This window comes from Burkholderia sp. Se-20378 (assembly GCF_017104665.1).
GTDB lineage: Bacteria > Pseudomonadota > Gammaproteobacteria > Burkholderiales > Burkholderiaceae > Burkholderia > Burkholderia lata.
Genome location: NZ_JAAGPG010000020.1, coordinates 1 through 44,580, shown reverse-complemented (window position 1 = coordinate 44,580; position 44,580 = coordinate 1). Strand labels below are relative to the sequence as shown.

Here is a 44,580-nt window from a genome sequence, read left to right as displayed (position 1 = left end):
TCGCCATCATGCGATGACACTCGGCCATCGGCATTGCCACGCCAACCGGCTGCAACGAACAGCGGCCGGACAGTCCCGGGAATCTCGATCACGACCATGCTCCTGTAGTTTTTGCACACGATACGGCTGCGCGACAGCCGCCTGGTCGCGGCAGACGTCGAGGAGCCGGTCGACTGGCGCCGCGACGATGACGACCTGCCGGCCATTTACCTGATCGTCAAGGCGATGCTGGACGCGGAAGAGGAAGAACGGGCCGAAGCGGCCTGAGCCGCATGGAGGCCGTCGTTCGCGGTCGCAGCCTGTCAGGATAGCGCCGCCACGTTGCGTGGCGACGCGGCCGGCGCTGCTGCTCATTTCAGTCCTGCGCCAGCGAGTCGGCGTATCGAGCGGTGAACCACGAACCGCCGCACCGGCGAATCACCGCCACGCGGTGTACGTCCGGGTGGCGGTTGCAGCGAACGCCCGTTACAGCCGTGCCGCGAGCCGTGAACCCTGATCGATCGCGCGCTTCGCATCCAGTTCGGCAGCCAGTTCCGCGCCGCCGATCAGGTGCACCGAACGCCCTGCCGCCTGCAGCGGCGCGAGCAGCGCACGCTGCGGCTCCTGCCCCGTGCAGAGCACGATCGTGTCGGCTTCGATCAGCTCGTGGTCGGTGCGCTGCTCGCCGTAAGACACGTGCAGGCCGCGTGCGTCGATCAGCTCATAGTTCACGCCGCCGATCATCTTCACCTGCTTCATCTTCAGCGTCGCACGGTGAATCCAGCCGGTCGTCTTGCCGAGCCCCTTGCCGAGCGGCGCGGCCTTGCGCTGCAGCAGCGTCACTTCGCGCGCGGGCGCCGTGACCTGCGCACGCGTCACGCCGCCACGCGTCGCGGCCGGGTCGGTCACGCCCCACTCGGCCTTCCACTCGTCCAGATCGAGCGCCGGCGATTCGCCCTCCTGCACCAGATACTCGGCGACATCGAAGCCGATCCCGCCCGCACCGACCACCGCGACACGCCGGCCGACCGGCTGCCTGCCCGCGAGCACGTCGATGTAGCTGAGCACGTTCGGCCCGTCCTGCCCCGGGATCTTCGGATCGCGCGGCGCGACGCCGGTCGCGAGCACGATCTCGTCGTAGCCGCCCGCGATCAGGTCGCTCGCGTCGACGCGGCGGTTCAGGTGCAGGTTCACGCCGGTCAGCTCGACCTGACGGCCGAAGTAGCTCAGCGCTTCGTGAAACTCTTCCTTGCCGGGCACGCGCTTCGCCATGTTGAACTGGCCGCCGATCTCGGCCGCGCCGTCGAACAGGTCGACCTGATGGCCGCGCTGCGCGAGCACGGTCGAGCACGCGAGCCCGGCCGGCCCCGCGCCGACCACCGCGATCCGCTTCGGCTGCACGGCGGGCGTGTATTTCAGCTCCGTCTCGTGGCACGCGCGCGGATTCAGCAGGCACGACGCGATCTTGTTCTTGAACGCGTGATCGAGACACGCCTGGTTGCAGCCGATGCAGGTGTTGATCTCGTCGGCGCGACCCTGCGCCGCCTTGACCACGAACTCGGCATCGGCAAGCAGCGGGCGGGCCATCGACACCATGTCCGCGCAGCCGTCCGCGAGGATCTGCTCGGCCACTTCGGGGCGGTTGATCCGGTTGGTCGTCACGAGCGGAATGCCGACCTCGCCCTTCATCTTCTTCGTCACCCACGCGAACGCGCCGCGCGGCACCGACGTTGCGATCGTCGGCACACGCGCCTCGTGCCAGCCGATCCCCGTGTTGATGATGGTCGCGCCCGCGCGCTCGACGGCCTTCGCGAGCTGAACGGTTTCGCTCCAGTCGCTGCCGTCCGGAATCAGGTCGAGCATCGACAGCCGGTAGATCAGGATGAAATCGCGGCCGACCGCTTCGCGCGTGCGCTCGATGATCTCGATCGGCAGCCGGATGCGGTTCTCGTACGAACCGCCCCACTGGTCGGTGCGCTTGTTCGTATGCATCGAGATGAACTGGTTGATCAGGTAGCCTTCAGAACCCATTATCTCGACGCCGTCATACCCGGCTTCCCGTGCAAGCTTCGCGCAGCGGACGAACGCGCGGATCTGCCGCTCGACGCCGCGCGCGCTCAGTTCGTGCGGTGCAAACGGCGAGATCGGCGACTTGATCTTCGACGGCGCGACCGCGAACGGGTGATAGCCGTAGCGGCCCGTATGCAGGATCTGCAGTGCGATCTTGCCGTCCTCCGCGTGCACGGCGTCCGTGATCTCGCGATGCCGCCGCGCGGCGGCCGACGTCATCAGCGTGCCACCGAACGGCTTGGTCCAGCCGGCCACGTTCGGCGCGAAGCCGCCCGTCACGATCAGGCCCACGCCGCCGCGGGCGCGTTCGGCGAAATATTCGGCGAGCCGCGGCAGCGTCTTGCGGCTGTCCTCGAGGCCCGTGTGCATCGAACCCATCAGTACGCGGTTCTTCAGCGTCGTGAAGCCGAGATCGAGCGGTGCGAGCAGGTGGGGAAAGGTCGTGGTCATGATGATCGTGCCAATTCGTGCCATTAAGCGATGCGTGACATCGTAGGCGCGCGCCGCCTTGAACGTGAGGGGGCAAACAGCCATAATGCTTGTCATTTCCGGCCAAAACGACATGACCTCCCCCCTCGCCAAGGATCGCCTCGGGCTGCGCCGGCCGACGATTCCGGTTGCCTATACGCGCCTGCTGCTGCAGGCGCTGGCCGCGCGCGGTGTCGATCTGGCCGCCGTGCGCGCCGGCACGGGCCTGCGCGATGCGGTGCTGGCCGAACCGGACGCGCGCGTCGCGCCGTCGCAATGGGGGCGGCTCGTGCTCAATGCGATCGAGATCGGCGGCGATCCGGGCATCGGGCTCGCGTTCGGGCTGCTGCTGAAGCCGACCGTGCACGGCTTTCTCGGCTATGCGACGCTGACCGCGCGGGACATCCGCGAGGCGCTGTCCGTCACGCAGCGCTACTTTCGGATGCGCAACCGTCAATATCGCCTGACATATGACGAAGACGAACGCGGCGCGACGCTCGAACTGCACGGCGTGCAGGCCAGCCCCGTGCTGCAGCATCACGTGATGTTCGAGTTCGTACTGACCGGGCTCGCGCAGAACATCTCTCAATGGGCCGGGCGCGCGTCGCCGTCGATCAAACTGCAATTCGCGTGGCCCGAGCCGCCTTATTTCGCGCGCTATCGTGATCAGTTGCCGCCGGTCGAATTCGGCTGTGCCGCCAACGGGCTGTGGATCGCGCGCGACGTGCTCGACTGGGCACTGCCGCTCGCCGACGAAGTCGCGCACCGGCAAGCGCTCGTGCAGGTGGAGCGCGAGTATGCGCAGGTGCGCCAGGAGGAAGGTGATCTGGTCGAACGCGTGCGCGCGGAGCTGGCGCGTGGAGCCGGCGATTATCCGGGGCCGGAGACGCTCGCCGACGCGCTGCTCGTATCCACACGCACGCTGCGGCGCCGGCTGGAGGACGCCGGTTCGAGCTATCGGCAATTGCTCGACGAAGCGCGGTTTCGCGACGCGAAGCAGCTGCTCGCCGCGTCGGATCTCGACCTGAAGACGATCGCCGAGCGGCTGCAATTCACTGACCCGGCGAATTTCACGCGCGCGTTCCGGCGCTGGGCCGGGCAGACGCCGAGTGCGTATCGGGAAGCGGCCGCAGGCACGTCGCACGAGTGATGCGGGGCTGCGGGCAGCGCGACGTGCCTGCGCGGAATTTCATCGGTATGATCAATGCCACGCCAAAGCGGCGCCCACCGGCGCACTCTCCCGCCCCATGCCCAATCACACCACCCTGATCGAAGCGACGATCGACCGTATCGACACGAACCTCATTCGTGTCGCGTCCGATACCAAGAAGGTGCCGCTTTATCGCCTGACGATGCGGGGCGCGTGCTACTTCCTCTCCGCCGACGATATCGACGCAGAGGCGTTCAAGCAGATCGATCAGTTGAAGCCCGGGATGGCCGTGCGCGCGTGCACCTTCGACGATCGCGGCCGGCACCAGATCGCCTGGATCAGGAGCAACGATCTGGCGATCGCACCTTACGATGCGATCAGGCAGAAGAGCAGCAACCTGTCGCTGCTCACGTGGGCGTCATGCATCTTCATGCTGAGCCTGCTGATCGACGGCGCGGCCTTCAAATCGGGCTGGGCGTTCGTCGGCGCGGTGACCTTGGTCGTGGGCATCATCAGCCTGCTGGCCACCCTGCTCGCGATCGCCGGCCTGTCCGAGCTGGTCTTCCGGCCCCAGCGGCGCGAAGCCCAGGAAAAGTGGCAATACGAACCGGCCGGTTTCACGGTGGAACGGAGCAACGGATGAACGATCGCACCATGCAGATTGCGTCCGGTTGCGTGACGTCGGTCAGCCAGCAAACGATCAGTACGAAGGTCTGGAGCAACAACCTCGGCATGACCACGCAAAGCATCGAGGAGATTGCGCTCCAGCTCGACACGGTCGACGCACCGCTGACGCTCAGGACGGACAGCACGCGGAGCGTGTTCATCGTCGCGGGCGACCGGTTGACCGTTGCATACGCGCAGGATCGGGATCGCCGCGCCCTCTACGCTATCCGCAACGCGACCGACGGCTCGGTGTATCTCGTTCGCCCCGCGAAAGTCGCGGCCGCCCGCATCGATGTTGTCGTCACGATCGGCATGCTGGTCGCCATGGCCATCACCATCGGCCTCGTGTCCGCGATGGAACGCAGCACGGACAGCGTGCTGCAGATAGCCACCTGGTTCGGCGGCGCCGCGATCGCCCTCTTCCTGCTGAGCACGATCCTGCGCACCGTGTTCGGCGCAATCGTGTGGCCCGAAATCCGGCGGCTCAGGCAGCCGGGCGGCAAACGCGAGATGAATGCGGCCCGGAGCGCACTGTCGCTCTCGAACGAAGACACGTCGCACATACGCTTCATCTGAGCCGGCCCGGAATACGACGCGTCACGGGCAGACGCTAATCCTCGCGCCGCCGTCCCCCTCGCCCGCTTCGATCCGCACCTCCCCCGTCGCGGCGACGATCGCGTCATACACGTCATCGGTCACGCACACGACCGGCACCGCGATCGCATACAGCTCGGCGGCGACGATCGCGCCGATCGAGATGATCAGGTCACGCTCCTTCAGCACGATCGCGACCGGCCCCGTGCCGTTGCGCACGGCTTCCGCGAGCACGCTGCTGCTCGAACTCGAGCCCTTCGCGTGCGGCATCACCATCACCTTGCCGGCGAGACTCGCGCCGGCCTGCGGATGCCCGCGATCGACGATCTTTCCCGCACCGGAGTCGTAGCCGCCCCAGAAGCTGAGCGGCTTGTCGAGCACGAACGGGCGCGCGCACGCGCTGCCCGGCACGAGCGTGTCGCCCGTCAATACGTTGCGCGTGGCCTCAGTCATCGAATCGCACCTTTCCTTCGTACGCCGAACGCACGCATTCGCGCATGCTGCCGTACGCGACCGTCACGCCGATGTTCGCGGGCGCATACGACGCCCATTTCCCCGAGTTGGTCATCACGAGCCCCGACAGTTGCTTCATCACCGGCGTGATGTACGTGCAGGTGTCGACGACGATCTGGACGCCGCGTGCGGCGAATTTCTCCGCGAGGCCGGCTTCGTCCAGCTCCCACAAGATGAACCGGCTCGTGTTCACGTAGAAATCGCAGGCCGGCTTGCCATCGTATGCATCGAGCAACGCATCGAGCGTGCGGAATTCGGCCAGCGAGAAATGCGGCGTGCCGAGCGCCACCGCGACGAGCGCATCGCCGGCCGCGCCGTGATTCAGCGTGCGGCGAATCTCGTCGAGATCGGCCATCGCGACATCAACCGTGCGTTGCGCCGCTTGCCCGTGCAATGCGGCGTCGAGCGTGGGCGCTTCCGGCGTCACGCCGACCGCATGGAACAGCGCGACCGCGCCGCTCGACGCGGCGGCCGCGCCGAGTGCCTTGAGTTCGTCCTCGGTGGTGTCCGCCGGCAACCCGACGATCGCCGGCACGACCGCGCCCGCGATCCTGCCGATCAGCAGCCCGAGCGCGGCGAAGTAGATGTCGCGCGACGACAGGCGGCTGAAGTCCGGCGCGTTGAACACGATCCGCGCGGCGCGGTTCGCTTCGACATGCAGCCCCGCATACGGCGCCCGCCCGGTGATCGCGGCGGCCAGGTCGAGAAAATCGCCGTACCGGCTCGTCCGCGCGCCGAGCACCGAATTCGCGAACACGATCGCGTTCGATTCGGCCCACGCGATCTGCTCGCCCTTCGCGGGACGGTTCTTCAACTGGTAAGGCGCGCACGTGAAACTCGATTCGCAGCCGAGTTGCAGATGCGCATCCATCAGGCGCTGCGCATCGCGCTGGATCGTACGGTCGCCGTGGTACAGCTCGGGATGGATCAGGTCGAGCGACCCGACGTTCAGCGTGGTCGGCACCGCGACCTTCGCGCCGGTGTCGACGAAATACTCGACGAAGTCGAGGCTGGTCTGGCCGTGATAAAGGCAGCCGTCGATATGCGCGGACGTGATGTCGATCAGGTGCGGCGCGGACATCACTTGCGCCGTGCGTGCGACGATCCGCATCGCGCGTGCGACGCCATCGCCGAAATCGCCGCGCAGCATGGCGCTGTCGCGGTCACTCAACTGCAGCATCGGTTGCTCCTCTGACGCGTGCCGGCGACGCCGGCCCGTGGAATCTGTCAGAGGACTCTACAACTGGAAATAAAAACTGTCCAGATGGCGACCCATCCGGACAGTTTGAAAACCAATTCACACTCTTGATCGCCCATGCAGCGATCAATGGCTCTAATTCCGCTCCAGTTGGCCGCCAGCCCGCCGTCTAGCGTTCCGCGGTCACACTGAACAGCTCATCGCGCAGCGCCTTCGCGCGGTCGCGGCCGAACTGCGTCTCGAATTCGTCCTGTGCGGCCTGCCATGCGACCTTCGCCTGGGCAAACGTGCGCTCGCCCAGCTTCGTGAGGCTCAACGCGTGTGCACGCGCATCGTGCTCGGACGCAGCCGTCGCGACGAAGCCGTCGCGCTGCAGCGGCTTCAGCGCGCGCAGCAGCGTCGTGCGGTCCATCACGAGCGCATCGGCGAGTTCGCTCATCAGCAGGCCGGGCTGGCGCGTCAGGTTCGCCATGATCGAGAACTGGGCGGGCGTGACGCCAACCGGGGCCAGATGGCGCTCGTACAGTTGCGTGACGAAGCGCGCCGCCTGACGCAGCGCGAGACAGTTGCACGCCTGGGCAATCGAGGTGTCGTTCATGCTTGGCAATTTATATGTGCATATGCATAAAGTCAATGTACACTCCGCCGTAACAAGGCCGGTGGCCGGCCTCGCGTCAAGGAGACGGACATGGACTACATCGACAAGCTGCGGATTTTCCGGTCGGTGGTGGAAATGCGCAGCTTCACGCGCGCCGCCGACATGCACGGCCTCGCACGGCCTGTCGTGTCGCGCGCGGTCGCGGATCTGGAGGCGCGCTTCGGCAGCCGGCTGCTGCACCGGACCACGCGCCAGGTGTCGCTGACCGAAACGGCCGAGCGCATCTACGAACGCTGCGCGGCCGTGCTCGACGAACTCGACTCGCTCGAAGCGGAGGCGCAGGCGCCGACGCGCGAGCCCGAAGGCCTGCTGCGGCTCGTCGCGCACACGACAGCCGCGCTGAACCGGCTGGTGCCGCTGATCGCCGGCTTCAAGGCCGCGCACCCGAAGGTGCGCCTCGACGTGACGCTGACCGAGCGGCCCATCGATCTCGTCGGCGAAGGCTACGACATCGGCATCGTCGTGCCGTACATGCTGACGAACGAATCGACCGTCGTGCGGCTGGTCGAGCGGATTCCGCTCGTGATCGTCGCGACGCCCACCTACCTGCGCGCCCATTCGCGCCCCGTCACGCCGGCCGATCTCGCCGACCACCCGTTCGTGCCGATGTCGCCGTCGCTGCGCCGGCCCGCGCTGTCGTTCCGCGTCGACGGCGACCTGCTGACCGTGCCGTTCCGCTTCGACATCTCGTCGAACAGCCCCGTCTTCAACCGCGAAATGGTGATGCACGACTTCGGGATCGGCGTCGTGCCGAAAACGCTCGTCCAGGCCGAACTCGCGTCGGGCGCGCTCGTGCAGCTGCTCGCGGATGCCGATCTCGTCGACAAGTTCGTCGAGATCAAGCTGGCGTACGCGAACCGCGCGCTGCTGCCCGCGAAGGTCAAGGCATTCATCGACTACACGGCCGCCTATTGCGACCGCGAAGGCTGGATCGTTCCGGCCGCAGCCTGACGCCGATTGGTACAGCCACGACAACAATCTGATCGCGCCCCGCCGCTCGCTTCGCGCCGTATTGCCCCCTAACATGTGTACATGCACAAGACCACGCTCACCGATGACGATTGCTTCGCGGTCCGGCAAGCCGCCCGCCGGATCTCGCAGTTCTACGAGCGTTATCTGTCGCGGGCGGGCGTGACGTCGTCGCAGTACAGCATTCTCGCGCTGCTGCGCGACCGGCCGGGCCTGACGATGGCGACGCTGTCGGCCGTGCTGGTGATCGAACGCACCGCGCTGCTGCGCGCGCTCAAGCCGCTCGTCGGCGCGGCGCTGGTAGCCGGCCGGATCGAGCCGCCGTGCCGCCGCCAGACGTTCGCGCTGACCGTGCACGGCGAAACGAAGATCGCCGACGCGCAGGTGCACTGGCTCGCCGCGCAGGAAGCGTTCGAGCAGCGGTTCGGGTCGACGCAGGCGGCCCGCCTGAGAGACGAATTGTTCCGGATCACGCACAACCTGCCGGAACGCTAGCCCCTTCCCCGATCGACGACCCGTCGTCGATCGACTTGATAAGTGCATATACATAGGTGAATCGATGGATACGACCCAAGCCGCTGCCTCATCCCGTGAAGCAGCCACACTCGACCAGCCCGCGAAGCAACAGCGCCGCGTGCCGTGGATGCGCATCGCGGTGGGTGCCGTCGTGATCGTCGTCGCCGCCGCCGCGCTCGACTGGCTGTTCGTGTTGCGCTTCCAGGAGAGCACCGACGATGCGTATGTCGGCGGCGACGTGACGGTGCTCGCGCCGAAGGTCAACGGCTTCGTCGACAAGATCCTCGTGACCGACAACCAGCGCGTGAAGGCCGGCGACGTGCTCGTGCAGCTCGATGCGCGCGACTACGACGCGAAGCTCGCGCAGGCCAGCGCCGAAGTCGACAGCGCCCGCTCCGCCGTGACCGAACTCGCGGCGAAGCAGCAACTGCAATACGCGGTGATCGGCCAGCAGGCGGCCGACAAGAGCGCGTCGTCGGCCGAGCTGACGCGCGCCGCATCGGATCGCGTGCGCTACCGCGAACTCGTGAAATCCGACGCCGTGTCGAACCAGATCGTCGAACGCGCGGACGCCGATTACTCGAAGGCCGGCGCCGCCGTCGAACGCAGCGATGCCGCGCTGCTCGCATCGAAGCGGCAGCTCGACGTGCTCGGCGCGCAGCTCGCCGATGCGCAGGCGCGCGTGAACACCGCGCTCGCCGCGCAGCGCGTCGCCGCGCTCAACGTCGAATACACGACGATCCGCTCGCCGGTCGACGGCTACGTCGGCAACCGCACGGGCCGCGTCGGGATGCTCGCGAACGTCGGCGTGCCGCTGCTGACGGTCGTGCCGGCTTCCGGATTGTGGATCGACGCGAACTTCAAGGAAGACCAGTTGCGCAAGATGCATGCGGGCGATCGCGTCGACGTGTCGCTCGATGCGTCGAACACGAAACTGCATGGCCGTGTCGACAGCCTCGCGCCCGCCACCGGTGCCACCTTCAGCGTGCTGCCGCCCGAGAACGCGACCGGCAACTTCACGAAGATCGTCCAGCGCATACCGGTGCGCGTGCATCTCGATCCGCAGCCGGGCCTCGACCACGTGCTGCGCCCCGGCCTGTCCGCGGTCGTGACCGTGCATACCGGCCGCGCGAGCTGAACGGGAGACGACGATGACCACCGCGTTTTCCGGCGACCCAGCGTCGCAACCGACCAGGCAGCGCGTATTCGCGTTCGCGCTGATGTGCGTCGGCTTCTTCATGGCGACGCTCGACATCCAGATCGTCGCATCGTCGCTGCGCGACATCGGCGGCGGCCTCTCCGCGAGCCAGGATGAATTGTCGTGGGTGCAGACCGCCTACCTGATCGCCGAGATCATCGTGATCCCGATGTCGGGCTGGCTGTCGAAAGTGATGTCGACGCGCTGGCTGTTCGCCGCATCGGCCGTCGGCTTCACGATCACCAGCATGCTGTGCGGCGTCGCATGGGACATCAACTCGATGATCCTGTTTCGCGGGCTGCAGGGTGCGCTCGGCGCCGCGATGATCCCGACCGTGTTCACCACCGCGTTCGTGCTGTTCCCCGGCAAGCAGCGGCTGATCGCATCGACGACCATCGGCGCGCTCGCGTCGCTCGCGCCGGCGATCGGCCCCGTGATCGGCGGCTGGATCACCGATCAATGGTCGTGGCACTGGCTGTTCTACCTGAACCTCGTGCCGGGCATCGCGGTGGCCGCGCTCGTACCGCGCTACGTGCATATCGACGAACCCGATCTCAGCCTCATCAAGCGCGGCGACTATCTCGGCATCGTGCTGATGTCGGGCTTCCTCGGCTGCCTCGAATACGTGCTGGAGGAAGGCCCGCGCAAGAACTGGTTCGGCGACGACGCAATCGTGATCTGCGCGTGGATCTCCGGTATCTGCGGCTTCCTGTTCATCGTGCATGCGCTGACCGCGAAGGATCCGATCGTCGACCTGCGCGCGCTCGTCGTGCGCAACTTCGGGATCGGCAGCCTGCTGTCGTTCGTGACCGGCATCGGGATCTTCGTGACCGTGTTCCTGACGCCGCTGTTTCTTGCGCAAGTACGCGCATTCAGCTCGCTGCAGATCGGCATGGCGCTGCTGTCGGTCGGCGCGTTCCAGTTGATCGCGCTCTGTGCGTATGCGTTCGCCGCGCGCTTCTTCAGCCTGCGCGCGCTGCTCGTGTTCGGGTTGATCTGTTTCGGGCTCGGCTGCTACCTGTACACGCCGATCACGCACGACTGGGGCTGGCGCGAACTGCTGCTGCCGCAGGCGCTGCGCGGCATCGGCCAGCAGTTCAGCGTGCCGCCGATCGTGACGATGGCGCTCGGCTCGCTGCCGCAGTCGCGCCTGAAATCGGCGAGCGGCCTGTTCAACCTGATGCGCAATCTCGGCGGGGCGATCGGTATCGCGGTGAGCGCGACGATGCTCAACGACCGGCTGAATTTTCACTACCTGCGCCTGAACGAACACGTGAGCGCCGGCCAGCCGCAGGTCGCATCGCTGCTCGATCGCCAGGCCGCGTACTGGACGTCCGTGGCCGGCAACACGCTGGATACCGCGCAAGCCGGGCTCGCGAACCTGCACCACCTGATCTATCGCGAAGCGCTGACGCTCACCTATGCGGATGCGTACTACGCGCTGTCGCTGTGCTTCGTCGTCGCGCTGATCGCGGTCGTCTTCTCCAAACCCATTTCCCTGAACGCGCCGCCGCCGGACGCGCACTGAGGTTGAGGTCATCACCATCATGAAAAAACTTCTCGTCGCCCTCGCCGTCAGCGCACTCGTCGCAGGATGTGCAGTGCAGCCCGCGCAGCATCCGGCGCTTCAGGATTCGGTTCGAACGCTCGCGCCGGATGGTTGGGATACCGATGTGCCGCGCGCGGACATCGACGCCGCTGCGTGGTGGGCGCAGTTCCACGATCCCGTGCTCGACCGGCTGATCGCCACCGTGCTCGACGGCAACCTCGATCTGCAGGCGGCCGCCGAACGCGTGAAGCAGGCGCAGGCGCTGACCGTGCAGAAGCGCGCGGTGCTGCTGCCCGAACTCGATGCGACCGCGCACGCGGCCGACGCGCGGCAGAACACGCCGCCGCCGCTCGGCTATGTGCGGCAAGCCGGTGCGGGGCTCGCGCTGAGCTGGTCGCCTGATGTGTTCGGCGGCGAACGGCTCGATCTGCTTGCCGCGCAGGCCGAACTCGTCGGGCAGAAGCATGCGGAAGATGCGATGCGGCTCGCGCTCGCGGCCGATGCGGCTTCCGCGTATGTCGATCTGCGCTGGGCGCAGCAGGAATTGAAGATCCTGCAGGACAACGCGAAGATCCGGCAGCATGCGCTCGAACTCACGCGCAAGCGGCAGGCGTTCGGGCTGTCGACCGAACTTGACGTTACGCGTGCGCAGAACCAGCTCGATGCGCTCGAAGCGCGGATTCCGCCGACGCAGGCGCAGATTGCGCATCAACTCAATCTCATTGCCGTGTATTCGGGGCGCACGCCGGAATCGGTCGATCGGCTCGTGCTTGCGCAGGCTGGGGAGATTCCCGCGCCGCCGGTTGGCTCGCCGGGGACGTTGCCTTCGCAAGCATTGCTGCGGCGGCCGGACGTGCTGACCGCGTATGCGCAGGTCGAGCGACGTGCGGCGCAAGTCGGTGTGGCGAAAGCCGAGCGGTATCCGAAGTTTTCGTTGAACCTGACGGACGGGATTCTGGCTGCTTCCTATCTCGGGTTGCCGACGTTGACCGATAACCTGTTCAGCGCCGCGTTGAGTGCGACGAGCCCGATCTTCAATGCGGGACGGATTACCGCCGATATCTCGCAGAGCGAAAGCCGGATGCGCGAATCGGAACTCGGGTTACGGCAAACGATGCTGCAGGCGTTGCGGGAAGTCGAGGATGCGCGAGCGAATCTCGTCAGTTCCGATGAGGCGTCGCGCAGGCTTGGTAGTGCGCTTTCTGCTTCGGATAAAGCGCTTGGGTTGGCGAATCAGCTCTATAAGGGCGGTGCGACGGATTTTCTGGATGTGCTGTCCGCGCAGGAGGTGTATCTGCGGGATTCGGATTCGCTCAACCAGGTCAAGCGTGAGCATGCATTGGCGGCAGTGGCGCTGTATCGGTCGCTTGGGGGTGGGTGGAGCAGGAATGACGCGGCGGGTGGGCCGGAGGTGGAGGCTGTGGCGAAGGACTGAGCTGTGTAAGTCTAGGTCTGCTCTGTTAGTCAGCGTCAGGTTGGCTCTGAGCTTGCTTGGACGTCACCTCATCAAGGACGGTGATCGACCCGAAGCGGACAATTACGACCACCCCGGACGGAGCTTTAAATCAGGGCTCGTCGCCGCAGGTCGAATGTATGATTATTGGAGCGCTCGGTAGCCTTGATTCAGAAATCGCCGATATATCCAGGCGCTGCCATGGCGAGCACTGTAGATGTTCTTTGCCACGAAGAGTATTAAAGCCGCAATCAAAAGGGCCAGACGGCCGGAGGAACAGAGGAGACCGGAGGCAGCATCGACAGCGGCCATCCGCCCTCCTTGAACAACCAATCCTTCGGAGTATGCCCAGATTGTGCCGAATATCAGCGCAGACCAGTTGAAACCGAGCTTCACGCGCTGCTCCGGCATTATCGGATGGATCATTAAGGTTGACGGCATCGTAGATAGGGAATTGATTACGGCGATATATCGATTATCGCCCCGGAAACGACGTTCTTTAGACGTCCAGTCGCGAATGATTCAATACTGGACGGACATTTTGGACAATCCTGACCTCGCTGTCGACTGGCCGCTCATGGCCGATTTTCACCGACGTGATCAGGCTGAATCGTTACAATCGCCCAGATCCCCCCTTCAACAGCGTCGAATTCGAGACATGCTGACTTCCTATTTCTGGAGCGGCGACGCCATCCGCAGTCGACGCGTCAGTGACATCGTTCTATCAGGCACGGTCGACGTGCCCGTTCCCTCCGCACGCGTGCTTGCAGACTGGGAAAGAGAAACATCGTCGCGGCTCGTCCTGGAACCCGGGGACGTCGAGGCTATGCCTTTGGCGCGAACGCAAGCGCGCTGGCCGGACTACAAGCGCTGCGTGCAGGCAATGTCCGACTGGACGTGCGCACTAGGACTGCCCAACGTGCTTGCCTCCAGTGACGTAGCCCTTATGGCCTGTCGTGGCGCGAGGTACCACCATGACGGTGCGCAATATGGCGGTGCGGCCTTCTGCAATCTATTCCTGAGCGAGGACCGGGGGCTGGACTTGCATTTTCCCTCTACGGGCCATCGCATTCCCCTGACCCGGGGGACAGCTGTGATATTCGATACCGGCCAGCCTCATGGCGTCATTCAGCGCCGCGGCAGCGGCTTTGATGCGGCCGACTTCGCCACGGACCAGGATTGCATCCAGATATTCCTGACTTGGGAGCTTCCCATCGAAGATGCCCATATTGCGCAAGCACTGAAGGTAGTCTTCGACATCGCCCCTTCGACCTCGCTGCACCTGGATGAGGAGCAAGTCTGGTCGAACGGCGCACCAGCCGCTGTGTGTCCAGAATCTGGTCGCTGGTACCGGGTTGACTGATTGTTCGGGTCACACCTCGGCGTTGCCGTGGCACGCTGGACAGACTTCTGTTCAGCACGATAGACACAAGCAGCGAGCGCCGTTGGGCTAACGTCAGCGATTTCAGCCTTTGCAATCGAACGGATGACGCGGCGCCGCCGCGCCGTACAGTACCGGGCCATCTCTAAAAGTTCGGCGAAGTGATCGCTGCCGGCAGTCTGGTGCATATCAATGGTCGACTACTGCGCGACACGGTGCGGACGGCAACCCGAACTGGCCACGCAGCTTGGCGACAGGGTGCGACGCGTTCAGAGGAAGTTCCTGACCAGCACCGTCACCCACCGCCAGGCACCGCCGCAGCCGGCGGCCCGGCAGCGCGCATCGGGATCCGCCAGAAGGCGGCCATTGGCGTCGCTCACCAAACTCGAGTTGCGCAGGAAGTACGCCACGCTGTCTTGCAAGGGATCGAGCCCGTCCTCGGGCGTATCTATCCACAGGCCGTTTTCGGTATTCAAGCGGGCTGACAGCGAATCGAAATTGAAACTGCCGAGATAGTATCGATGGCCGTCGATGAGGATCAGCTTGGCGTGCATCATGCGGTTCTCCCGGTCGGCATATTCGCGCACCTCGATTCCGGCATTGACCAGGCCGGGCAGATCGTCGGCATAGGCGCGCCCGACTGCGGGGAATTCCTGCGTGATGCTCGCCAGCGACGCGCTCACCAGGATCACGTGGACACCTTCGCGCCGCTTGCGCTCAAGCGCCTCGCGCAGTTCCGGCACCAGGATCAGGTAGGGGTTGATGATCAGGATCTCGTGCTGCGCGGTATCGAACGCTTGCAGCATGTCCTGCAACGTGCCCGGCGAGCGTTTGTCGGGCCAGTCGTGGACATAGCGCAGGCGCTCGCAGGCGATCGGCATCCAGGCGGGATCAAAATTCGCCCCGGGAGCGGGCGGAGCGGCGGGATCATTGGGTGTATCGGAGGCAGTCGGCGTATCGGTAGCGGCCAGGTCCGTCGCCCCGGCTGCAGCGTCGGGCGGAGCCATCAGCCATTCGCGCCAATAACGGATGCGCGCCGGGTCCAGCGTCGCATAACCCTGCGACACGCGATAAGGACTTGCGACTTCGAGGAATTTTTCCGGCTCGGGGCGAACCACTTCCGAGCTATTCCAGAACGAAGCGAAATGCTGGTTCATGGCGTGCAGGGAGGAAGCATCCTGGCCGGCGTCGCCCGACACCATCAGGTCGCGCTCACTGAGCCAGTTGCGGAAGCTCGCATCCCAGATCGAGGTACTGCCGATCACGGCCGTGTCCCCAACCAGAAACAGCTTGTCGTGCATGCGATGCGAAATCTCGACGAGATCTGATCGTGGATGGAAGATTCGGAGTTCGATGCCGGGAGCCACCTCGTGCAGGGCGACGATGAGCTCGTCCTCGAACGGGTAGTGCGGCTCGGGGCCGATGCCGTCGATCAGCAGCTTGACCGGCACGCCTCGGCGCGCGGCCTCGACCAGATGACGCAACAGCAGGCCGCCGGTCTGATCGATTTCGAAGATGTAGGCGAGGATGCGGATCTGATCGGCAGGCGTCGCACGGTCGACCAGCGCAATCCGCGACTGCATCAACTGACCGTCGTCGAGACTGGCGACCAGGTCGACACATTGCGCGTGGCCGTGCTGAGAAAAGGCAAACACGCATGCCAGAATGAGCGCCAGGCTTTTCGTTGTGGTCATGATGTGGCGAACTGGTTCGATGTGTCTCGGGCCCTACGTCATTGAAAGTCTGATGGGCTTTGTCGCGTTAGCACGGTCAAGCAGCTCACTGTTCTTCGAGAAGGTGAACAGAACAGCGAGCCCAGGATTGTTACCGTGGACAAGAGCGGCGCGAATCCGGCCGCACCTCAAGCACGCAGTGGACAGGACATCAGCGCAGTTGAAAGAACGGCTTTCCGGAAAGTCCGATTGTCGTCGATCCATGAGCACTATTCCAACGACCGTTCATGGCGCCGAACCCGGTCGGTCGGCATCGGAGTGGCCGCCGACTGGCAGATACCGACCTGACGCGATCATCGGCCCCGCTCCGAATCAATCATCCGATGCGGCCGCAATACGTGGTCAGACAACACGGCGAGCACGTGGCTTCCAGATGTTCGTGCATGGCACGTATTTCTCATACCCCGTTCCGTCATCGACGCCGACGACCTGATGGCCGAAACATTCAACCATCGCAACAAGACTGCCGGTGCCGCCATATGGATAACCATGCGGGTTGAACTCCAACACATGCCGTGTTGCTCGCAGTCGGATTGCAATGAGGTCGTAGTCTCCATTCCAGAATGCGTCCAGCATGGACGCAAAGTCCCATCCAGGCGTCGGCATCTCAGGAGAATGTCGCTTCGGCAGCGGAGTGGAAAACCAATATTCGTTCCACTCAGCCATTTCTTCCGCGGTCAGGCTCGGAAAGTAGGCACGTTCAGCCTCGGTCAGATAAGCTGATAGTTGCGACTCGTCGGCAGGCTCATCGCTATCCTTTGCAGCCTTCACGAGGCCAAAGAATTCCGTCAGCCGCTGTAAGGCCTTCTCGCCATTCGATTCGAATTCAACGTAGCAGTAAACCAGATCGCCTGGAGCGGCGGCCGCTTCTACGGCCTTGTCTGAGGATGAGGCGGGGTGTGCAGCCGAAACCGTTACACGCTTTTTGAAAGGCCACATATATGATTCGAATCAGTATGTGTAGTTGGTGCATCAGGGCGCTTGAACTACCTATTGTCAGCGATTTAAGTGGCTGAGTCGAATGTCTCAAGCTGGCCGAACCGAGTCAGACAATCTGACGCTGTCTGCCTGGTCTAGTCCAGACTGATACAACCGACCACCGGGACGTGCAGGGTTGGCGGGCCACTGAATGGCCCCACTGCCCTGCACGATGCGACACCGTGCAAGAAAAGGTCACTCACTTCCTGACGTCGCGTACGACAAAGTACAGCTCTTTGGTTTTCGCGTTCAGCAAGTATCCGCCGTGAACATTCTGATACGCCCCGCTTCGCCCGAGCCCGTCGAAATTGAAGCTCACACATAGATAGCGCTGACGGCCAACCGTTGCCATGCTCCACTCGGCCAGCGCGGGATTGAATGCAGTCGGCTTGATTCCACCGTTATTTCCAACGGGTATCGCCGCGGACAATCGGTAGAGCTTGCCAGCGTAGATCAGTGCCTGCGTCGACTTTCCTTCAGCGTAGCCGACGTCGGCACCCTCATGTTTGACGACGTAACTGGCGTTGAAACCGTCTGCGTAGTCGCTCTCTTGCGACACCTCATGCGTGTTGATGTCCTGGATCGCAATGGACGGTGAGACGGACTGCGCCTTCAGGCAGCTTTTCACCAGCCCGTCGCCAGGAGGCGCTGCCCATCCGATACCGGGCACGGCCATGATCGCGACCGACAAACCGATCTTCTTCATCGACATTCGTTCTCACGCCGATTCGGCGGGTGACATGAAGTCGCGCCGACACACCGCTTCCCGATGCGTGCTGGACCGACTGACCTGCAACTTATCGGCGTGCAGCGCAGACTCCCGCCCCGCCCTTGCATCCGCGAATTACAGCGGCGGCCGCTTCAGCTTCACCCAGCGCTGCACCGACGGCCGCTCCCACTGCGCACGCGCATAGTCGGCGAGACGCTGCGGCACCGGATCGTCATTCAGCACCAGACGGTTCAGCATCACCGCCAGATCGACATCGGCGATGCTCCACTCGCCGAACAGGTTTGCCGCGCCCGGCGCGAGCAGTTTGTCGGCGGCCGCGAACAGCTTCTGCGCGGCAGCTTGCGCGAGACTCGACAACGGCTCGCTCGACGGCCCGTAGAACAGCACTTCGGTCGACCGCTCCGTCCGCACCGGCATCAAGTCACTGCGCAGCCACGCCTGCACCTGTCGTGCACGTGCGCGCTGGCGCGGGTCGACCGGATAGAGCCGCGTGCCCGGGAAGGTCTCGTCGAGATACTCGGTAATCGCCGACGACTCCGACAGTGCGAAATCGTCGTGCACGAGCGTCGGCACGCGTTGCGTCAGCGACGTCGCCGCGTAGTCGGGCGCGAAATGCGCGCGGTTGCCGAGATCGACGGTCACCAGTTCGTAAGGCAGCGATTTTTCCTCGAGCGCAACGAAGACCGACATCGCGTAAGGGCTCGCGTATTGCGTATCCGCGTAGAGACGGAGATTACCGGTTTGCACTGCAGGCTCCTTGTGGGTGCGGAGGCCGACGGGCTGCGCATTGATGCGCCGACGGGCTCCGGGTAGGTCGATGCGACTGTGGGACAGGTTAGCAGCGGCCCGTTCCGTGGTGTTTGTGGTTTTGTGTGTGCTGCAGTGGCGTGATCACGCGGCGTCGGGCCAGCGGTAGCCGATCACTTCGTTCAACGGGTACGCGAGTTCACGCACTTCTTCCAGCTGGTTGCCGCCGAAGAGATACACCTGTTCGTCGTCGTGACGCAGGTAGAAACCGACATGCCCTTTCCAGCTCGCGGGATCGTCGCGCGTCAGGATCGCGATGCAGCCGTAAACCGGGCGCTCCAGCGGCCTGCCCCATTCGAGCCACGAACGCGCGAGCGCGGAGCCCGTGCCGCGAATGCCGGCGTGCTTCATGCACCAGTTGACGAACGACGAGCACCAGGAAATCTTGTCGTCGTAGCCGACCAGGTTCGTCTGGTTGTTGTATTCGACGATGCGCGGGTTGATGCTGCCGGGCGGATGGCGGCGGATGCCGAGTTCGGCCATCGCGACGGGCATCCACGGCGGATGGGCGGCGTCCGGTTTGCTCTCAGGGTTGAATAGGGTCACGTCGTTCTCGGGCGAGTGTCATGTGCGGTCAATCTTCGCATGAATGCCGCGCTGCGACGAGCGTCGCCGGGAACGCGACGCCCGATGGACGATCGCCCCTCTCGCATTGCCCACTCCCGGTGCGAAATGATCCAACCGAACGGGCGTTTTTCAAAGCGCCCCGTCGCCCCACACTGCGTTGGTCCGCCGGCATTTCGGCGCTTCCCGACGAGGTCAACGATGACGCAGCCCCTTCTCCCCCGCGACGACACCTATGCACGCGGTCTCGCCTTGTTCGAGCGCCTGCACGGCGCGCACAGCGGCAAGGATCTTGCGCAGTCGCGCGAAACGCTCTGCCCCGACTTCCTGACGATGACGATGCAATGGGCGTTCGCCGGCGTGCTGGACCGGCCCGGGCTCGACCTGGCGACGCGCGAGCTGGTCGTGATCGCCTGCTGCGTGACGCTCGGCTACGCGTTGCCGCAGTTGCGTGCGCACGTCGAAGCCGCGCTGGTTGCGGGCGCAACACGCGAGCAGATCGTCGAGACGATCCTGCAGACGATGTTCTATGCCGGCGGTGCGGCCGTGAACAACGCGCTGGGCGTCGTGGCGGAAGTGTTCGCCGCCCTGCCCGATGCCGACGGATTCAATGCGCCGGGTCCGCAGCCGCGAAATGATCCAGCGCAAACGCGATGAACGCGCGGAGTTTGGCCGGTGCGCCGGCATCGCGCGCGTAGAGCAGGTAAAAATCGCGGCCGCGCGATTCGTACGCGGACAGCAGCCGATGCAGGCGGCCGGCTTCGAGGTCGGCCTTGACGAGGCCGAACGGCTGCAGGATCACGCCGCCGCCGGCCAGCGCGGCCTCGCGCAGCGCGGGGCCGCTGTCGACGCGCAATCGATACGCGACCGGCACTTCGATTGCGCCGTCCGGCCCGTCGAACCGCCACCGGTAACGCGGCCCCCATCGCGTATGGCCCAGGCAATCGTGATTCAGCAGATCGTGCGGCGTGGCCGGTGTGCCGTGGCGGGCCAGATAATCCGGCGACGCGCATACGACCATCCGGTAGTACGACGGCAACGGTCGCGCGACGAGTGACGAATCGGCCAACGGCCCGACGCGAAACGCGAGATCGATGCCGTCGCCGACCGGATCGACTGCCGCATCGGTCAATACGAGCTCGATGTCGACGCGTGGGTATTGCACGAGAAAAGCGGCAACGGCAGGCGCGAGCTGCGTGACGCCAAATGAAATCGGTGCGGCGATGCGAAGATGGCCGGACGGATCGCTACCGAGCGTCGATGCGGCATCGTCGGCGGTCTCGACCCGATCGAGGATGTCGCGACAACGCTCCAGGTAAAGCGCGCCAGCCTCGGTCAGATGATGGCGCCGCGTCGTGCGGTGAAGCAGCTTCACGCCCAGGCGTGCTTCAAGCGCGTTCAGGTGCTTGCCGACCATGCTCGGCGACAAACCGAGCCGCTCGGCCGCGGTGGTCAGGCTGCCGGTGCTGACGATCTCGACGAACACCGACATGCTTTCGAAGCGGTCCATGGTGTTTGGGTGCGATGAAGGGAGATGGGGCGAGCGTCCGGCGCGGTGCGATCGGACGCGCATGGCGGTCAATCTTCGCACGAATGCGGTGGCGGGCTCTGTCGTTCCCGCTTTGCAATTTCCTTTCAAACCGCTCATGCCACGTTGGCAGCAGGTTTCGCCCTGATACTCGCCAAGCGCCCCGGACAGCTCGGCGACATAAACGTGGCGCGGTACGGCCGGCCGAATCCCGGCAATCAGCCGACCGGCGCGACTGCGGTTGCCCGCTACCGGCTGCATGGTCAACCGATCGACCGCGCTCCCGACAGCGGCCGATCAATTACGCGCGATACCCGCGTCGCCATCTTGGGCGACAAGCGCATACCACAGCGCATAAATCTCCCTCATGCCCGGATCGTGGTCGTTGGTCCACACCGCGGTCTGTACGAGCACGAGCTTCGAGCTCGGGTCGACGATGATTCTTTGGCCGTCCATCCCCTGCAATGCAAACATGCGCCGCTCGCCCGGCAACAGCCAGACCTGATACCCGTATCCGAAAATCGGGTGGGCCTTGCCCGGCGCCAGAAAGCCGTCCCGAGGCGCAACGGTCGTTGCCTGCAGCACCCAGTCCCGCGGAACGATCTGCCGGCCGTTCCATCGACCGTCATAGGCCAGCATCATGCCGAGCCGGGCCCAGTCGCGCAGCGTGGCACTGACACAGCAATAGGTGATGTTCTGTCCGGTCGCATCGCGCCCCCACGATGCATCCGACTCCATGCCCATCTTCTGCCAGATGCGCTCGCTCGCGTATTGCGCGACGCTCATGCGGGTTGCGTGACTCAACACCAGTCCGAGCACTTCCGTTTCGATGCTCGCATAGCTGAAGTGCGTGCCGGGCGCGCGTTCGCGCGTGTTGAAATGCCTGACGGCGTCGATGGCGCCCAGTCCGTGCGGATCGAAGAGTGCAAGCCCGAATTTGTCGCGATCGTCGCCGGCATTGTCATCTTCGAAGAAATGGACGCCGGAAGACATGTGCAGCAGATCGCGGATCGACGTCTGTCCGTATGGACTGTCCTTCAGTTCCGGCACATAGACCGCCGCGCGATCGTCGATCGAGTGAATCGCACCTTCCGATACTGCAATGCCGATCAACAAGCCGACGATCGTCTTCGCCATCGATTGCGACATGAAGCGATCGGAATCCGTTCGGGCGTACCGATAGTGTTCGTACAGGATCGTGTCGCCGCGCGCGATCAGCAGACCGGTCACCGGATTGCGCTCGAGATAATCGTCGAGATTGCGATACTGCCCGCCATATGGGTAATTCAGCGCCAGCTCGTGCTCGGACGACTTCAGTATCGATGGCGCACCGGCCCGGGAAATGGGATCGGCCATGCGAACCTGGTCGAAATGGCTGTAATAGCCGACGAACTGCCGCTGCGTTCTCGCGTGGCCGGGCACCGGCAACGGATAGTGATCGGAGGCACCGTACGCGTCCGCCGCGTATCCGGTATCGGAAAAGACGGGATTGGGCTGCGCAACGGTACAAGACAAAATCAACACGCTACCGACAGCAACCGCTTTGACAATGTGCAGCATGGCAAGACTCCTTTTTTCAGGGGCTGCAGCTACCTTCAGATCAATGCTCAACGGTCAATATGCGGTGTCGTTGACGGCCAGAGTATTTCCGCTTGTTACTCGGGTTTCACTTCGTCTCTATCGATGCGGGCGCATCGGTTCCAGGACAATTGCATCCTATTGAACAACGGCATCGACCATCGCCTGTGCTTCCGACACGAATCGCGCATAGCGCTGCTGTCTGGGCACTTGCTGCGCGTAACAAGCCGGCCGCTGTTCTTCGGACATGCGCCCCTCGCTGCACGCGGCAATCTTCGGCAACGTCACCGCCCGCGACAGGATATAAACCCGGTCACCTTGCCGAATCGACACCGCCAGCATGTTCGGCCCATCCGGCATCCCGTCCTGGCTGTCACCCAGCAACAGCGCCCTTACCACCGCATCGGCCGGCTTCCGCTTCACCGGCAATTTGGCGAACCGAAACTCCATGGCGTCGTCACCGAGCAATTCGGTGTAAAACGTCTCGCTATCGAAGATGGCCGGAATATCGTCCGGCGACTTGATTCCCGCATTGGCCGTCGCCGCCCAGGCTTTCACAAGCGGAACCGTCGTCACGATGAGACTCACCTTCCCGTCATCCGACTTCAAGAGCAGCCCGTCCGGCCCGGGCGTCGTCCCGTTGTCGATGTAGAGGCCATAGACGGTACTCCCGACCTTCGAGGAAAACCCTTTCGCCTTGACCGTCCCGACCAGCCGGGCCAACCGTGCATTCACCTCGGGTGTGTATTTCTTGTCCAGATCCGTCTTGTCGTCCGTTTGCGCCGCGTCGATCGCCTCGACCGCCCGCTTTCGATATGCAAGGTAAGCATCGGTCGGCGACTCACTCATCTTCACCGCCACCCCTGCAATGACCGCAAGCAGCACCACGGCCCCCGCCCCGATCTTCCACCCGGACATGCGCTTCATTTTTATGGACGTCACCGAATCCTGTGCCGATAGGTAAAACGGCTGCCGTGAACCCACGGCAGCCGTCACTCAGAAGCGCGTCATTTTAAATCGCGAGCACCCTGCGCTTGCGCTCGCGATCGATGCGCGGGCCTTCCCGCGCACGGTCACCCATCAACGCCAGCCGCGGTGCCAGCCGTAGTGCGGATGCCACCATCCCCACCCATAGTGCGGGTGATAGCGCCACGAATAGCCGGGAGCCGGCATCACGCCGACCGGCGCAACGTAGACGACGCCGGCGGGAGCGACTGCCGGCGGTTCAGCCGGCGCCACCACGCAGCCGGACAGCGACGCGCCAAGCAGCAGCGACGCGACCAGGGTGTAACAGGTTTTAGATTTCATGATGGATCATCCAAACGTCGTTGCGATGTGTGGCGGCCAGGGGTTACTGCCAACCCGGATGTCGCGCGCGGTAGTACTCGAGCGCGGCATTACGCTCCTGCTCGGCTTGCCGGGCCAGTTGCTCCGCACGCGCCATGTGGCCGCCGAACTCGCCGCCATGTTCCTGCTGGATCACGTGCATTTCCTCGATGGACCGCTGAAGATCGTGCGTGGCGGCCATCGCCTTGTTGTGAAGCTCGTCGGCGAACGCGGCATTCGCCATCAATGCGGCGCACAGAATCACGGGGATGGATTTGAGTTTCATGAGTGCAGTTCTTCCGTCTTGTCGTGAAAAGGATTGTTGCTGCAGTAGTGAACGTCCCGTCCCTGCCCCATGTTGACGCCGCATCGCCCGGACTTTGTAAATCTGTATTACGCATCGGACGCGTCGGGCTTTCCCCCATGCGCAAGCTTGTGATTTCCTTTCGATCCGCGCTTATGATGTCGCGAGTCACGAGACCTTCACACCCGCCATGCGCATCACGCCCCTGCCGCCCCTTCAGTGCCTCGTCGCGTTCGAAGCCGCCGTGCGGCATGCGAGCTTCACGCGCGCGGCCGCCGAGCTGCACCTGACCCAAAGCGCCATCAGCCGGCAGATCCAGCAGCTCGAGGAATTCCTCGGCCGCTCGCTGTTCGTGCGCGAACATCGTTCGCTGCGGCTGACGATCGCCGGCGAGCAATACGCAGAGCAGGTGCACCGTCTCCTCACGCAATGCGCGGAAGCCACGCACGACGTGATGAAGCCCTACGGCGATCTCGAACTGACGATCGCGTGCTCGTCCGGCGTGGCGCTGCTGTGGCTCACGCCGCGCCTGCCCGAGTTTCGCGCCGCGTATCCCGACATCAAGCTGCGGCTGATCGTGCGCGACGGGCTCGCGTCGATGTCGCCGGCGGAGTTCGACGTGGGCGTCTACTACGTGCGCCAGCAGGCGCCCGCCGAATACACCGCGCGACGTCTGTTCGACGAGGAAGTGTTTCCCGTCTGCGCGCCGGGTTACCTGGCCGGCCGCACGCTCGACGCGGCCGATCTCGCGAACGAGACGCTGCTGCGCCTCGAGGACGGGCAGCGTCAGTGGATGTCGTGGTCCGAATGGTTCGACCAGAACGACATCGACCGGCAGAAGGCGCGGCCGCAAGACATCACCATCAACTCGTATCCGCAGATCGTGCAGATGACCATCCTCGGCCAGGGCATATCGCTCGGCTGGCGCTACATGATCGACGCATGCATCGAGGCCGGGCTGCTCGTGCGCGTGACCGACGCATCCGCGAGCCACGGCGGCGGCTACTACGTGATCTCGCCCAACGACCGCGCGCAGAACCACGCGGCACGCCTGTTCACCCGCTGGCTGTTCGAACAGGCGGAGCGGCAGACGGCGCCCTGACCCATCCGGAACGCAATGCATGCGTCCAGCGCATGCGTGCATGCGAATCTTTCGTTTCAGAAAAAAATCGCGCTGTCCTTAGCATGGGGTTCACGCGGGGCGCCCGTCCCGTCTTCTGGCAAAGGAAGAGACCATGCAAGGAACGCTTTCCCCGCGCGCCGCGCCTGCCGTCGATGCGGCGGTGCAGCAGCGCCGCCGCGCCATCGTCGCGACCGTGATCGGCAACGGTCTCGAATGGTTCGATTTCACCGTCTACAGCTTCTTCGCGGTCATCATCGCGAAACTGTTCTTTCCGACCGGCAACGAACTGACCTCCGTGCTGCTGACCGTCGCGACGTTCGGCGTCGGCTTCTTCATGCGGCCCGTCGGCGGCATCGTGCTCGGCGTCTACGCCGACAAGGTCGGGCGCAAGGCCGCGCTGTCGCTCACCATCCTCATGATGGCAGCCGGCACCGCGCTCATCGGGCTCGCGCCGACCTACGAACAGGCCGGCATCGCCGCGCCGCTGCTGATCGTCGTCGCGCGGCTGCTCCAAGGTTTCTCGGCCGGCGGCGAGATGGGCGGCGCCACCGCGTTCCTCACCGAATACGCGCCGCCGGAGAAGCGCGCGTACTACTCGAGCTGGATCCAGTCGAGCATCGGCTTCGCGGTGCTGCTCGGCGCCGCGACCGGCACCTTCGTCACGACGTCGCTCGACGCGCAGGCGCTGCATAGCTGGGGCTGGCGGCTGCCGTTCCTGCTCGGGATCATCGTCGGGCCCGTCGGCTACTTCATCCGCAGCCATATCGACGAGACGCCCGCATTCAGTGCCGTCGAAGCGCAGGCGAAAGAGAGCTCGCCGCTGAAGGAAGTGCTGTCCACCTACCCGCGCGAGACGTTCGCGAGCTTTTCGATGGTCATTCTGTGGACCGTCTGCACCTACGTGCTGCTGTTCTACATGCCGACCTATTCCGTGCGCACGCTGCATCTGCCGCAATCCACCGGCTTCGCTGCCGGTATGGTCGGCGGGCTGATGATCATGTGCTGCTCGCCGATCGTCGGCCGGCTCGCCGACGTGTGGGGACGGCGCGTGTTCCTGTCCGGATCGGCGCTGGCCATCTTCGTGCTCGCGTGGCCGATGTTCGCGTGGATCAACCATGCGCCGGGGTTCACGTCGCTAATCGTGTTCCAGGCCGTGTTCGGCGTGCTGATCGCGATCTACACCGGGCCGATCCTCGCGGCGTTCGCCGAACTGTTCCCGACCAAGGTGCTGTCGACCGGGCTGTCCGTCGCGTACAACTTCGCGGTCACGATCTTCGGCGGCTTCGCGCCGTTCCTGATCACGTGGCTCATCGCCCGCACCGGCAGCAACATGGCGCCGGCTTTCTACGTGACGCTCGCGGCGGCCGTCAGCTTCATCGGCACGCGCTTCGTGAAGGACGCCAAGCGTGCCGCTTCCGTCAATCGATAAGGATCTCTCTCCATGACCATTACCGTGCTTCAAGGCGGCAACGTACTCGATCTCGAACGGGGCGTGCTGCTCGACCATCATCATGTCGTGATCGACGGCGACCGGATTGTCGAAGTCACCGATCGGCCGGTGGATTTTCCGAATGCGCAGGTGATCGACGTGCGCGGCAAGACCGTGATGCCGGGGTTCATCGATTGCCATGTGCATGTGCTGGCGTCGAATGCGAATCTGGGCGCGAATGCGACGCAGCCGAATATTCTTGCGGCGATTCGATCGTTGCCGATTCTTGATGCGATGTTGGCGCGCGGTTTTACCAGCGTGCGTGATGCAGGCGGCGCGGACTGGAGTTTGATGCAGGCGGTCGAGACCGGGCTGGTGTCGGGGCCGCGGATTTTTCCGTCGGGAAAGGCGTTGTCGCAGACCGGCGGGCATGGGGACTTTCGGCCTCGTGGGGACTTGCTGGAGCCTTGCTCGTGCTGTTTCAGGACAGGGGCGATTGCTCGGGTGGTGGACGGGGTCGAAGGTGTGCGGCTCGCGGTACGTGAAGAAATTCAGAAAGGCGCGACGCAGATCAAGATCATGGCGTCAGGTGGTGTGGCTTCGCCAACCGACCCGATTGCGAACACTCAGTATTCGGAGGATGAGATTCGGGCGATCGTGGATGAAGCCGAGGCCGCGAATACTTACGTGATGGCGCATGCGTATACGGGGCGGGCGATTGCGCGGGCGGTGCGCTGTGGGGTTAGGACGATCGAGCATGGGAATCTCGTGGATGAGGCGGCGGCAAAACTGATGCATGAGCGTGGCGCGTTTGTGGTGCCCACGCTTGTCACTTATGACGCGCTTGCCAAACACGGCGCGGAGTTCGGGATGCCGCCCGAATCGGTGGCGAAGGTCGCTTCCGTTCAGCAGAAAGGACGCGAATCGCTGGAAATCTATGCGAACGCCGGCGTGAAGATGGGGTTCGGGTCGGATCTGCTCGGGGAAATGCACGCATTTCAAAGCGGAGAGTTTCGGATTCGGGCGGAGGTGCTGGGGAATCTGGAAGCGCTCAGGTCAGCGACGACCGTGGCGGCGGAGATCGTCAACATGCAGGGGCAGCTTGGGGTCGTGGCGGCGGAAGCGATCGCGGATCTGGTCGTGCTCGATGGGAATCCGCTCGAGGATATTGGGGTGGTGGCTGGTCAGGGCGAGCGCGTCGAATATGTGTTGCAGCGGGGGAAGATCGTGAAAGCTCGCGCTGGTTACGTGCACGAGCGGATTGTTTCCAACATCAGCCCAGATTTCGCCTGCTGCAATTTCGGTATACGTGATGCAGGCGACTTTCTGTCGGCGGAGATTTAGCCGTTCGCCGTGGCTGCGGAGGATCTCTGTGAGCCCTTTGATCAGCGACGTCGTCTTGCCTGACCCGGCGCCCGCGATCATCATAAAGCTGCGCGGCGGCGTTGCATTCAGGCATTGGTAGAGTTCGACATCCGCATTCGTATCTCGTTGATTGGCGCGGCTAGTCATGCTGGTGCTCCTGCGGGCGTTGGCTCGGGATCAGCTGCAGCGGCTGCAGCGGGCTCGGTCGTCTCTGGTAACGGTGCGGGTATCTCCAGGCTCACGACGCTGGACAACCAGTGAAGACCCTGCCTGATATAGAGCGGCACTGTCCAGTTCGACGGAAGTTCGGTAAGGACTCCAAGCGCGAACTTCGTCTTGTCGAACGATTTCCCTCCGACGCGCTTGTGAAGTCCTTCAGCAAGAGCGTCCGGTGTGACAGGAGCGCTTTTCAGCTTCAGGCCGAGATGACGCTGGGCGACGTCCTGGCACCATGCCGCATTTTCAAGGCCGAACGCCTCCTCCAGCGTGCGCCCGCAAAGGTTCACGTTCGTGCCGTTCCACGTCACGTCAGTCGGCACCTGATAGGCCACCCGTACTTGGGGGCCTTTTCCACCCTCGGCCCGCTTCATTTTTTCGTCTTCGGTTGCGGCAAGCAACTCGGCGACAGTTTGTTTTGCGGGAAGCCACTGTATTAACGTCTGGTTCGATGTGAGCGCTCCCGGATCCGATGGAAGGCAGGCAGAGCCGGACTTCTTTACGGCAGGTTGGCCGGGCATGTCGTTTGGCACCTCAAATTCGGTCCCGTCGTCCTCCTCATCCGCAGCTTCCGCGTTGGCCTCACCAGGGGCGGCTGCGACAGCGGCAACGGATACACTGTCCAGATCAGTTATGACGAGAGTGATCAATCCAAGAAATTCGATAAGCGACTTAAATCGGTGCCCGAACGCTCCACCAACCTCAAGAATGGATAGACAGGCTGAGCGCAGGGAGTCCGCTTCTTTCTCGATCATCACGGGCAACAGGAGTCGCTCGACATTCCCCTCAACCAGAATGGCGGCGTCCGCGAAAAAGAGATCGCAATGGGTCAGCTTCAGATATCGCTGAAGGAACTCACGTTCATCTGGATTCTGGTCGTAAAAAGCAGAGAGGTTGAGGACCTTGGTGGACTGTCCGTCGGGCAGCGTTTGTCGACGGAAGTACCTGATCGGCTTAAAGCCACGCTCGTAGAGGATGTGGGAAGAATGTGTCGTCACGACCAGCTGGCTCTGAAACGCACTTCCGTCTTCTGTGCTGGCCTTGACAAGTTCGAGCACATTGCGGATGAACACCTGTTGCAACTGCACGTGCAGATGGGCCTCGGGCTCCTCGATAAAAATCAGATGGAGTGGTGCGCGCTGCTCCTTGTCCGCAACCCACCTGGCATGAAGATCAAGGATTTCAACAACCATATAGATAAGGTTTTTGAAACCAAGTCCGTTATACGTGTCCGGAAGTTGCAATGCGTTGTCACCGTCGCCAAGAACGTAGTGAACACGCGTATCCTGGCTGCTCATGATAGACGCCGGATTGAGCGCCGACTTGATTTCGAGGCGCGGATTGTGCAATCCCGGATAGCCGAGTTTGGAAAGACGGTCGAGCGTACCCTTGCCCTCGCATAATTTGAATTTACTTGTTTGAAACGAATTAGCGCCTTAGAGTTCGGCCATTGTGTGGTCTCTCATCACTGGGGCTCAACAACACGCGGGCGCAAATATTCGCGCTCCTACGCTATTGGCATGCAGCCCGGTTTGCACGTGTGTCATGAAGAGCGTTGTGGCGACCACCGTGCACTAAAAATTATTCTTCCCACGTGACGGAATCAATTCTTGAACTGATGAGCTTTACTTTCCAGCCAACCGTTCGTTCGCCGAGTAGCTCCCACAACAACTGCAGGCCAACGGGATGATCGTAACAAATCACCGGTCTCTGCTTTAGTCGGGTGAACGTTGACATCCAGATTCGTGCCGCTTCGCGCAACACTGTTTGCTCCATGACTCGCGTCGGATCCGCCCCAAGTTGGGGCAACATACTGTCCAGAACAAACGCGCTGCAGGTGTTCCCATCTACGTGCGCTTGCTCCGTACAGAACTCAGGCCCGTCCTCAGCGACCATGGCTATGCTTATCAAGCGCGGTGCTGCAATGTCCGTGAATTCCGTGTCGATGAAGATTCGGCGTTCCCATGGGTGCAAAGTGCTCACGCCCTTCCTCCTGCCGTTTGTAGATGCTTATCCTCGAACAAAGACTCCGACCACCCCGTGAAAACACTCAACGAATCGTCCACGTAACCCCGACACTGATATCCGGTAGACGCATACAAAGCCAGCGCCTCATTTTGATATGGTCCAGTTTCAAGCGTGAGCAACTTGCAACCCAGGTCGAGTGCCCGTGCCTCGAGCACGCTGATGAGTTTCCTCGCGACACCTTGCCCACGCCCGCGCGTGCTGACATACATCCGCTTCAACTCGCCGAATTCAGGGTTGAGGACAATCGCCCCGCACCCGATTGCCTTACCCTCGCCGTCCCGGGCAACGGCAAACAGCACATTGGATTGCTTCAGCGACGCGATATCCAGAGCGTGCCGACTTTCAGGCGAATACAGGGTGTCCTGGTACGCATCCAGATCGGCGATGAGTGCGATCACATCGGGCTGGTCAGGGGACTCGAAAGCGATAGTCATGGCAGACGAAGCTGGGCAAAACAGAAATTGAAGTACCTGGTGACGAAGCCATATGCGACATCTACTGCGGCCTGGTCTTCAGTCGCTGATTGTCAGCGATGTCTTCGGTACTGTCGAACCTCTCAAAACGCGGGCAAATCCGATCGCCTCGTGATATCGCCCGACTCAACGACGATAATGACAATTGCCTCCTATTGAACAACCGCATCGACCATCGCTTGCGCTTCGGACACAAACCGTGCAAAACGCCTCTGCTTGGGCAATTGCTGCGCGAAACAGGCTGGCCGCTGTTCCTCAGCCACGTGCCCCGCACTGCAAGCGACAATCGTGGGCAACGTCGCATCCCGCCACATGAGATAAACCCGTGCGCCCTGCTTGATCGACACCATCAACGTATTCGGCCCGTCCGGCATCCCGTCCTGGCTGTCACCCAGCAGCAACGCCTTCACCACTGCATCAGTCGGTTTCCGCTTCACCGGCACTTCGGCAAACAGAAACTCCGCAGCGTCGCCACCGAGTACGTCGGTGTAAAACGTCTCGTTATCGAAGATAACGGCAACATCGTCCGTGGACTTGATCCCCGCATCCGCCGTCGCAGCCCAAGCCTTCAAAAGCGGAACCGTCGTCGCAACGAGATTCACCTTCCCGTCATTCGACTTCAAGAGCAGTCCATCCGGCCCGGGCGTCATCCCGTTGTCGATGTAGAGGGTCTCCACGGTACTCCCCGCCTTCGCGGAAAAGCCTCTCGCCCTGACCGTCCCGACAAGCTTAACCAGCCGTGCATTCACCTCGGCCGTGTATTTCTTGTCCAGATCCGCCTGATCTTCCATCCGCGCTGCTGTAACCGCGTCGACGGCTTTCTTCCGATAGGCGAGATAAGAATCGGTAGGCGACGCAATCACCTTCGCCCCCACCGCAGCCGCCACCGCGACGAGCACCACCGCCCCCACCCCGATCTTCCATTTGGAAATGCGTTTCATTTTTATAGACGTCACTGAATCCCGCACCAACATACAAAAACGGCTGCCGTGAACCCACGGCAGCCGTCCCTCAGAAACGCCCTATTCTAAATCGCGATTCAGACTTTACTCATCCACCTTAAAAGCCGAAACCAACCGGGTCAATTCCGCCGCCTGCTGCTTCAAGCTCGCCGCGGCCGCCGCGCTTTCTTCCACCAGCGCCGCATTCTGCTGCGTCATCTGATCGAGCGACTGCACCGCGTCCCCGATCTGGTCGATACCGGCGCTCTGCTCCAGGCTCGCCTCAGCAATCTCGCTCATCATCGCGCTCACGCCTTGAACCTGCGACACGACATCACGCATCACCTTCCCGGCCTCACTCACCAACCGCGACCCAGTATTCACCGTGCCCGCGCTATGCTCGATCAGCACCTTGATCTCCTTCGCCGCCTGCGCGCTGCGCTGCGCCAGATTCCGCACTTCCGAGGCCACCACCGCAAACCCGCGTCCCTGCTCCCCTGCCCGCGCAGCCTCCACAGCCGCGTTCAAAGCAAGAATGTTCGTCTGAAACGAAATACTGTCGATCATCACGATGATCTCGGAGATCCGCTGCGATGCGTCGCTGATCTCCTGCATCGTGGTCACAACCTCACCCACCACCTGCCCGCCGCGCGCCGCCGTATCGGAAGCGCCGTTGATCATCTTCGCGGCCGTCGTCGCCGTTTCGGTGTTGTTCCGCACCACGGCCGTGATCTCTTCCATCGACGAAGCCGTGCGCTCCAGGTTGCTCGACTGTCCTTCGGTGCGTTCGCTGAGATCCGCATTCCCCGTCGCAATCTGCGCCGACCCGGTCGCAATCGACGAGGAAGCCGCGCGAATGCTGTGCACCAGCGTCGACAGCGACGACACAAACCGGTTGAACGCATCCGACAACTGCCCGATCTCGTCCTGGCTCTCGACCGTCATCCGGCGCGTCAGGTCGCCCTGGCCGCTGGCGATCTCCGACAGCAGCGTCGCCGCGCGGCGGATCGGCGCAGCAATCGCGCGGCCCACCAGCCAGATCACGAGCAGTGCAACACCAAGCCCCACCACAGCCGCAACCAGCGCCGCGCTACGAATCGCACGCGTCACAGGCCCGAGCAATTCAGCCTGCGGCACCTCGACGACCACATACGCGTTCAACTCCGGAATGAACGACGTCGCGATGAAGCGCGCGCCGCCATCACCGTTGTAGCTCAGATACGCATACGGCTGGCCGGCCAACAGCGTCGACGACGCATCCCCCGGCAACCCCTGCTGGTCCTTCATGAAATGCTTGCCGTCGATCAGCGCCGTATCGCGATGCATCATGATTGCGCCATCGGGACGCACGAGATACGCGAACCCGGTCTCCCCGATCCGATAAGCAGCAATCCCCTTCGCGAGCGCATCGACGGACAAGCTCATGCTGGCCGCACCGATCGGCACACCATCAAGCTCGACACGGCTGTTGATGAACATCATGTAGCCGCCGACCGTCACCTCGCGGTCCATGTTCACGTCGAACGCCTTGCCGGACGACAGGAAGCCGGTCAGCCACTGATCCTTGTCGGTCACCTTCCGCTGCAGGCCCGCTTCGTTATAGTAGTTGCCGCTCTTCACGGACACCCACTGCACCGACGCGGCCTTCTGCTCGTCCTTCACGTTCTTCGCGAGCTGGATCCAGTTGCGCGTGCCGGCGTCGGGTTCGCCGTCGGCTTCCCATTGCAGCAGGAACGCATCGCGCGCGAGAATCCGCGACGCGGCGATCGGCCCGGCCATCTGCCGCTGCACGTCGGCGCGGATGCCGTTCACGGCCGTCGGCAGTTCTTCGCGGACGACGCGATCGCGCACCGCGTTGCCGATCAGACGGATGCTGAGTCCGCTCGAGATCGCGACGAACACGAGCAGGCAACTCGTCATGCTGAGAATCAGCTTGTTCTGTATAGAAAGCTTGCGCCAGAAATGCATGGGGAACCCTCGATAACCGCTCGGTCTGAGCCAGATTGGGTTATCGGCATGCACGCGCAGAACCGCATCGCTGAATTCACATGCTCATCATGCGAGATTCGTTATGTTGTTGTCAGGCGGACATATGCGGCCGCTTATAGATGCGCGAACAACGAAAATTCAGCGCAAATCAGTATGCAACGAAGATCGTGACACGCCGGTTTCGCGCCCGCGCAGCCGCATCGTCGCCCGCGACGAGCGGCTGTGTATCGGCCCGCCCGATCGCCGCGAGCCGGTGCGGGGCGACACCGCGCTCGGTCAGGTAGCGCACGACACTCCCCGCGCGCGCCGACGACAGCTCCCAGTTCGATTCGTATTTCGCGTTCGCGATCGGCACGCTGTCGGTATGCCCTTCGACGAGAATGTCGCCGGTCGCGTGATCGCTCAGTGCCTGCGCGATCTGGTTCAGCACCGGCGACGAATCGGGCAACAGGCGCGCATCGCCGACATTGAACAGGATCTTCGCGTCGATGCCGATCTCGACGCCATGCGGCGCTTTCACGAGCGAGATCCGGCCGTTCGACTTCAACGAATCGAGCAACGCGAGCCAGGGCGGTGCGTGCTCAGGCGTCACGGCAGCGGCAGAAGCAGCGGATACACTCGCCGCGCTTTCAGCATGCCGCGCGAGCGTCTGGTACCGCGCATCGAGCGCGTTGTATTTCGCGAGCTGGAGCACGTACAACGCGAGAAACAGCACCATCAGCGTCGTGATGAGATCCGCGTACGAAATCAGCCAGCGGCCGGATTGCGCGCCTTCGAGTTCGTCGTCGTCGCGATCGGCGGCGGATGCACCGTCAGTTCGAGCAGTCATGCTGTGGGAAATCCGGGTTCGTCGTACGACACACGCGCATCACGCGAGCGATTCGACCGCGCGCCCGCGCACGTCACCGGTCAGGCGCGTCTCGATCGTATGCGGCGATTCCTTGCGCGATATCGCCAGCAATCCGTCGAGATACAGCTTGCGAAACCGCAGCTCGCTGTCGATCTGCGCGCGCAGCTTGCCGTATAGCGGCAGGAACACGAGGTTGGCAAACGCCAGCCCGTACAGCGTCGCGATGAACGCGACCGCGATGCCCGGCCCGAGCTGCGCCGGTTCGAGAATATGGCTCGTCACCTGCACGAGCCCGAGCACCGACCCGAGAATGCCGAACGTCGGCGCATACCCACCGGCCTGCTGCCACACGCGCGCAGCGGCGAGGCGGCTGCGTTCGTAGGCATCGAGTTCGCGTTGCAACGCGTCTTCGAGCACGGCGGTCGACACACCATTCGCCAGCAGTTCGAGCCCGCGGCGCGCGAACGGATGGATGCCGCTCACGTCCATCGATTCGAACGCGAGCAACCCGTCGAGCTTCGCGCGGTCGCCCCATTCGAGCAGGTCGGACAGGTTCTTGCGATCGACTTCGCGCGCACGGACGAACGCGAGCCGCAACTGCTTCACCGCATCGAAGAAGCGCGCCCACGTGTTCTGGATCATCACCGCGCCGAGCGTGCCGCCGAGCACGATCACGAGCGCCTCGAACTGGAACAGCATCGAGAAATGCCCGCCTTCCAGCGCGAAACCGAACACGATCGCCGCGCCGCCCAACACCACACCGGCCAGGGTCAACAGATCCATACGCGCCCCCTTGTCATGCATCCGATGCCGACGCGACAGGCACGGTGCCCGCCGCCGGCGCCTTCGCCGCGCGAACGGCATCCAGCACGCGCCGCTCGATGTCCTCGATCTCGATCGGGTCGAGCTTGAGCTCGCGGCGCATCACCCACGACACCTCGTTGCGCCGCGCCTCGGTCATCACGGAGAACAGCTTGTCGGCCACCGCGCGATCGTCGAGATTCGCGATCAGCTTCGCGAGATCGTAGGTATCGAACGCGCTGATGACGTCGAACAGCGTGCGCTGGTCGATCGACACGAGATCCTCCAGCGAGCGCACGTCGCCGCGTCGCGCGTTGCGCCGCGAGAAGTACGTCACCCCCTTCTGTTCGACGTAACTGAGGACCTTCGACTTGCGGAACGCAAACAACTCGTCGGCAATCTCGCCGTTCGACAGCTTGTTGAGCAGCATCGTCTTCTCGACGCCGATCAGCGCTTCGAGATCGGCGAGCTCGATGAGTTCGAGTTCACTGTTGATCGACAGGTCGAGATCGTGATCGGCCACCTGCTGCGCGCGATCGATCACGCGCGCGGCGTCGAACGTGACGACCTGGCGCGCATCCGACGACGCCGCATAGTCGACCGCACCGCCCGCATGGTCCGCCTGCGCCGCTTCGATCGTGACGAGATTGAGCTTCTCCATGCGTCGCAGCATCGCGAGCACGTGCGGCCGCGAGTGGCCGGCAATCGCGCGGCATTTGCGGATCACTTCGGCGAGCGGCACCGAGGTTTCGGCCGCATGGGCCTGCATCGGCCGGCGCGCCCAAGCGTCGCCGCCATCGCGCGCTTCGGCGCCCGCCATCAGCGCCAGCACATGCGCATACGACAGCACGCCCGGCATGAAGTCTGCATGCGTGTAGGTGGCAAGCTGGTCGTCCTTGCGCTTCACGCGGCGGATCATCGTTCGCACGATGTGGCGCAGCAGCGCCGACACGCGCTCGATTTCCTCGTCGAGCATGCCGGCCGGCACGACCGTCAGCTGACAGAATGAAAGCGCCTTCGCGGTATGGGCACGCGGCTCGGCCGCGAGCAACGCCGATTCACCGAAGAACTCGCCGCGGCCGAGCGTCGCGACGACGACGCGCTTGTCGTCGCATCGCGTGGACAGCTCGACCTTGCCGTCGGTGATCAAGAAGATGACGGGCTCACCCGCAAAGCCCTCGGAGTAAATGATTTCTCCGGGCGCCGCCGTACGCGTCCACGATTGCTGACGATTCAAGTCGATTCCCCTGCTGCGCTTGCTTTCTTGTGCGGCGGCGCGTCGCGCTGCATGCGCGATCATCGCCGCCGTTCCCCGTGCTCCCGTTTACGACACGCGCAGTGGAGTTCTTTAACCTCGTCGCAGGGGTCAAGTGAGCAGAATTTGATGCAAAACGTTTGCGCTGCGGAAACGGCTTGATGCATTCGGGAAAACGACAGGCTGCGGCACGTTCCTCGAATCGGCCGGGCCCGCCGCGATCCTTACTTTCGGCCTTCAATGCGCACAAAAAATCGGCTCACTCGTGCAAGCCCCACGACACGAGCACCGCGTGGATGTTTCGCGCATATTCGTCCCGATAGCGCGGCGTTTCCGAGTGATAGGCGCCGATCGCCTGCCAGGTGTTCCCGTAGCGGACCATCTTGCGTTTCAGCATCCAGGCCGCGACGTAGATGTTCACGCAGGCGTCCTTCAGCGCGCCCGGCGGTACACCGTAGCGGCGCAGTTCGCCGAAGTGCACCGAGTTGATCTGGGTCTGGCCGACGTCGATGCTGCCGTCCGCGTTGCGATGCACGGCAGCCGGATTGCCCTTCGATTCGTACCAGGCGATCGCGCGCAGGATCTGCGGGTTGACGCCCTGATAGCCGGCCGCGCGCTCGAAGCATTCGCTGCCGGGCACGGCGTCGTCCGCACGCGCCGGCGCGACGAAGAGTGCGCTCAACAACAACATCGCAAACCACAGCCATGGCGTGCAGCGTCGTTGCATCGAGGCGACCCCGGTGCGGGCCGTCACGTATCCGCCGCTTCGATGCCGCGGGTTCATGGCGTCATCGCCAGCGAAGCTGCACCGGCCCCCGTCGTGCGCCGCTCGTGCGTGCTTTTCGCCAGCGCGTCGTCGAGCTTCTTGTCTTCGGCGGCGAGCGCCGCGCGCGACTCGTCGGTCACGACGAGACGCACCTGAAATTCCGGCGCCTTCTTCGCGGACGGTGCGTGGCGCAGCTTCTTCGCGTGACGCCCACCCGCCGGCGCGGGTGCCTGTCCCTCATCGTCGCCGCCCGCTCCCGGCGGCAGCGACGCGAACGGCGGCAGCGGCGGAAACACCTGATTGGATGCGGCAGGGGCAAACGGCGCGCCGTCGCCGGGTGGTGCCGCAAACGCGGCGCCGCACACGAGCATGGCGGCGCAGATCGACAGTCGTAGCATCGCGGGATCTCCTGTTATTGGGTCGGTCCGACCTGGACGCTGTACGGCCGGCAACTGCCGGCCGCGACGTTCTCGACGCGCACCGATGCGACACGCGGCGTCGCGATGCCACGTCGGATCGACTGGTTCAGGTAGCCGAAATCCTGCGGCAACGCGGCCACGCGTATCGTCATCGGTTGCGTCTGCTTCGATGCCAGCGCGCCGACTTTCGCGAGCAACGCGGTCAGTTGAGGATCGCGTGCGCCAAGCGCATCGGCTGGTATGACGAAATCGACGAGCGACGTCGACGCGGAAGGTGCGTCGGTGTGCGCATTCGCATCCTGGCGTCCGGGTTGAAGTTGGGCGCAGCCGGCTGACATGACGAGCGCAGCGGCAAAGACAAGCATGACGAACGGTTTCACGTGTTTCTCTTGCGGTCACTGGACCTGCGTTATCGGCACCGCGCCCGCGATGTTTACCCCGATTGCGTGCGAGGCCCGCCGCACGGGGCCTCACGCCGTGCGTCGATTCGTCCGATTTAAGCGCGCTTTGGTCAAACGCCATTCGTCCGATATTTGGACGCGTCATGCGTTACGACGTGTGCGGCGCACGTGATCCTGCGCGTCAGAACTCCATGTCGAGTTCGTCGATGTCTTCGTGCTCCGCCTTCGCCGCATCGATCCACTCGGTCACGAACGGATGCGCGAGCACCTGCATGCAGTACTCGGCGATATCGGGCTCCAGCTTCACGTCGTAGGTGAGAAAGCGCGTGACGACCGGCGCATACATTGCATCGGCGATGCCGATCTCCGCACCGAACAGCCAGGGGCCGCCGTATGCGGCCAGACACTCGCGCCAGATCGTCACGATCCGCTGGATGTCGTGCTGCGCGCGCGACCAGATCCGGAAGCCGGGGAAATGCGCGCGCAGGTTCATCGGCAATGCGGATCGCAACGCGCTGAAACCGGAATGCATCTCGCCGCAGATCGACCGGCAATGCGCGCGGGCTTGCCGGTCCTCAGGCAACAGCCGCGCCTGCGGCCGGATTTCGTTCAGGTATTCGGCGATTGCGAGCGTGTCCCACACCGTGTTGCCGTCGTGTGTCAGGCATGGCACGAGAATCGACGGTGACAGCAGCAGCAACTCCGCACGTGATGCGGCATCGATCGGCACGCTCACCGTCTCGAACGTGAGCCCGCTCAGCTTCGCGAGCAGCCAGCCGCGCATCGACCACGACGAGTAATTGCGGCTGCTGATGGTCAACGTCGTCTGTCCGGTGACTTCCATGTCGCTCCCCTGTTCAAAGCCGTTCGTGCCCCTGCACCGAAACGGACGCCACGCGGCATCACCCGCACCATGCCGGTGCCGCGCATTCGCCGAACTGGCGCAGCTCCGCACGCGGTTGCGTCACCTACCGCACGCGAGACCGGCTCGGCCACGCATCGCGTGCGGCTGCCGGTTGTCGCGTGCTGCCTGCATCGCAGCGTTCCCGAACCGCGTGCAACGCGCGTGCCAGCCGCGGGCTGGCACATGGCTTGCCTCGTTCCATGCAACGCGGCACAACGAGTGACGGCCATGAATCTGCTTGCCTATCCGTTCTATCAATGGTCTGCCGAATGCACGCGCCCGGCGCGCGCATGGGCCGCCGCCGCCCGCGCGACGATGTCGCTGTGGCCGCCCGCCACCGCGACGCCAACCGGCCGCATGCTCGACGCGCTGTGCGAGCTGCTCGAATGCTGCGCGTTCTCGCATCGGCGTCCGCCGTTCGGGATCGCGTCGATCGTCGTCGACGGCGAGACGGTGCCGATCGTCGAGGAAGCCGCCGCGGCCACACCGTTCGGCACGCTGCTGCATTTCCGCAAGGCGCTGCCGGTTGCGCGCCAGCCGCGCGTGCTGATCGTCGCGCCTATGTCCGGGCATTTCGCGACGCTATTGCGCGGCACCGTGCATACGATGCTGGCCGACCATGACGTGTACATCACCGATTGGCACAACCCGCGCGACATCCCGCTGACGGCCGGACGATTCGGCTTCGACGAATACGTCGCGCACGTAATCGACTTCACCCATCAGATCGGCCCGGACGCGCATGTGCTCGCGATCTGCCAGCCAACCGTCGCCGCACTCGCGGCGGTCGCGCTGATGGCCGCCGGCGGCGATCCGGCCCAGCCCGCGAGCCTGACGCTGATGGCAGGGCCGATCGATTGCCGTGTGAATCCGACGAAGGTCAACGCGCTCGCGACGAGCCAGCCGATCGAATGGTTCGCGCGGAACCTGATCAGCGTCGTACCGGCGGGCTTCGCTGGTGCGCAACGATGCGTGTATCCGGGCTTCGTGCAGGTCGGCGCGTTCATGTCGATGAATCCCGATCGCCATGCGGCGTCGTTCGCCGACCTGTACTACGAGCGCGCGAAAGGCGATCCGGCGAAAGCCGACACGCTGCGGCACTTCTACGACGAATATTTCGCCACCGCCGATCTCACCGCGGAGTTCTATCTGGAAACGGTCGAGAAGGTGTTCCAGCAATATGCGCTCGCGCGTGGCGAGCTGACGGTCGGCGATCGGCTCGTCGAGCCGGCGGCGATTCATCGCACCGCGCTGTTGACGATCGAAGGCGAGAAGGACGATATCTGCGCGGTCGGCCAGACGGTGGCCGCGCAGGAGCTGTGTTCGGGGTTACCGCCGTACCTGAAGACGCACCACGTGCAGACGGGCGCAGGCCACTATGGCGTGTTCAACGGCAGCCGCTGGGAAACGCAGATCTATCCGATCGTGCGCGCGACGATCCACGACAACGAGCCGTACGATCGCACCGCGGGTGCGGAAGGCGGCGCGGACGGCACGCACTACGTGACGCTGCGCGCGCTGCTCGATGCCCGCGTAACGGCGCACGATGCAGCGGCCGACACGCAGTCGCATCCCGCCCACTGAAGCCGGACGGCGCTGAAAATGAAACGCCCCGCCGGGGGGATGGCGGGGCGTGAGGTGCTGCGGCGTGCGGACGACGCGCGAGGGAGCGGCTCGCGCGTCAGCCTGCGTTACGAACACGCCTTGCCGTGCGACGCGTGGTAGCCCTTCGCCTTCGCGTCGGCTTCCGACATGTAGCTGCCGTGCTTCGTCTTGCCGTAGTACTTGTCGGTCGAGCAGTGATAGACCTTCGTGCTGTCGTTGGCCCATACCTTGCCCGGGCCGCCGCCCGGCGCTGCCGCCGCGGTGGCTGCAGTCGTTGCAGCCGCGCTCTTCGCCGGCGCGGTGCCCGATGCAGGGGCGGCCGAAGCGGCCATGGCCGGTGCTGCGGCCGGTGCACTCGCGGCTGTCGCCGACGATGCGCCGTACCAGGTCTTCACACCCTTGTGGCCCGCGCATGCGCCCTTCTTCGACGCGCCCGAGTAGAACGAGCCGTCCTTGCACAGGCCGGTCGTGCCGGCCGGCGCGCTGGCCGGAACCTGCGCGAATGCACCGATCGACATACCCATGCCGGCGACCAGCGCGGCGATCAACATCGTCTTTTTCATAGTCCTCTCCTGATTTGCCTGAATGAAGAATGCGTTCCGGGTATTCCCGAGTCAGTCGCGATTACCGCACCCAGCGGCACACGCGATGGTGGTGGTGATCGAAATGGCACACACGGTGCGAATGGGCTTCGGCAAGTGCCGGAACGAGAACGGCGCAGGCCAGTGCGGTGGCCGTCAGGATCTTTGCGATGCGGTTCATGGAATCTCTCCCGGGTAGGTCAACCGGTGATCCGGCTGGTACCTCCTTAACGCCGGTCGTCGACAAGCCGTGCACCGCATCCACGCGCAATTGACGATCTTTGACATCGCAGCGCTGCCAACGCGTCGAAGCTGACGAATGTCTTTCTTTTCTTTCCGGATCTTCAGCTTCTCGACCATTCGGAATTCGAAAGAATGTGAAGCAGGGAAAGCGGATCGCACGGAGGCTTCCGTGGAAGGCACGACAAAAAACCGCCCGAGGGCGGTTCGTCACAAACAGGCGTACCGATGATGCATGCCCCGGGGAACCAGGCAACTACGCCCCCGCCTCTCCCCACGGTGTCGGCAGCGGCACCGCGCACGGCCCTTCGACATCGATCGACTTGAAATCGGCGGGCCCGACGATCTCCAGGTACTCCATGTCCGGCGAGTAGTCGAACAGGTAGTGGACGATCCCCGGCGCCTGATGCACGCAATCGCCGGCGCTCACCAGCGTCTCGCGTTCGCCGTACATGAAGCGCGCCCAGCCCTTCAGCATGATCACGATATGGAACTCGGCCTCGTGACGGTGCCAGCCGGTGCCCGCCTCCGGTGCATGATTCGCCCTGACGAGTTGCGCGACGACCTTGCCGTTCGTCGCGGCCGCGATACCGAGATCGCGGTACAGGAAGAAGTCGCGCAGGCCTTCGCCGCGAAACGCGGTGTCCTGCGGCTTCACATGGGAAAAAGCGGTGGGGGTCGGTGTGCTCATCGCGGTGCTCCTTCATCGAAAGGATTCCGCGTGACAAGCATTTAGCGTTCCAGTGTGCGGCGGCGCGAAGCCGCGCCCGATCGCTACCGCTTGCGCCGCTTCCCGGTGAGCAGCGTCTGCGCGATCACCGCGAGCAGCAGGAACGCGCCGCTCGCGAGGTTCTGGTAGTACGGGCTCAACGTCCCGACCTGATTGATCACGTTCTCGATCACGCCGAGCAGCAGCACGCCCGCGAGCGGACCGAACAGCGTGCCGACGCCGCCCGTCAGCAGCACGCCGCCGATCACCGCCGCCGCGATCGACTGCAGCTCGTAGCTGTTGCCGGCGCCCGGCAGCCCCGAATCGAGCCGCGACGCGAGCAGCGCACCGGCCAGCCCGGCCAGCGCCCCGCTCAGCCCGTACGTGACGATCTTGAGCCCTTCGACGTTCACGCCGAGCATGCGCGCCGCCTCCTCGTTGCCGCCGATCGCGAACACGCCCGCGCCGTAGCGTGTGTGATTCAGCACGAACGCGGCGACGAGATACGCGACGACCACGATCCACACCAGGTTGCCGATGCCGAACAGCGAGCCGTTCGCGATCGTCGCGAAGAACCCCGGGTTGGCGATCAGCATGTCCTGGCTCGCGAGCACGAGCGACAGCCCTTTCAACCCGAGCAACGCGGCGAGCGTGACGATGAACGGCGCCATCCGCGCCCGCGCGATCAGCCAGCCGTTCGCGAGCCCGACGATCAGCCCCGCGCCAACCGGCGCGGCCAGCGCGGCGCCCCAGCCATACGGCGCCGCGTACGCGGCGATCACGGTGCCGAGCCCGACGAGCGAGCCGACCGACAGATCGAACCCGCCGAGGATGATCACGAAGCTCTGCCCGATCGTGATCAGCGCGACGAACGCGGCGGCCGCGACGATGTCGAGCAGGTTCGGCGCGCTCAGGAAATGCGGGAACACGCGGCCGGCGATCAGGCACACGAGCACGAGGATCGCGATCGCGCCGCGCGCCTGCACGAGCCGGACAACCTGCGCGCGGCGGGCGCGACTCGCGTCCTGCGTGGTGTGCGTGGAAATCGGCGCGGTCGACATGTCAGGCTCCCGAGCGCTGCAGGTACAGCGCGCCAAGAATGAACGCGGCCTTCAGGATCTGCGCATAGGTGAAGCTGATGTTGTTCATGATGAAGCTGGCATCGAGCAGTTGCAGCAGCAGCACGCCGAACACGGTGCCGACGATCGACACGCGTCCGCCGGAGAGCGGCGTGCCGCCGATCACCGACGCGGCGATCGCATCGAGTTCGAAGTTCACGCCGACATAGTTCGGATCGCCCGCACCGAGCCGCGCGGTGGCGAACAGGCCGGCCAGCCCGGCGAGCGCACCGCTTGCCGCATAGACCGCGAGCAGCGTGCGTCGCACCGGCACGCCGGCGAGATGCGCGGCATCGCGGCTCGCGCCGACGAGAATCGTGTAGCGCCCGAAGGTCGTATTGCGCACGACGAAGAACACGATCGCCGCGCACGCGAGCGCGATCAGCATCACGACCGGCAGCCCTAAAAACGTACCGATGCCGATGAAATCGAATGCATCGGAAGGCGGCAGGCTCACGCGCGACCCGCCGAGCAATGCCTGCGCAAGCCCGCGCGCGGCAACCAGCAACGCCAGCCCGGAAATCAGCGGATCGATGCCGAGCCGCGCGACGAGCCCGCCGTTGAAGAGGCCGACCGCGAGCCCGATCGCGATCGCCGCCGCGAACGCGGCGCCCGTTCCATACGGCAGACACACCGCGATGATCGCGCTCGACAGCGCCATCACCGAGCCGACCGACAGGTCGATCCCGCGCGTCGCGATTGCGAGGTTCTGCCCGAGCGCGATCAGCACGATCGGCGCGGCCTGGAACAACAGGCTGCGCGCGGCGAGCGGATTCGAGAACCCGGGCGTGACGATCAGGTTGAAGACCGCGAGCGCGACGAACGCGAGATACACGCTGTGGTCGCGCGCCTGCACGAACAGCGAGCGGCGCGACGTACGGCGCGCGCCTTCCGGTTCGCTCATCAGGTTGGCTAGATTCACGCTTTCCTCATCTTCTGGTCGATGCCCGGCGCATTACGCCTGGTTCGCGAGCAACGCGGTCACGTCGTCGGGGCTCGCGCCGCGCGTCGACAGCTCGCCGCTCGTCGCGCCTTCATGCAGGATCACGAGCCGGTCGGCCAGCTCGAGCAGTTCTTCCATCTCCGACGATGTCGCGACCACCGCCAGCCCCGCATCGGCGAGCCGTTTGACGAGGTCGTGCACTTCCGCCTTCGCGCCGACGTCGATGCCGCGCGTCGGATCGTCGAGCAACAGCACCGTCGGCTCGGTCGACAGGCAGCGCGCGATCAGCGCCTTCTGCTGGTTGCCGCCGGACAGCGTCGAGATCGGCGCGCCCGCGTGCGACGTCTTGATGCCCAGCTCGCGGATATAGCGTTCGACGAGCGCTTCCTGCTTGCGCACGGAAATGAAGCCGAACCGCGCGATACGCGGCAACACGCACACGACGATGTTCTCGCGCACCGACAGCTTCGAGAAAATGCCTTCCGAGCGGCGATCCTCGGACAGGAACGCGAGA

The 44,580-nt window shown here is 64.0% G+C and carries 46 protein-coding genes and 4 pseudogenes; 16 read left to right on the top strand and 34 right to left on the bottom strand.

Features of this window, described 5'->3' with window-relative positions:
* Positions 1 to 120 precede the first annotated feature (120 nt).
* Positions 121 to 267 (top strand): annotated as a pseudogene (locus tag G3N93_RS04925) (DUF2471 domain-containing protein); the annotation flags it as partial.
* A 198-nt stretch (positions 268 to 465) separates the two neighbouring features.
* Here the strand turns inward: G3N93_RS04925 and G3N93_RS04920 are convergent.
* Positions 466 to 2,499, bottom strand: coding sequence for an NADPH-dependent 2,4-dienoyl-CoA reductase (locus G3N93_RS04920; RefSeq protein WP_206132404.1), 2,034 nt, complete (start codon positions 2,497 to 2,499; stop codon positions 466 to 468).
* An 85-nt stretch (positions 2,500 to 2,584) separates the two neighbouring features.
* Between G3N93_RS04920 and G3N93_RS04915 the strand changes: the two genes are divergently transcribed.
* Genes G3N93_RS04915 through G3N93_RS04905 form a run of 3 tightly spaced genes read left to right on the top strand, consistent with a single transcriptional unit; the run spans position 2,585 to position 4,909 of the window.
* Positions 2,585 to 3,667, top strand: a complete 1,083-nt coding sequence (locus tag G3N93_RS04915; protein ID WP_206132403.1) for an AraC family transcriptional regulator — start codon at positions 2,585 to 2,587, stop codon at positions 3,665 to 3,667.
* Entirely contained in the window at positions 3,627 to 4,310 is a 684-nt protein-coding gene (locus G3N93_RS04910; protein WP_241026399.1) for a hypothetical protein, read from the top strand. Before G3N93_RS04915 ends, G3N93_RS04910 begins: the two co-directional genes overlap by 41 nt.
* Positions 4,307 to 4,909, top strand: a complete 603-nt coding sequence (locus tag G3N93_RS04905) for a hypothetical protein (RefSeq protein WP_206132402.1) — start codon at positions 4,307 to 4,309, stop codon at positions 4,907 to 4,909. Before G3N93_RS04910 ends, G3N93_RS04905 begins: the two co-directional genes overlap by 4 nt.
* A gap of 21 nt (positions 4,910 to 4,930) precedes the next feature.
* Here G3N93_RS04905 and G3N93_RS04900 read toward each other — a convergent pair whose 3' ends face one another.
* The 3 genes from G3N93_RS04900 to G3N93_RS04890 all read right to left on the bottom strand — a co-directional run bounded on the left by G3N93_RS04900 (position 4,931) and on the right by G3N93_RS04890 (position 7,236).
* Positions 4,931 to 5,380: an aconitase X swivel domain-containing protein gene (locus G3N93_RS04900; RefSeq protein WP_206132401.1), complete on the bottom strand. Its 450-nt coding sequence runs from the start codon at positions 5,378 to 5,380 to the stop codon at positions 4,931 to 4,933.
* Entirely contained in the window at positions 5,373 to 6,620 is a 1,248-nt protein-coding gene (locus G3N93_RS04895; protein WP_206132400.1) for an aconitase X, read from the bottom strand. Before G3N93_RS04895 ends, G3N93_RS04900 begins: the two co-directional genes overlap by 8 nt.
* 187 nt (positions 6,621 to 6,807) lie before the next feature.
* On the bottom strand, positions 6,808 to 7,236 hold the full coding sequence (locus tag G3N93_RS04890) for a MarR family winged helix-turn-helix transcriptional regulator (protein ID WP_174931838.1): 429 nt from the start codon (positions 7,234 to 7,236) through the stop codon (positions 6,808 to 6,810).
* Between the two features lie 90 nt (positions 7,237 to 7,326).
* Between G3N93_RS04890 and G3N93_RS04885 the strand changes: the two genes are divergently transcribed.
* The 6 genes from G3N93_RS04885 to G3N93_RS04860 all read left to right on the top strand — a co-directional run bounded on the left by G3N93_RS04885 (position 7,327) and on the right by G3N93_RS04860 (position 14,344).
* Positions 7,327 to 8,247, top strand: a complete 921-nt coding sequence (locus tag G3N93_RS04885) for a LysR family transcriptional regulator (protein ID WP_174931837.1) — start codon at positions 7,327 to 7,329, stop codon at positions 8,245 to 8,247.
* An 81-nt stretch (positions 8,248 to 8,328) separates the two neighbouring features.
* Positions 8,329 to 8,760, top strand: coding sequence for a MarR family winged helix-turn-helix transcriptional regulator (locus G3N93_RS04880; protein WP_174938810.1), 432 nt, complete (start codon positions 8,329 to 8,331; stop codon positions 8,758 to 8,760).
* Positions 8,761 to 8,824: 64 nt separating this feature from the next.
* The gene (locus G3N93_RS04875; RefSeq protein WP_206121376.1) at positions 8,825 to 9,919 is read left to right on the top strand and encodes an HlyD family secretion protein; all 1,095 of its coding nucleotides are present in this window, start codon (positions 8,825 to 8,827) and stop codon (positions 9,917 to 9,919) included.
* Between the two features lie 13 nt (positions 9,920 to 9,932).
* The gene (locus G3N93_RS04870) at positions 9,933 to 11,507 is read left to right on the top strand and encodes a DHA2 family efflux MFS transporter permease subunit (protein ID WP_174982260.1); all 1,575 of its coding nucleotides are present in this window, start codon (positions 9,933 to 9,935) and stop codon (positions 11,505 to 11,507) included.
* A 19-nt stretch (positions 11,508 to 11,526) separates the two neighbouring features.
* Positions 11,527 to 12,963: an efflux transporter outer membrane subunit gene (locus G3N93_RS04865; RefSeq protein WP_174982262.1), complete on the top strand. Its 1,437-nt coding sequence runs from the start codon at positions 11,527 to 11,529 to the stop codon at positions 12,961 to 12,963.
* 676 nt (positions 12,964 to 13,639) lie between these two features.
* The gene (locus tag G3N93_RS04860) at positions 13,640 to 14,344 is read left to right on the top strand and encodes a hypothetical protein (RefSeq protein ID WP_206132408.1); all 705 of its coding nucleotides are present in this window, start codon (positions 13,640 to 13,642) and stop codon (positions 14,342 to 14,344) included.
* 287 nt (positions 14,345 to 14,631) lie between these two features.
* Here G3N93_RS04860 and G3N93_RS04855 read toward each other — a convergent pair whose 3' ends face one another.
* Positions 14,632 to 16,056 carry a phosphatidylserine/phosphatidylglycerophosphate/cardiolipin synthase family protein gene (locus G3N93_RS04855; RefSeq protein ID WP_241026398.1) on the bottom strand — a complete coding sequence of 475 codons (1,425 nt, stop codon included), beginning with the start codon at positions 16,054 to 16,056 and terminating at the stop codon, positions 14,632 to 14,634.
* Positions 16,057 to 16,191: 135 nt separating this feature from the next.
* Between G3N93_RS04855 and G3N93_RS04850 the strand changes: the two genes are divergently transcribed.
* Positions 16,192 to 16,383: a hypothetical protein gene (locus tag G3N93_RS04850; RefSeq protein ID WP_206132399.1), complete on the top strand. Its 192-nt coding sequence runs from the start codon at positions 16,192 to 16,194 to the stop codon at positions 16,381 to 16,383.
* Positions 16,384 to 16,437: 54 nt separating this feature from the next.
* Here G3N93_RS04850 and G3N93_RS04845 read toward each other — a convergent pair whose 3' ends face one another.
* From G3N93_RS04845 to G3N93_RS04830, 4 genes are all read right to left on the bottom strand, one after another.
* On the bottom strand, positions 16,438 to 17,034 hold the full coding sequence (locus tag G3N93_RS04845; RefSeq protein ID WP_206132398.1) for a hypothetical protein: 597 nt from the start codon (positions 17,032 to 17,034) through the stop codon (positions 16,438 to 16,440).
* 238 nt (positions 17,035 to 17,272) lie between these two features.
* Positions 17,273 to 17,779 carry a hypothetical protein gene (locus G3N93_RS04840; RefSeq protein WP_206132397.1) on the bottom strand — a complete coding sequence of 169 codons (507 nt, stop codon included), beginning with the start codon at positions 17,777 to 17,779 and terminating at the stop codon, positions 17,273 to 17,275.
* 138 nt (positions 17,780 to 17,917) lie between these two features.
* Positions 17,918 to 18,550 (bottom strand): glutathione transferase, encoded by a 633-nt coding sequence (yfcF, locus tag G3N93_RS04835; RefSeq protein WP_206132396.1) that lies wholly within the window; start codon positions 18,548 to 18,550, stop codon positions 17,918 to 17,920.
* Between the two features lie 144 nt (positions 18,551 to 18,694).
* Positions 18,695 to 19,105 (bottom strand): TIGR02594 family protein, encoded by a 411-nt coding sequence (locus tag G3N93_RS04830; protein ID WP_206132406.1) that lies wholly within the window; start codon positions 19,103 to 19,105, stop codon positions 18,695 to 18,697.
* A gap of 270 nt (positions 19,106 to 19,375) precedes the next feature.
* Here G3N93_RS04830 and G3N93_RS04825 point away from each other — a divergent pair, with 270 nt between their 5' ends.
* Positions 19,376 to 19,831 (top strand): carboxymuconolactone decarboxylase family protein, encoded by a 456-nt coding sequence (locus G3N93_RS04825; RefSeq protein WP_174982270.1) that lies wholly within the window; start codon positions 19,376 to 19,378, stop codon positions 19,829 to 19,831.
* On the opposite strand, the gene G3N93_RS04820 is transcribed toward G3N93_RS04825, so the two are convergent.
* The 5 genes from G3N93_RS04820 to G3N93_RS04800 all read right to left on the bottom strand — a co-directional run bounded on the left by G3N93_RS04820 (position 19,782) and on the right by G3N93_RS04800 (position 23,892).
* Positions 19,782 to 20,684: a LysR family transcriptional regulator gene (locus tag G3N93_RS04820; RefSeq protein ID WP_206132395.1), complete on the bottom strand. Its 903-nt coding sequence runs from the start codon at positions 20,682 to 20,684 to the stop codon at positions 19,782 to 19,784. The two genes, G3N93_RS04825 and G3N93_RS04820, sit on opposite strands and share 50 nt — an antisense overlap.
* A 315-nt stretch (positions 20,685 to 20,999) precedes the next feature.
* Positions 21,000 to 22,262, bottom strand: coding sequence for a serine hydrolase (locus tag G3N93_RS04815; protein ID WP_174982272.1), 1,263 nt, complete (start codon positions 22,260 to 22,262; stop codon positions 21,000 to 21,002).
* Positions 22,263 to 22,418: 156 nt separating this feature from the next.
* Positions 22,419 to 23,207, bottom strand: coding sequence for a hypothetical protein (locus G3N93_RS04810; RefSeq protein WP_206132394.1), 789 nt, complete (start codon positions 23,205 to 23,207; stop codon positions 22,419 to 22,421).
* A 153-nt stretch (positions 23,208 to 23,360) separates the two neighbouring features.
* On the bottom strand, positions 23,361 to 23,588 hold the full coding sequence (locus tag G3N93_RS04805) for a hypothetical protein (protein WP_011355943.1): 228 nt from the start codon (positions 23,586 to 23,588) through the stop codon (positions 23,361 to 23,363).
* A gap of 43 nt (positions 23,589 to 23,631) precedes the next feature.
* Entirely contained in the window at positions 23,632 to 23,892 is a 261-nt protein-coding gene (locus G3N93_RS04800) for a hypothetical protein (RefSeq protein WP_174938825.1), read from the bottom strand.
* Positions 23,893 to 24,100: 208 nt separating this feature from the next.
* On the opposite strand from G3N93_RS04800, the gene G3N93_RS04795 reads away from it, so the two are divergent.
* The 3 genes and pseudogenes from G3N93_RS04795 to G3N93_RS04785 form a co-directional block, all read left to right on the top strand.
* A complete protein-coding gene (locus tag G3N93_RS04795; protein WP_206132393.1) occupies positions 24,101 to 25,012 on the top strand; it encodes a LysR substrate-binding domain-containing protein in 912 nt (303 codons plus the stop codon).
* Positions 25,013 to 25,145: 133 nt separating this feature from the next.
* On the top strand, positions 25,146 to 26,462 hold the full coding sequence (locus G3N93_RS04790; RefSeq protein ID WP_206132392.1) for an MFS transporter: 1,317 nt from the start codon (positions 25,146 to 25,148) through the stop codon (positions 26,460 to 26,462).
* Positions 26,463 to 26,474: 12 nt separating this feature from the next.
* Positions 26,475 to 27,707, top strand: a pseudogene (locus tag G3N93_RS04785) (amidohydrolase family protein); the annotation flags it as partial.
* A gap of 39 nt (positions 27,708 to 27,746) precedes the next feature.
* On the opposite strand, the pseudogene G3N93_RS42395 reads toward G3N93_RS04785, so the two are convergent.
* The 14 genes and pseudogenes from G3N93_RS42395 to G3N93_RS04725 all read right to left on the bottom strand — a co-directional run.
* A pseudogene (locus G3N93_RS42395) lies at positions 27,747 to 27,887 on the bottom strand (UvrD-helicase domain-containing protein); the annotation flags it as partial.
* A gap of 83 nt (positions 27,888 to 27,970) precedes the next feature.
* Complete coding sequence (locus G3N93_RS04780; protein WP_307873391.1) at positions 27,971 to 29,041, bottom strand: ATP-dependent endonuclease; 1,071 nt, start codon at positions 29,039 to 29,041, stop codon at positions 27,971 to 27,973.
* Positions 29,027 to 29,413: pseudogene (locus G3N93_RS42205) on the bottom strand (AAA family ATPase); the annotation flags it as partial. The gene G3N93_RS04780 and the pseudogene G3N93_RS42205, both read right to left, overlap by 15 nt.
* A 211-nt stretch (positions 29,414 to 29,624) precedes the next feature.
* Complete coding sequence (locus G3N93_RS04775) at positions 29,625 to 30,026, bottom strand: hypothetical protein (protein WP_206132390.1); 402 nt, start codon at positions 30,024 to 30,026, stop codon at positions 29,625 to 29,627.
* Positions 30,023 to 30,505 carry a GNAT family N-acetyltransferase gene (locus tag G3N93_RS04770; RefSeq protein WP_206132389.1) on the bottom strand — a complete coding sequence of 161 codons (483 nt, stop codon included), beginning with the start codon at positions 30,503 to 30,505 and terminating at the stop codon, positions 30,023 to 30,025. The genes G3N93_RS04775 and G3N93_RS04770 overlap by 4 nt, the downstream gene beginning before the upstream one ends.
* A 191-nt stretch (positions 30,506 to 30,696) precedes the next feature.
* Positions 30,697 to 31,485, bottom strand: a complete 789-nt coding sequence (locus G3N93_RS04765) for a hypothetical protein (RefSeq protein ID WP_206132388.1) — start codon at positions 31,483 to 31,485, stop codon at positions 30,697 to 30,699.
* A 105-nt stretch (positions 31,486 to 31,590) separates the two neighbouring features.
* A complete protein-coding gene (locus G3N93_RS04760; RefSeq protein ID WP_174940860.1) occupies positions 31,591 to 33,453 on the bottom strand; it encodes a methyl-accepting chemotaxis protein in 1,863 nt (620 codons plus the stop codon).
* Between the two features lie 169 nt (positions 33,454 to 33,622).
* Positions 33,623 to 34,303, bottom strand: coding sequence for an OmpA family protein (locus G3N93_RS04755; RefSeq protein ID WP_206132387.1), 681 nt, complete (start codon positions 34,301 to 34,303; stop codon positions 33,623 to 33,625).
* A gap of 39 nt (positions 34,304 to 34,342) precedes the next feature.
* Entirely contained in the window at positions 34,343 to 35,107 is a 765-nt protein-coding gene (locus G3N93_RS04750) for a flagellar motor protein (protein WP_011355952.1), read from the bottom strand.
* A gap of 13 nt (positions 35,108 to 35,120) precedes the next feature.
* Positions 35,121 to 36,362, bottom strand: coding sequence for a Crp/Fnr family transcriptional regulator (locus tag G3N93_RS04745; protein WP_206121392.1), 1,242 nt, complete (start codon positions 36,360 to 36,362; stop codon positions 35,121 to 35,123).
* A 277-nt stretch (positions 36,363 to 36,639) separates the two neighbouring features.
* Positions 36,640 to 37,107 carry a lytic transglycosylase domain-containing protein gene (locus G3N93_RS04740; RefSeq protein WP_011355954.1) on the bottom strand — a complete coding sequence of 156 codons (468 nt, stop codon included), beginning with the start codon at positions 37,105 to 37,107 and terminating at the stop codon, positions 36,640 to 36,642.
* Between the two features lie 53 nt (positions 37,108 to 37,160).
* Positions 37,161 to 37,544, bottom strand: a complete 384-nt coding sequence (locus tag G3N93_RS04735; protein WP_206132386.1) for a hypothetical protein — start codon at positions 37,542 to 37,544, stop codon at positions 37,161 to 37,163.
* Between the two features lie 14 nt (positions 37,545 to 37,558).
* Positions 37,559 to 37,945 (bottom strand): hypothetical protein, encoded by a 387-nt coding sequence (locus G3N93_RS04730; protein WP_307873390.1) that lies wholly within the window; start codon positions 37,943 to 37,945, stop codon positions 37,559 to 37,561.
* Positions 37,946 to 38,147: 202 nt separating this feature from the next.
* Complete coding sequence (locus tag G3N93_RS04725) at positions 38,148 to 38,810, bottom strand: glutathione S-transferase family protein (protein WP_206132385.1); 663 nt, start codon at positions 38,808 to 38,810, stop codon at positions 38,148 to 38,150.
* A gap of 288 nt (positions 38,811 to 39,098) precedes the next feature.
* On the opposite strand from G3N93_RS04725, the gene G3N93_RS04720 reads away from it, so the two are divergent.
* The gene (locus G3N93_RS04720; RefSeq protein ID WP_206132384.1) at positions 39,099 to 40,454 is read left to right on the top strand and encodes a polyhydroxyalkanoate depolymerase; all 1,356 of its coding nucleotides are present in this window, start codon (positions 39,099 to 39,101) and stop codon (positions 40,452 to 40,454) included.
* Positions 40,455 to 40,561: 107 nt separating this feature from the next.
* Here the strand turns inward: G3N93_RS04720 and G3N93_RS04715 are convergent, their stop codons facing one another.
* From G3N93_RS04715 to G3N93_RS04690, 6 genes are all read right to left on the bottom strand, one after another.
* The gene (locus G3N93_RS04715) at positions 40,562 to 41,038 is read right to left on the bottom strand and encodes a hypothetical protein (RefSeq protein ID WP_206132383.1); all 477 of its coding nucleotides are present in this window, start codon (positions 41,036 to 41,038) and stop codon (positions 40,562 to 40,564) included.
* Between the two features lie 61 nt (positions 41,039 to 41,099).
* Positions 41,100 to 41,237, bottom strand: a complete 138-nt coding sequence (locus G3N93_RS04710) for an HHHH-motif protein (RefSeq protein ID WP_006488624.1) — start codon at positions 41,235 to 41,237, stop codon at positions 41,100 to 41,102.
* Between the two features lie 315 nt (positions 41,238 to 41,552).
* Entirely contained in the window at positions 41,553 to 41,987 is a 435-nt protein-coding gene (locus G3N93_RS04705; RefSeq protein ID WP_206132382.1) for a cupin domain-containing protein, read from the bottom strand.
* Positions 41,988 to 42,070: 83 nt separating this feature from the next.
* Positions 42,071 to 43,066 (bottom strand): ABC transporter permease, encoded by a 996-nt coding sequence (locus G3N93_RS04700; protein ID WP_206132381.1) that lies wholly within the window; start codon positions 43,064 to 43,066, stop codon positions 42,071 to 42,073.
* A 1-nt stretch (position 43,067) separates the two neighbouring features.
* Entirely contained in the window at positions 43,068 to 44,045 is a 978-nt protein-coding gene (locus tag G3N93_RS04695) for an ABC transporter permease (RefSeq protein WP_174940842.1), read from the bottom strand.
* 33 nt (positions 44,046 to 44,078) lie between these two features.
* Positions 44,079 to 44,580 (bottom strand): ATP-binding cassette domain-containing protein (locus G3N93_RS04690; protein WP_206132380.1); only part of this gene is annotated, 502 nt, incomplete at its 5' end.

Coding starts and splice junctions, on each gene's coding strand:
- G3N93_RS04920 (WP_206132404.1), bottom strand. CDS start 2,499: ATGACCACGACCTTTCCCCACCTGCTCGCACCGCTCGATCTCGGCTTC.
- G3N93_RS04915 (WP_206132403.1), top strand. CDS start 2,585: ATGCTTGTCATTTCCGGCCAAAACGACATGACCTCCCCCCTCGCCAAG.
- G3N93_RS04905 (WP_206132402.1), top strand. CDS start 4,307: ATGAACGATCGCACCATGCAGATTGCGTCCGGTTGCGTGACGTCGGTC.
- G3N93_RS04900 (WP_206132401.1), bottom strand. CDS start 5,380: ATGACTGAGGCCACGCGCAACGTATTGACGGGCGACACGCTCGTGCCG.
- G3N93_RS04895 (WP_206132400.1), bottom strand. CDS start 6,620: ATGCTGCAGTTGAGTGACCGCGACAGCGCCATGCTGCGCGGCGATTTC.
- G3N93_RS04890 (WP_174931838.1), bottom strand. CDS start 7,236: ATGAACGACACCTCGATTGCCCAGGCGTGCAACTGTCTCGCGCTGCGT.
- G3N93_RS04885 (WP_174931837.1), top strand. CDS start 7,327: ATGGACTACATCGACAAGCTGCGGATTTTCCGGTCGGTGGTGGAAATG.
- G3N93_RS04880 (WP_174938810.1), top strand. CDS start 8,329: ATGCACAAGACCACGCTCACCGATGACGATTGCTTCGCGGTCCGGCAA.
- G3N93_RS04875 (WP_206121376.1), top strand. CDS start 8,825: ATGGATACGACCCAAGCCGCTGCCTCATCCCGTGAAGCAGCCACACTC.
- G3N93_RS04870 (WP_174982260.1), top strand. CDS start 9,933: ATGACCACCGCGTTTTCCGGCGACCCAGCGTCGCAACCGACCAGGCAG.
- G3N93_RS04865 (WP_174982262.1), top strand. CDS start 11,527: ATGAAAAAACTTCTCGTCGCCCTCGCCGTCAGCGCACTCGTCGCAGGA.
- G3N93_RS04860 (WP_206132408.1), top strand. CDS start 13,640: ATGCTGACTTCCTATTTCTGGAGCGGCGACGCCATCCGCAGTCGACGC.
- G3N93_RS04855 (WP_241026398.1), bottom strand. CDS start 16,056: ATGACCACAACGAAAAGCCTGGCGCTCATTCTGGCATGCGTGTTTGCC.
- G3N93_RS04845 (WP_206132398.1), bottom strand. CDS start 17,034: ATGTGGCCTTTCAAAAAGCGTGTAACGGTTTCGGCTGCACACCCCGCC.
- G3N93_RS04840 (WP_206132397.1), bottom strand. CDS start 17,779: ATGAAGAAGATCGGTTTGTCGGTCGCGATCATGGCCGTGCCCGGTATC.
- G3N93_RS04830 (WP_206132406.1), bottom strand. CDS start 19,105: ATGCCCGTCGCGATGGCCGAACTCGGCATCCGCCGCCATCCGCCCGGC.
- G3N93_RS04825 (WP_174982270.1), top strand. CDS start 19,376: ATGACGCAGCCCCTTCTCCCCCGCGACGACACCTATGCACGCGGTCTC.
- G3N93_RS04820 (WP_206132395.1), bottom strand. CDS start 20,684: ATGGACCGCTTCGAAAGCATGTCGGTGTTCGTCGAGATCGTCAGCACC.
- G3N93_RS04815 (WP_174982272.1), bottom strand. CDS start 22,262: ATGCTGCACATTGTCAAAGCGGTTGCTGTCGGTAGCGTGTTGATTTTG.
- G3N93_RS04810 (WP_206132394.1), bottom strand. CDS start 23,207: ATGAAGCGCATGTCCGGGTGGAAGATCGGGGCGGGGGCCGTGGTGCTG.
- G3N93_RS04805 (WP_011355943.1), bottom strand. CDS start 23,588: ATGAAATCTAAAACCTGTTACACCCTGGTCGCGTCGCTGCTGCTTGGC.
- G3N93_RS04800 (WP_174938825.1), bottom strand. CDS start 23,892: ATGAAACTCAAATCCATCCCCGTGATTCTGTGCGCCGCATTGATGGCG.
- G3N93_RS04795 (WP_206132393.1), top strand. CDS start 24,101: ATGCGCATCACGCCCCTGCCGCCCCTTCAGTGCCTCGTCGCGTTCGAA.
- G3N93_RS04790 (WP_206132392.1), top strand. CDS start 25,146: ATGCAAGGAACGCTTTCCCCGCGCGCCGCGCCTGCCGTCGATGCGGCG.
- G3N93_RS04770 (WP_206132389.1), bottom strand. CDS start 30,505: ATGACTATCGCTTTCGAGTCCCCTGACCAGCCCGATGTGATCGCACTC.
- G3N93_RS04765 (WP_206132388.1), bottom strand. CDS start 31,485: ATGAAACGCATTTCCAAATGGAAGATCGGGGTGGGGGCGGTGGTGCTC.
- G3N93_RS04760 (WP_174940860.1), bottom strand. CDS start 33,453: ATGCATTTCTGGCGCAAGCTTTCTATACAGAACAAGCTGATTCTCAGC.
- G3N93_RS04755 (WP_206132387.1), bottom strand. CDS start 34,303: ATGACTGCTCGAACTGACGGTGCATCCGCCGCCGATCGCGACGACGAC.
- G3N93_RS04750 (WP_011355952.1), bottom strand. CDS start 35,107: ATGGATCTGTTGACCCTGGCCGGTGTGGTGTTGGGCGGCGCGGCGATC.
- G3N93_RS04740 (WP_011355954.1), bottom strand. CDS start 37,107: ATGCAACGACGCTGCACGCCATGGCTGTGGTTTGCGATGTTGTTGTTG.
- G3N93_RS04735 (WP_206132386.1), bottom strand. CDS start 37,544: ATGCTACGACTGTCGATCTGCGCCGCCATGCTCGTGTGCGGCGCCGCG.
- G3N93_RS04725 (WP_206132385.1), bottom strand. CDS start 38,810: ATGGAAGTCACCGGACAGACGACGTTGACCATCAGCAGCCGCAATTAC.
- G3N93_RS04720 (WP_206132384.1), top strand. CDS start 39,099: ATGAATCTGCTTGCCTATCCGTTCTATCAATGGTCTGCCGAATGCACG.
- G3N93_RS04715 (WP_206132383.1), bottom strand. CDS start 41,038: ATGAAAAAGACGATGTTGATCGCCGCGCTGGTCGCCGGCATGGGTATG.
- G3N93_RS04710 (WP_006488624.1), bottom strand. CDS start 41,237: ATGAACCGCATCGCAAAGATCCTGACGGCCACCGCACTGGCCTGCGCC.
- G3N93_RS04705 (WP_206132382.1), bottom strand. CDS start 41,987: ATGAGCACACCGACCCCCACCGCTTTTTCCCATGTGAAGCCGCAGGAC.
- G3N93_RS04700 (WP_206132381.1), bottom strand. CDS start 43,066: ATGTCGACCGCGCCGATTTCCACGCACACCACGCAGGACGCGAGTCGC.